45 protein-coding genes and 3 pseudogenes (1 of these 48 running past the window's edge) are annotated in these 57,671 nt (G+C 72.2%); 35 read left to right on the top strand and 13 right to left on the bottom strand.

Annotation, left to right across the window (positions count from 1 at the left end):
* The 16 genes from ACFYS8_RS06525 to ACFYS8_RS06450 form a co-directional block, all read left to right on the top strand.
* Positions 1-119 carry the 3' portion of a hypothetical protein gene (locus ACFYS8_RS06525; protein WP_387636565.1) on the top strand. The gene continues 55 nt to the left of window position 1, outside the view, so 119 of the gene's 174 nt are visible here — the last part of the coding sequence; its start codon lies off the left edge, out of view; its stop codon occupies positions 117-119.
* Positions 120-253: 134 nt separating this feature from the next.
* The gene (locus ACFYS8_RS06520; protein WP_387636563.1) at positions 254-1,309 is read left to right on the top strand and encodes a hydrogenase expression protein HypE; all 1,056 of its coding nucleotides are present in this window, start codon (positions 254-256) and stop codon (positions 1,307-1,309) included.
* 79 nt (positions 1,310-1,388) lie between these two features.
* On the top strand, positions 1,389-3,170 hold the full coding sequence (locus ACFYS8_RS06515; protein WP_387636560.1) for a nickel-dependent hydrogenase large subunit: 1,782 nt from the start codon (positions 1,389-1,391) through the stop codon (positions 3,168-3,170).
* On the top strand, positions 3,167-3,634 hold the full coding sequence (locus tag ACFYS8_RS06510; RefSeq protein ID WP_387636558.1) for a thioredoxin: 468 nt from the start codon (positions 3,167-3,169) through the stop codon (positions 3,632-3,634). Before ACFYS8_RS06515 ends, ACFYS8_RS06510 begins: the two co-directional genes overlap by 4 nt.
* Positions 3,631-4,278: a DUF5947 family protein gene (locus ACFYS8_RS06505; protein WP_387636556.1), complete on the top strand. Its 648-nt coding sequence runs from the start codon at positions 3,631-3,633 to the stop codon at positions 4,276-4,278. The genes ACFYS8_RS06510 and ACFYS8_RS06505 overlap by 4 nt, the downstream gene beginning before the upstream one ends.
* Positions 4,275-4,916 (top strand): DUF6084 family protein, encoded by a 642-nt coding sequence (locus ACFYS8_RS06500; protein WP_189272954.1) that lies wholly within the window; start codon positions 4,275-4,277, stop codon positions 4,914-4,916. Before ACFYS8_RS06505 ends, ACFYS8_RS06500 begins: the two co-directional genes overlap by 4 nt.
* Positions 4,913-6,274, top strand: coding sequence for a hypothetical protein (locus tag ACFYS8_RS06495; protein ID WP_387636553.1), 1,362 nt, complete (start codon positions 4,913-4,915; stop codon positions 6,272-6,274). Before ACFYS8_RS06500 ends, ACFYS8_RS06495 begins: the two co-directional genes overlap by 4 nt.
* The gene (locus tag ACFYS8_RS06490) at positions 6,271-6,801 is read left to right on the top strand and encodes a hydrogenase maturation protease (RefSeq protein WP_387636550.1); all 531 of its coding nucleotides are present in this window, start codon (positions 6,271-6,273) and stop codon (positions 6,799-6,801) included. The genes ACFYS8_RS06495 and ACFYS8_RS06490 overlap by 4 nt, the downstream gene beginning before the upstream one ends.
* Positions 6,795-6,899: a DUF6893 family small protein gene (locus ACFYS8_RS06485; protein ID WP_380330774.1), complete on the top strand. Its 105-nt coding sequence runs from the start codon at positions 6,795-6,797 to the stop codon at positions 6,897-6,899. Before ACFYS8_RS06490 ends, ACFYS8_RS06485 begins: the two co-directional genes overlap by 7 nt.
* A 120-nt stretch (positions 6,900-7,019) precedes the next feature.
* Positions 7,020-7,400: a hydrogenase maturation nickel metallochaperone HypA gene (hypA, locus tag ACFYS8_RS06480; RefSeq protein ID WP_387636547.1), complete on the top strand. Its 381-nt coding sequence runs from the start codon at positions 7,020-7,022 to the stop codon at positions 7,398-7,400.
* A 6-nt stretch (positions 7,401-7,406) separates the two neighbouring features.
* Positions 7,407-8,171, top strand: coding sequence for a hydrogenase nickel incorporation protein HypB (hypB, locus tag ACFYS8_RS06475; RefSeq protein WP_387636545.1), 765 nt, complete (start codon positions 7,407-7,409; stop codon positions 8,169-8,171).
* A 47-nt stretch (positions 8,172-8,218) separates the two neighbouring features.
* Positions 8,219-10,513 carry a carbamoyltransferase HypF gene (hypF, locus tag ACFYS8_RS06470; protein WP_387636542.1) on the top strand — a complete coding sequence of 765 codons (2,295 nt, stop codon included), beginning with the start codon at positions 8,219-8,221 and terminating at the stop codon, positions 10,511-10,513.
* Between the two features lie 13 nt (positions 10,514-10,526).
* Positions 10,527-10,817: a HypC/HybG/HupF family hydrogenase formation chaperone gene (locus tag ACFYS8_RS06465; RefSeq protein ID WP_189272948.1), complete on the top strand. Its 291-nt coding sequence runs from the start codon at positions 10,527-10,529 to the stop codon at positions 10,815-10,817.
* Positions 10,814-11,938 carry a hydrogenase formation protein HypD gene (gene hypD / locus ACFYS8_RS06460; protein ID WP_387636539.1) on the top strand — a complete coding sequence of 375 codons (1,125 nt, stop codon included), beginning with the start codon at positions 10,814-10,816 and terminating at the stop codon, positions 11,936-11,938. Before ACFYS8_RS06465 ends, hypD begins: the two co-directional genes overlap by 4 nt.
* Positions 11,939-11,987: 49 nt before the next feature.
* Positions 11,988-13,070, top strand: coding sequence for a hydrogenase expression/formation protein HypE (gene hypE / locus ACFYS8_RS06455; protein ID WP_387636872.1), 1,083 nt, complete (start codon positions 11,988-11,990; stop codon positions 13,068-13,070).
* 67 nt (positions 13,071-13,137) lie between these two features.
* The gene (locus tag ACFYS8_RS06450) at positions 13,138-13,419 is read left to right on the top strand and encodes a hypothetical protein (RefSeq protein WP_387636906.1); all 282 of its coding nucleotides are present in this window, start codon (positions 13,138-13,140) and stop codon (positions 13,417-13,419) included.
* Positions 13,420-13,758: 339 nt separating this feature from the next.
* Here the strand turns inward: ACFYS8_RS06450 and ACFYS8_RS06445 are convergent.
* Positions 13,759-14,343 (bottom strand): annotated as a pseudogene (locus tag ACFYS8_RS06445) (tyrosine-type recombinase/integrase); the annotation flags it as partial.
* 161 nt (positions 14,344-14,504) lie between these two features.
* Here ACFYS8_RS06445 and ACFYS8_RS06440 point away from each other — a divergent pair.
* A pseudogene (locus ACFYS8_RS06440) lies at positions 14,505-14,618 on the top strand (DALR anticodon-binding domain-containing protein); the annotation flags it as partial.
* Positions 14,619-15,009: 391 nt separating this feature from the next.
* Here ACFYS8_RS06440 and ACFYS8_RS06435 read toward each other — a convergent pair.
* The 3 genes from ACFYS8_RS06435 to ACFYS8_RS06425 are packed head-to-tail and all read right to left on the bottom strand — an operon-like array spanning position 15,010 to position 20,114.
* The gene (locus ACFYS8_RS06435; protein ID WP_387636537.1) at positions 15,010-17,466 is read right to left on the bottom strand and encodes a beta-glucosidase; all 2,457 of its coding nucleotides are present in this window, start codon (positions 17,464-17,466) and stop codon (positions 15,010-15,012) included.
* A gap of 55 nt (positions 17,467-17,521) precedes the next feature.
* Positions 17,522-18,847, bottom strand: coding sequence for an MFS transporter (locus tag ACFYS8_RS06430; RefSeq protein ID WP_387636535.1), 1,326 nt, complete (start codon positions 18,845-18,847; stop codon positions 17,522-17,524).
* 25 nt (positions 18,848-18,872) lie between these two features.
* Positions 18,873-20,114 (bottom strand): glycoside hydrolase family 1 protein, encoded by a 1,242-nt coding sequence (locus tag ACFYS8_RS06425; RefSeq protein ID WP_387636532.1) that lies wholly within the window; start codon positions 20,112-20,114, stop codon positions 18,873-18,875.
* Between the two features lie 96 nt (positions 20,115-20,210).
* Here ACFYS8_RS06425 and ACFYS8_RS06420 point away from each other — a divergent pair, with 96 nt between their 5' ends.
* Positions 20,211-21,398: a TetR/AcrR family transcriptional regulator gene (locus ACFYS8_RS06420; RefSeq protein WP_387636530.1), complete on the top strand. Its 1,188-nt coding sequence runs from the start codon at positions 20,211-20,213 to the stop codon at positions 21,396-21,398.
* On the opposite strand, the gene xerC is transcribed toward ACFYS8_RS06420, so the two are convergent.
* The 4 genes from xerC to ACFYS8_RS06400 form a co-directional block, all read right to left on the bottom strand.
* A complete protein-coding gene (gene xerC, locus ACFYS8_RS06415; RefSeq protein WP_387636528.1) occupies positions 21,302-22,162 on the bottom strand; it encodes a tyrosine recombinase XerC in 861 nt (286 codons plus the stop codon). The genes ACFYS8_RS06420 and xerC overlap by 97 nt on opposite strands.
* Before the next feature lie 199 nt (positions 22,163-22,361).
* Positions 22,362-23,933, bottom strand: a complete 1,572-nt coding sequence (locus ACFYS8_RS06410) for an FAD-dependent monooxygenase (protein WP_387636525.1) — start codon at positions 23,931-23,933, stop codon at positions 22,362-22,364.
* A gap of 342 nt (positions 23,934-24,275) precedes the next feature.
* Positions 24,276-25,559 (bottom strand): serine hydrolase domain-containing protein, encoded by a 1,284-nt coding sequence (locus ACFYS8_RS06405; protein ID WP_387636523.1) that lies wholly within the window; start codon positions 25,557-25,559, stop codon positions 24,276-24,278.
* 232 nt (positions 25,560-25,791) lie between these two features.
* Complete coding sequence (locus ACFYS8_RS06400; protein ID WP_387636520.1) at positions 25,792-26,877, bottom strand: transposase; 1,086 nt, start codon at positions 26,875-26,877, stop codon at positions 25,792-25,794.
* 280 nt (positions 26,878-27,157) lie between these two features.
* Between ACFYS8_RS06400 and ACFYS8_RS06395 the strand changes: the two genes are divergently transcribed.
* The gene (locus ACFYS8_RS06395) at positions 27,158-27,880 is read left to right on the top strand and encodes an LURP-one-related/scramblase family protein (protein ID WP_387636518.1); all 723 of its coding nucleotides are present in this window, start codon (positions 27,158-27,160) and stop codon (positions 27,878-27,880) included.
* Between the two features lie 411 nt (positions 27,881-28,291).
* Here ACFYS8_RS06395 and ACFYS8_RS06390 read toward each other — a convergent pair.
* Positions 28,292-28,917 (bottom strand): annotated as a pseudogene (locus ACFYS8_RS06390) (serine hydrolase domain-containing protein).
* Positions 28,918-29,086: 169 nt separating this feature from the next.
* Here ACFYS8_RS06390 and ACFYS8_RS06385 point away from each other — a divergent pair.
* The 3 genes from ACFYS8_RS06385 to ACFYS8_RS06375 all read left to right on the top strand — a co-directional run bounded on the left by ACFYS8_RS06385 (position 29,087) and on the right by ACFYS8_RS06375 (position 33,343).
* Entirely contained in the window at positions 29,087-30,751 is a 1,665-nt protein-coding gene (locus ACFYS8_RS06385) for a serine/threonine-protein kinase (protein ID WP_387636515.1), read from the top strand.
* A complete protein-coding gene (locus ACFYS8_RS06380; RefSeq protein WP_387636512.1) occupies positions 30,748-32,451 on the top strand; it encodes a serine/threonine-protein kinase in 1,704 nt (567 codons plus the stop codon). Before ACFYS8_RS06385 ends, ACFYS8_RS06380 begins: the two co-directional genes overlap by 4 nt.
* Positions 32,452-32,932: 481 nt before the next feature.
* Entirely contained in the window at positions 32,933-33,343 is a 411-nt protein-coding gene (locus tag ACFYS8_RS06375) for a hypothetical protein (protein WP_387636510.1), read from the top strand.
* Positions 33,344-33,418: 75 nt separating this feature from the next.
* On the opposite strand, the gene ACFYS8_RS06370 is transcribed toward ACFYS8_RS06375, so the two are convergent.
* Complete coding sequence (locus ACFYS8_RS06370; protein WP_387636871.1) at positions 33,419-33,979, bottom strand: transposase; 561 nt, start codon at positions 33,977-33,979, stop codon at positions 33,419-33,421.
* A 401-nt stretch (positions 33,980-34,380) separates the two neighbouring features.
* Between ACFYS8_RS06370 and ACFYS8_RS06365 the strand changes: the two genes are divergently transcribed.
* The 7 genes from ACFYS8_RS06365 to ACFYS8_RS06335 all read left to right on the top strand — a co-directional run bounded on the left by ACFYS8_RS06365 (position 34,381) and on the right by ACFYS8_RS06335 (position 48,980).
* The gene (locus tag ACFYS8_RS06365) at positions 34,381-35,841 is read left to right on the top strand and encodes a hypothetical protein (RefSeq protein ID WP_387636508.1); all 1,461 of its coding nucleotides are present in this window, start codon (positions 34,381-34,383) and stop codon (positions 35,839-35,841) included.
* A gap of 111 nt (positions 35,842-35,952) precedes the next feature.
* Positions 35,953-36,387 carry a hypothetical protein gene (locus ACFYS8_RS06360; protein ID WP_387636506.1) on the top strand — a complete coding sequence of 145 codons (435 nt, stop codon included), beginning with the start codon at positions 35,953-35,955 and terminating at the stop codon, positions 36,385-36,387.
* Positions 36,388-37,312: 925 nt separating this feature from the next.
* A complete protein-coding gene (locus ACFYS8_RS06355) occupies positions 37,313-44,878 on the top strand; it encodes a LamG-like jellyroll fold domain-containing protein (RefSeq protein WP_387636503.1) in 7,566 nt (2,521 codons plus the stop codon).
* A gap of 317 nt (positions 44,879-45,195) precedes the next feature.
* On the top strand, positions 45,196-45,480 hold the full coding sequence (locus ACFYS8_RS06350) for a hypothetical protein (protein WP_387636500.1): 285 nt from the start codon (positions 45,196-45,198) through the stop codon (positions 45,478-45,480).
* Between the two features lie 422 nt (positions 45,481-45,902).
* Positions 45,903-46,232 (top strand): hypothetical protein, encoded by a 330-nt coding sequence (locus ACFYS8_RS06345; RefSeq protein WP_387636498.1) that lies wholly within the window; start codon positions 45,903-45,905, stop codon positions 46,230-46,232.
* A 1-nt stretch (position 46,233) separates the two neighbouring features.
* Positions 46,234-47,259, top strand: a complete 1,026-nt coding sequence (locus tag ACFYS8_RS06340) for a hypothetical protein (RefSeq protein ID WP_387636495.1) — start codon at positions 46,234-46,236, stop codon at positions 47,257-47,259.
* The gene (locus tag ACFYS8_RS06335; RefSeq protein ID WP_387636492.1) at positions 47,256-48,980 is read left to right on the top strand and encodes a hypothetical protein; all 1,725 of its coding nucleotides are present in this window, start codon (positions 47,256-47,258) and stop codon (positions 48,978-48,980) included. The genes ACFYS8_RS06340 and ACFYS8_RS06335 overlap by 4 nt, the downstream gene beginning before the upstream one ends.
* Here the strand turns inward: ACFYS8_RS06335 and ACFYS8_RS06330 are convergent.
* Entirely contained in the window at positions 48,969-50,684 is a 1,716-nt protein-coding gene (locus ACFYS8_RS06330; protein WP_387636490.1) for an APC family permease, read from the bottom strand. The genes ACFYS8_RS06335 and ACFYS8_RS06330 overlap by 12 nt on opposite strands.
* 646 nt (positions 50,685-51,330) lie before the next feature.
* Here ACFYS8_RS06330 and ACFYS8_RS06325 point away from each other — a divergent pair.
* Together ACFYS8_RS06325 and pcaB are read left to right on the top strand one after the other, a co-directional pair.
* Positions 51,331-53,265 (top strand): FAD/NAD(P)-binding protein, encoded by a 1,935-nt coding sequence (locus ACFYS8_RS06325; protein WP_387636487.1) that lies wholly within the window; start codon positions 51,331-51,333, stop codon positions 53,263-53,265.
* Entirely contained in the window at positions 53,262-54,674 is a 1,413-nt protein-coding gene (gene pcaB / locus ACFYS8_RS06320; protein WP_387636485.1) for a 3-carboxy-cis,cis-muconate cycloisomerase, read from the top strand. The genes ACFYS8_RS06325 and pcaB overlap by 4 nt, the downstream gene beginning before the upstream one ends.
* A gap of 173 nt (positions 54,675-54,847) precedes the next feature.
* Here the strand turns inward: pcaB and ACFYS8_RS06315 are convergent, their stop codons facing one another.
* Both ACFYS8_RS06315 and ACFYS8_RS06310 read right to left on the bottom strand, forming a co-directional pair.
* On the bottom strand, positions 54,848-55,102 hold the full coding sequence (locus tag ACFYS8_RS06315) for a hypothetical protein (RefSeq protein WP_387636482.1): 255 nt from the start codon (positions 55,100-55,102) through the stop codon (positions 54,848-54,850).
* Positions 55,077-55,763, bottom strand: coding sequence for a type III effector protein (locus ACFYS8_RS06310; RefSeq protein ID WP_387636480.1), 687 nt, complete (start codon positions 55,761-55,763; stop codon positions 55,077-55,079). Before ACFYS8_RS06310 ends, ACFYS8_RS06315 begins: the two co-directional genes overlap by 26 nt.
* A gap of 109 nt (positions 55,764-55,872) precedes the next feature.
* On the opposite strand from ACFYS8_RS06310, the gene ACFYS8_RS06305 reads away from it, so the two are divergent.
* The 4 genes from ACFYS8_RS06305 (at position 55,873) to ACFYS8_RS06290 (ending at position 57,638) form a co-directional block, all read left to right on the top strand.
* Positions 55,873-56,307, top strand: coding sequence for an Hsp20/alpha crystallin family protein (locus ACFYS8_RS06305; RefSeq protein WP_387636477.1), 435 nt, complete (start codon positions 55,873-55,875; stop codon positions 56,305-56,307).
* A 134-nt stretch (positions 56,308-56,441) separates the two neighbouring features.
* A complete protein-coding gene (locus tag ACFYS8_RS06300) occupies positions 56,442-56,783 on the top strand; it encodes an STAS domain-containing protein (protein WP_387636474.1) in 342 nt (113 codons plus the stop codon).
* Positions 56,780-57,184, top strand: a complete 405-nt coding sequence (locus ACFYS8_RS06295; protein ID WP_387636471.1) for a DUF2267 domain-containing protein — start codon at positions 56,780-56,782, stop codon at positions 57,182-57,184. Before ACFYS8_RS06300 ends, ACFYS8_RS06295 begins: the two co-directional genes overlap by 4 nt.
* Before the next feature lie 55 nt (positions 57,185-57,239).
* The gene (locus ACFYS8_RS06290) at positions 57,240-57,638 is read left to right on the top strand and encodes a DUF2267 domain-containing protein (protein ID WP_387636469.1); all 399 of its coding nucleotides are present in this window, start codon (positions 57,240-57,242) and stop codon (positions 57,636-57,638) included.
* Positions 57,639-57,671 lie beyond the last annotated feature (33 nt).

Raw genomic sequence — 57,671 nt, 5'->3', positions numbered from 1 at the left:
TGGCGAAGAAGGCCGCTCGGAAGGGCGACGAACGCAGTCGGCCGCCGGCCGCGTACCGTGCCGAGGAGCTGGCGGTGATGCGCCGCCAGTTCTTCGCCCCCCGAGCGGCGGTGTATTGATCCGAATGGCGGACCTGGTCTGCGGCCCATCGGATGTTCCGCACGGCCCTGTGGACCGGCGTGCCGGGCCAACCGCTGTTAAGACGGTTCTGAGCCATCGTGTCCGGCTCTCCCGGCTCCGAGGAGGCATCCTCATGGGTGCTGCAACAACGAGTGCCACCGACACCGACGTGGTGCACATTCTCTGGATCAACGCGGGGCTCAGCTGCGACGGCGACTCGGTCTCTCTGACGGCCGCCATGCAGCCGAGCATCGAGGAGATCGTCACGGGGGCCCTGCCGGGCCTGCCGAAGGTCGCCGTCCACTGGCCGCTCATCGACTTCGAGTGCGGACCGGTGCAGGGCGCCGACAACTTCGTTGAGTGGTTCTTCAAGGCGGACCGCGGCGAACTCGACCCGTTCGTCCTGGTGGTCGAGGGATCCATCCCCAACGAGGAGATCAAGGAGGAGGGCTACTGGTGCGGCTTCGGCGACGACCCGGCGACGGGTCAGCCGATCACCACCAGTGAGTGGCTGGACCGGCTCGCCCCGAAGGCCACCGGCGTCGTCGCGATCGGCACCTGTGCCACGTACGGCGGTATCCACGCCATGGAGGGCAATCCGACCGGTGCGATGGGTGTGCCGGACTACCTCGGGTGGGACTGGAAGTCCAAGGCGGGGCTGCCGATCGTCTGCGTGCCCGGCTGCCCGATCCAGCCCGACAACTTCGCCGAGACCCTGACGTACCTGCTCTATCAGCTGGCCGGCTCGGCGCCGATGATCCCGCTGGACGACAAGCTGCGCCCCGCCTGGCTGTTCGGTGCCACCGTGCACGAGGGCTGCGACCGCGGCGGCTACTACGAACAGGGGCAGTTCGCCACCGACTACGGCACGCCGGAGTGCCTGGTGCGGCTCGGCTGCTGGGGCCCGGTGGTGAAGTGCAACGTCCCCAAGCGCGGTTGGATCAACGGGGTCGGCGGCTGCCCGAACGTCGGCGGCATCTGCATCGCCTGCACGATGCCCGGATTTCCTGACAAGTTCATGCCGTTCATGGACCCGCCTCCCGGCTCGACCGTCTCCACGGCGGCCAGTTCCGCGTACGGCTCGGTGATCCGGCGGCTGCGTGCGATCACCCTCAAGACCCTCGACAAGGAACCCAAGTGGCGCCGCACCGGCCGCAAGCTCACGACCGGCTACCGCGCCCCGTGGTGACCCGGCGGGCCGCTGCGCACCCCGCGTGGCGGCCCGCCCGCCGCTCCTCCCACCCCTTCAGAAGGGCACGACAGACACGATGGCACCGATGACCAAGGCGGCCGGGGACGGCAGCGGCCTGGTGGAGATGTCCTGGGACCCGATCACCCGGATCGTGGGCAGCCTGGGCATCCACACGAAGATCGACTTCAAGCAGAAGCGGGTGGCGGAGTGCTACAGCACCTCATCGGTCTTCCGCGGCTACAGCGTCTTCATGCGCGGCAAGGACCCGCGCGACGCGCACTTCATCACCAGCCGGATCTGCGGCATCTGCGGCGACAACCACGCCACCTGTTCGGTCTACACCCAGAACATGGCGTACGGCGTGAAGCCCCCGCACCTCGGTGAGTGGATCATCAACCTCGGCGAGGCCGCCGAGTACATGTTCGACCACAACATCTTCCAGGAGAACCTGGTCGGGGTCGACTACTGCGAGAAGATGGTTCGCGAGACCAACCCCGGCGTGCTGGAGTTGGCCGAGCGCACGGAAGCGCCGCACGCCGGCGAGCACGGCTACAAGACCATCGCCGACATCATGCGCTCGCTCAACCCGATCGAGGGTGAGTTCTACCGCGAGGCGCTGCAGGTCAGCCGCTACACCCGGGAGATGTTCTGCCTGATGGAAGGGCGCCACGTGCACCCCTCCACGCTCTATCCGGGCGGTGTCGGCACGGTGGCCACCGTCCAGCTGTTCACCGACTACCTGACCCGGCTGATGCGCTACGTCGAGTTCATGAAGAAGGTCGTGCCGCTCCACGACGACCTCTTCGACTTCTTCTACCAGGCGTTGCCCGGGTACGAGGAGGTCGGTCGGCGGCGCGTCCTGCTCGGCTGCTGGGGCAGCCTCAACGACCCGGACCACTGCGACTTCACCTACCGCAACATGACCGACTGGGGCCGGCGGATGTTCGTCACCCCCGGCGTCGTGGTCGACGGCAAACTGGTCACCAACGACCTCACCGAGATCAACCTCGGCATCCGGATCCTGCTCGGCAGCTCCTACTACGAGGACTGGCAGGGCAAGGAACTGTTCGTCACCCACGACCCGCTCGGCAACCCGGTCGACCCGCGCCACCCGTGGAACCAGCACACCATCCCGCAGCCGCAGAAGCGCAACTTCGACGACAAGTACAGCTGGGTGATGTCCCCACGCTGGTTCGACGGCAAGAATCACCTGGCGCTCGACACCGGCGGCGGCCCGATCGCCCGGCTGTGGTCCACCGCGCTGTCCGGGCTGGTCGACATCGGCTACGTCAAGGCCACCGGCCACAGCGTGGTGATCAACCTGCCGCGCTCGATGACCAAGCCGGAGACCACCTTCGAGTGGAAGATCCCGCAGTGGAGCAACGCCATCGAGCGCAACCGCGCCCGCACCTACTTCCAGGCCTACGCTGCCGCCGCGGCCCTGCACTTCGCCGAGAAGGCGCTGGAGGAGGTCCGCGCCGGCCGCAGCCAGACCTGGGAGCGCTTCGAGGTGCCGGACGAGTCGATCGGCTGCGGCTTCACCGAGGCGGTCCGCGGTGTGCTCTCGCACCACATGGTGATCCGGGACGGCAAGATCGCCAACTACCACCCGTACCCGCCGACCCCGTGGAACGCCAGCGTCCGCGACAGCTACGGCACGCCCGGCCCGTACGAGGACGCGGTGCAGAACACGCCGATTTTCGAGGAGAACTCCCCGGACGACTTCAAGGGCATCGACATCATGCGGGCCGTCCGCAGCTTCGACCCCTGCCTGCCCTGCGGCGTCCACATGTACGTGGGCGGTGGCAAGACCGTGCAGCAGATGCACGTGCCCACCGGCCTGAGCGGGCTCGCATGACGGCGGAGCAGACCGGGCAACGGGTCCAGGAAGCGCTGGACCGGCTCGCCGCGTGCGGCGCGCAGGAGACCGGCGAGCACTTGGTGCGCGAGCTGATGGAGATGTACGGCGACGGCCTCACCCGACTGGTCCGGGCGGTGCCGCCGCCCGCGCTGGACCGGCTGCTGGACGACCCGGTGGTGGCCGGACTGCTCGTCCTGCACGACCTGCACCCCGAGGACACCACCGCCCGTATCCGCCGGGCGCTCGCCACCCTCGCCGAGCCGATCGAACTGTCCGGCTACGAACCCGCCACCGGCACCGCCCGGCTCCGCCGCACCCGAGGAGGCTGCGGCTGCTCCGAGCAGGACATCGAGACCGTTCTCGCCTGCCACGCACCCGAGGTGACGGCGCTTGAGCTGGAACAGGCCCCGCAGCTGCTGCAGATCTCGGCCCGCCCGCCCAGCCCGGCGGAGGCACGGTGAGCATCCGTCGACTCGACAGGCTCGGCACTGCCTTGCTGCGCCGGCTGCGCGAACCGGCCCCTCCGCAGCCCGAGCGCTGCACCTTCTGCGGCCAGCGCGTTCCGCAGCACCACCGGCACTTGGTGGACACCGAGGAACAGGCCCTGACCTGCGTCTGCACCGCGTGCGGGCTGCTCTTCCAGCAGCCGGGCGCGGCCGGCGGCCGTTACCGCAGTGTCCCCGACCGCCACCTGATCGACCCGGACCACCGGATCGGCGAGGACGCCTGGGCGGCGCTCGGCATCCCGGTCGGGACCGCCTTCCTGTTCCGCAACGCCAGGCAGGACCGACTGGTGGTGTTCTACCCCGGCCCGGCCGGTGCCACCGAGAGCGAGCCGGACGAGGCCGCCTGGCAGACCGCCCTCGACGGCAGCCGGCTCGCCGCCGTCCTGGAGCCGGACGTCGAGGCGCTGCTGCTGCGGCACACCGAAGACGGCGTCCAGTGCCACCTGGTGCCCATCGACACCTGCTACGAACTGGTCGGCCGGCTGCGGCGCTGCTGGCGGGGGTTCGACGGCGGCGCCGAGGCCCGGGCCGAACTCGACGCCTTCTTCGCCCGGCTCGACGAGCGCGCCAGGCCGCTGGCGGCGGAGGTCTCCCGATGACCGAACTCGGCTTCGCCTGTACCGGCGTGACGACCGATCCGCACGCCGCCGGGCCCACGCTCGTCTTCCGGCTGCGGATCACCGCGCCCGCCGCCCGGGTGCACGCCCTCGCGCTCCGCTGCCAGCTTCGCATCGAACCCGCCCGCCGCGGCTACGGCGAGGCGGAGGGCGAGCGGCTCGCCGACCTGTTCGGCGAGCGCTCCCGCTGGGGCACGACGCTCAACCCGGTCCAGCTCGCCCAGGTGCCGCTGATGGTCCCCGGGTTCACCGGCGAGACCGAGGTGGACCTGCCCGTGCCGTGCACCTACGACATGGACGTCGCGTCCGCCCGCTACCTCAGGGCGCTGGACGGCGGGGAGGTCCCGTTGCTGCTTCTGTTCTCGGGCACCGCGTTCGCCGGGCCCCGCGGGTTCCAGGTCACCCCGGTCCCGTGGGACCGGGAGGCCTCGGTGCGGATGCCCGTCGCGGTGTGGCGGGAGGCGATCGACCGGCACTTCCCCGGCTGCGGCTGGCTGCGGCTGCCCGAGGACGTGATGGACGCGCTGCTCGCCTACCGTTCCCGCCGCGCCCTGCCCTCCTGGGAGGCCACCGTGCGGGAACTGCTGACCGCCACCGAGCTCGAGGACGCCGCCCGGTGACCGCCTTGACCGAGGAGTTCGACAGCAGATTCGCGCAGGCCCGGCAGATCGCCGACGCCGTGCTCTTCGAGGGGTACGTGCTGTACCCCTACCGCGCCTCGGCCGCCAAGAACCGGCTCCGCTGGCAGTTCGGCGTGCTCGTCCCGCCCTGCTGGGGCGAGGACAGCGGCGAGCACTCCCACCAGCGCACCGAGTGCCTGATGGAGCCGCGCCCCGGCGACCGACTGGCTGTGGAGCTGCGCTTCCTGCGGGCTCAGCGCCGCACCGTCGAACGCGCCCTGCCCGGCGGCGGGTTCGAGCAGGCCGAGGAGTTGGAGCTCGCCGACCGGGTGATGGTGCCGTGGGACGAAGGCGTCGAGGAGCGCATCGAGCTACTGCTTCCGGTCACGGAGCCGGCCGAGGGGGTGGTGCACCCGTTCCACCTCCTGGCCGGCGAGGACATCGAAATCCTCTATGAGGAAGACGTGCCGATCGGACGGCTGGTCCGGCGACGGGAGTCGGTCGAGGGCGTGCTGAGGCTGACGGCCCGCGCGGTCCCGGGGCCGTACGCGGTCCAGCGGCTGACCGTCGTGGTGGAGAACACCACCGTCCGGACGGCGGCGCCGGCAGCTGGGCGGGAGGCGGCGCTGCAGCACTCACTCGTCTCGGCGCACCTGTTGCTGGGGCTCGACCGGGGCTCCTTCCTGTCGGTCACCGACCCGCCCGAGTGGGCCAGGGAGGCGGTCGCGCAGTGCCGCAACGAGCACACCTGGCCGGTCCTCGCCGGGCCGCCCGGGCGCTGCCGGGTGCTGCTCTCCTCGCCGATCATCCTGGAGGACCACCCGAGCATCGCCCCCGAGAGCCCCGGCGCGCTCTACGACGCGACCGAGATCGACGAGATTCTCGCACTGCGGACCGCCGCCCTGACCGACCGTGAGAAGCGCGAGGCCCGCGGTACCGACGAGCGGGCCGGCGCAGTGATCGACCTCGCCGACTCGATGCCGCCGGAGGTGCTGGAACGCCTGCACGGCGCCGTCCGAGGCCTGCGCGAGATCACCGGGAACGTGCCCGGCCGGCCGTGGTGGGATCCGGGCGACGACCCCGAGGCCGACCCGGAACACGACCGGGTCGTTGTCAACGGCCGGCAGGTCGGTGCGGGCAGCCGGGTCGTGCTCAGGCCCGGGCGGCGGCGCACCGACGCGCAGGACCTGTTCCTGGACGGGCGGACCGCCCTCGTCGAGGCCGTGCTGCACGACGTGGACGGCTCGGTCCACCTCGCCGTGACGGTGGAGGACGACCCCGGCGCGGACCTGTGGCGGGCCCAGGGCCGCTTCCGCTACTTCCAGCCCGACGAGATCGCCCTGTTGGAGGAGCCATGAGCACGGGCCGCGTCCTGGTCGCCGGGGTCGGCAACATCCTCCTCGGCGACGACGGGTTCGGGGTGGAGACCGTCCGGCGGCTGGGGGAGCACCCGCTGCCGGACGAGGTTGAACTGCTCGACGTGGGCGTGCGCGGCGTCCACCTCGCATACCAGGCCCTGGACGGCTACCGGCTGCTGGTGCTGGTCGACGCCACCGCGCGAGGCGGTGGGCCGGGCACTGTCTACCTGATCGAACCGGACGCCGGCCCGGTCGAGGTGCCCGTCCTGGACGGGCACCGGATGGGACCCGACGCAGTACTCGCGTTGCTCGGCACCCTGGCCGCAGGTACCGGAGGCACCCTGCCCGAGCGGGTGCTCGTGGTGGGCTGCGAGCCGGAGTCGCTGGACGAGGGAATCGGCCTGAGCACACCGGTTGCCGCCGCCGTCGAGGAGGCGGTCCGGGTGGTTCTGCGGATCGTCGGCGCGGAGGAGCCGACGGGCGCGAAGGCGGACCTGCAAGTGGAGAGGGAGACAACGGCATGGTGAAGAAGCTGCTCTGTGCGGCCGTCGTGACAGCCGTGGCGGCGGTGATCTGGCAGAACCTGGACGACGTGAAGCGGTACGTGAGGATCAGCCGGATGTGAGCCGCGGATTGCTGCGAACGGCGTAGCCCCCCGGCGCGGCGGCGGTGCGGCTCCGAGCCGCTGCCGCCGCCGCGCCCTTCAATGAAGCCTTGTTGCCTCCCAGCAGCGGGAACGGGGCCCATGCACGAGATGTCGATCGCGGCGGCAGTCGTCGAACAGGTGGACGCCGCGGCGCGCGAGCACGGGATGGAGGCCGTCGTCCTGGTGCGGCTGCAGGTCGGCGAACTGGCCGGCGTGGTGCCCTCGGCTCTCGAGTTCTGCTTCGAACTGGCCTGCGCCGGAACGCTGCTGGAAGGCGCGGTCCTGGAGACCGAGACGGTGCCGGCCCGCGCGAGGTGCCTCGGGTGCGAAACCGAATGGTCCGTCGGTATGCCGCCCGACCTCGGCTGCCCGAACTGCGCCGGCTCCGGCGTCGAACTGCTGGCCGGCCGCGAGCTGCAGATCATCGGCGTTGAACGGGCCGCGCGCCCGGCGGGCGCCGGAGCCCGACAGGAAGGCTGAACTCCCATGTGTCGTACGGTGGAACTCCGGCAGGCGGTCCTGGCCCGGAACGACGACGGTGCCCGCGCCCTGCGCGCCCGGCTCGCCGCCCAGGGCACCGTCGCGGTGAACCTGCTCTCCAGCCCCGGCAGCGGGAAGACCGCGCTGCTCGAGGCCGAACTCTGCCTGGCCCGGGACCGCGGGATTGCCGTCGCCGCCCTCACCGCCGACCTCGCGACGGAGAACGACGCACTGCGGCTGGCCCGTTCGGGCGTGCCGGTGAAGCAGGTGCTCACCGACGGGCTGTGCCACCTCGAGTCCGAGATGCTCACCGGGCAGCTGGCCGGCTGGCTGCCCGCCGGCACCCGGCTGCTGTTCGTGGAGAACGTCGGCAATCTGGTCTGCCCGGCCTCGTACGACCTCGGCGAAACGCTGCGGGTGGCGCTCGCCTCGGTCACCGAGGGCGAGGACAAGCCGCTCAAGTACCCCACCGCGTTCGGGCTGGCCAACCTGGTGCTGGTGACGAAAGCCGACCTCGCTGCGGCGGTGGAGTTCGACGAGACGGCGTTCCTGGCCAACGTCGCCCGGGTCAACCCGGGGGTGGAGGTGGTGTTCACCTCGGCCCGGACCGGGCAGGGCGTGGGCGAGTTGCTGGACCGGGCGTGCGCCGTGCTGGACGGTGCGGAGGTGCACCGGCCGGTGATGGCGGGAGCGTCGGCGAACGGGCCCGGGCACCTGCACTCCCGCGGGGATGCGCACTCGCACGACGGTGCTGCCGCGGAGCACCTGTGAAGGCCGCTCAGGAAGCTTCGCCGGCAGCCGGGTTGGAGCGGCGGCGGGTGGCTGTGCGCGGGGTCGTCCAAGGCGTCGGGTTCCGGCCGTTCGTCTTCGCGCTCGCCGCCGAACTCGGCCTTGCCGGGACCGTCACCAACACCGGCGAAGGGGTGCTCGCCGAGATCGAAGGGCAGACCGAGGCGCTCGATTCGTTCTGCCGGCGCGTCGCCGGCGACGCGCCGCCGCTGGCACGCGTCGACGCAGTCGAACATGCGCCGTTGCCGCCAACCGGCGCGACCGGCTTCGCCATCACCCCCTCCTGCGGCGACGGCCTGCGGCGCTCCCTGGTCCCGCCGGACACCGCCACCTGTGCGGACTGCCTCGCCGAACTGGCCGACCCCCACGGCCGCCGCCACCGGCACCCGTTCATCAGCTGCACCAACTGCGGGCCGCGCCACACCATCGTCACCGGTCTGCCGTACGACCGCGCCAACACCACCATGGCGGACTTCCCGATGTGTCCGGACTGCGCACGGGAGTACACCGACCCCGCCGACCGGCGCTTTCACGCCCAGCCGGTCTGCTGCCACGCCTGCGGGCCCGAACTCTCCCTCGTCGTACCGGGTGACCGGACGACCCGCCGCGAGGACGCCCTCGACGGGGCCCGCCGGATGCTCCGGGGCGGCGCGATCCTGGCCGTCAAGGGCATCGGCGGGTACCACCTGGCGTGCGACGCGCGGAACTTGCCGAGCGTCGCCCGGCTGCGCCGGCGCAAGCGGCGCGGTTCCAAGCCGTTCGCGTTGATGGCCCGGGACCTTTCCGAGCTCGCCGGGCTGGTGCAGGTGGGGCCGGTGGAGGAGGAACTGCTCACCGGTGCGGCCCGGCCGATCGTGCTGCTCCGCCGCGTGGGCCCGAAAGTCTCGGCGCCGGGGGCGGTGGCGGCGCTGGAGGCCGTCGCGCCCCGCAGCCCCGACCTCGGCGTGATGCTGCCGTACACCCCGCTGCATCACCTGCTGCTCGCGCCGCCCGGGCCGGGGCTGCTCGTGATGACCAGCGCCAACCTCTCCGGCGAGCCGATCGTCACCGACGACCAGGACGCCTTCGACCGGCTGGCTCCGCTGGTGGACGGCTGGCTGACGCACGACCGGACCATCCACGTCCCGTGCGAGGACTCGGTGGTGCGGGTGGTCGACGGGGAGCACCTGCCGGTCCGGCGCTCCCGCGGCCACGTGCCGCTGCCGCTGCCGCTTCCCGTGCCGGTCCGGCCGGTGCTGGCCGTCGGAGGGGACCTCAAGAACACCTTCGCGCTGGCGCGCGACGGCTACGCCTGGCTGTCCGGCCACATCGGGGACATGGACGACCTCGCCACACTGGAAGCCTTCGACCGCGGGACGGCGCACCTGGAGGCCGTCACCGGGGTCCAGCCCGAGGTGTTGGCGGTGGACCGGCACCCCAACTACCGGTCGGCCCGGCACGCCCGGCGGTCCTTCGGCGGCGCACGCGTGCGGCCGGTACAGCACCACCACGCGCACATTGCCTCCGTCATGGCCGAACACGGGCTGGACGGCAGCCGGCCCGTCATCGGGGTTGCGTTCGACGGCACCGGGTACGGCGACGACGGCGCCGTCTGGGGCGGCGAGGTGCTGCTCGCCGACTACGACGGCTTCCGGCGGCTCGGACACCTGGCGTACGTGCCGCTGCCCGGCGGCGACGCCGCGGTGGTCCGGCCGTACCGGATGGCGCTCGCCCACCTGTGGGCGGCGGGCATTCCGTGGTCGGCCGACCTGGCACCGGTCCGGGCCTGCCCGCGCGACGAACTGGCGGTACTCGAAACCCAGTTGGATCGGTCGTTGAACTGTGTGCCGACCTCCAGCATGGGGCGGCTGTTCGACGCGGTGTCCGCGCTGGCCGGTGTCTGCCAGCTGGCCGAGTACGAGGCGCAGGCGGCCATTGAGCTCGAGGCCGCAGCGCTGGCCCACGGGCCCGCCGAGGGGTACGCCTTCGGGTTCCGGCGCGACGGCAGCGTGCTGCTCGGCGAGCCCGAGCCGGTGCTGGCCGCCGTGGTCGCAGACCTCGCCCGAGGGGCGTCCGGCGGCCTGGTCGCCGCCCGGTTCCATGCCGCGGTGGCCGAGCTGGTGCGGGCTCAGTGCCGGGCCGCCCGCGATGAGCAGGGCACGGACACGGTCGCCCTGACCGGTGGCGTGTTCGCCAACGCGCTGCTCTCGTCGGCCTGCGCGCGCGGGCTGCGGGAGGACGGCTTCACCGTGCTGCGGCACCGCCGGGTGCCCCCCAACGACGGCGGGCTGGCGCTCGGCCAGCTGATGGTGGCCGCCCGGGCCGGCGGCCCGGGCGCGGGTTGAGAGGAGAGAAGGAATGTGCCTGGCGGTGCCCGGCAGGGTGATGGAGATCTCGGAAAGGGACGGGACGCGAATGGCGGTCGTCGACTTCGGCGGGGTGGTCAAGGACGTGTGCCTGGAGTACCTGCCCGACCTCGAGGTCGGTGAGTACGCCATCGTGCACGTCGGTTTCGCGTTGCAGCGGCTGGACGAGGAGTCGGCCCGGAAGACCCTCGACCTCTTCGCCGAACTCGGCCTGCTGCAGGAGGAGTTCGGCGACCCATGGGAGGCGGCGGCGGGAACGGGCGCGACGGAGGAGCGGCAGTGAGGTACCTGGAGGAGTTCCAGAACCCGGAGTTGGCGGGTGGGCTGCTGGCCGACATCCGCGCTGCGGTCACCCGGCCGTGGGCGCTGATGGAGGTCTGCGGCGGGCAGACGCACACCATCATCCGGCACGGCATCGACCAACTGCTGCCGGAGGGCGTGGAGTTGATCCATGGGCCGGGGTGCCCGGTGTGCGTCACCCCGCTCGAGGTGATCGACCGAGCGCTGGCCATCGCAGCCCGGCCCGAGGTGATCTTCTGCTCCTTCGGCGACATGCTGCGGGTGCCCGGCACCGACCGCGACCTGTTCCGGGTCCGCGGCGAGGGCGGCGACGTCCGGGTGGTCTACTCGCCGCTCGACGCGCTGCGGATCGCCCGGGAGAACCCGGACCGCGAGGTGGTCTTCTTCGGCATCGGCTTCGAGACCACGGCCCCGCCCAACGCCATGGCCGTCCACCAGGCCCGGAAGCTGGGCGTGCGCAACTTCAGCATGCTGGTCTCGCACGTCCGGGTGCCTCCGGCCATCGAGGCCATCATGACCTCGCCCGACTGCCGGGTGCAGGGCTTCCTGGCCGCCGGGCACGTGTGCAGCGTGATGGGCACCGAGGAATACCCGGCGCTGGCCGAGCGCCACCGGGTGCCGATCGTGGTCACCGGCTTCGAACCGCTCGACATCCTGGAGGGGATCCGGCGCACCGTGCGGCAGTTGGAGCGCGGCGAGCACCGAGTCGACAACGCCTACCCGCGGGCCGTCCGCCCCGAGGGCAACCCGGCGGCCCGGGCCATGCTGGAAGACGTCTTCGAGGTGACCGACCGGGCCTGGCGCGGCATCGGAGTGATCCCGCAGAGCGGCTGGCGGCTCTCCCCGCGCTACCGCGACCACGACGCCGAGCACCGCTTCGACGTCTCCGGGATCACCACCTGCGAGCCGGCGCAGTGCCGGGCCGGCGAGGTGCTGCAAGGGCAACTCAAGCCGAACGAGTGCGAGGCCTTCGGCACGCTCTGCACCCCGCGCACCCCACTCGGTGCCACCATGGTGTCCAGCGAAGGGGCGTGCGCGGCCTACTACCTCTACCGGCGACTGGGCGCGCCGACCACTCCCCAGGAGGCGACCTTCGTTGGCTGACATCGAGATTCTCACCGCGCCGCCGGCGACCGCGCCGCCGGCGACCGCGCTGCCGGCGACCGCGCCCGACGGGCCGCCCTCGGCGCCCGACTTCTCCGGGTGGTCCTGCCCGCTGCCGCTGCGCGACCACCCCAGGGTGGTGATGGGGCACGGCGGCGGCGGGGCGATGTCCGCCGAGCTGGTGGCCAACTTGTTCGCGCCCGCGTTCGGCGGCCCTGCCCTCGCCGGCCTCGGCGACTCCGCCGTACTGGAACTCGGCGGCGCGCGGCTCGCCTTCTCCACCGACTCGTACGTGGTGCGGCCGCTGTTCTTCCCCGGCGGCAGCATCGGGGACCTTGCCGTCAACGGCACAGTCAACGACCTCGCGATGAGCGGCGCGCGGCCCGCCTACCTGTCCTGCGGCTTCATCCTTGAAGAGGGAGTGGAGATGGCCGCCGTCGACCGGGTCGCGCGGGCCGTCGGCGCTGCCGCGCGGGCGGCCGGAGTGGAGATCGCCACCGGCGACACCAAGGTGGTCGAGGCCGGTCACGGCGACGGCATCTACCTCAACACGGCCGGCATCGGGCTGGTCCCGGCCGGCGTGGACATCAGGCCGCAGCGGGCCGCTCCCGGTGACGTGGTGATCGTCAGCGGGGAGATCGGCCTGCACGGCGTGGCCATCATGAGCGTGCGCGAGGGCCTGGAGTTCGGAGTCGAGATCGAGAGCGACTGCGCGTCGCTCGGCGGCCTGGTCGAGGCGATGCTCGCCGTCACCCCCGACCTGCACGTCCTGCGCGATCCCACCCGCGGCGGTCTCGCCGCCGCTCTCAACGAAATCGCGATGGCCGCCGGGGTCGGTGTGGTGGTCAACGAGCGGTCGGTGCCGATTCCGCCGCAGGTGGCGAATGCCTGTGCGGTGCTGGGCCTCGACCCGCTGTACGTCGCCAACGAAGGCAAGCTGGTCGCCTTCGTGCCCCGCCGGACCGCCGACGCCGTGCTCGACGCGATGCGCGCGCACCCGCTCGGCGCCAACGCGGCAGTGATCGGTGAATGCGTCCCCGACCACCCCGGCATGGTCGTCGCTCGAACCGCGTTCGGCGCCACCCGGGTGATGGACCTGCCCATCGGCGAGCAGCTACCGAGAATCTGCTGATCGCGCAGCAACGCCTGCCCATCGGAACGAGGAAGGGCTGGGGCGGCCGAGTGAGGAGACCGCACGGGTGAGCACCCCACCCGGTGCCACGGACCGCGACCGCCCCGTCCCGCTGCCCGGTCCCCGCACCCCCTCCGGCGCGCCGTCGCAGTCCGGCGGGCCCATGGTGGTGTGCGGCGGCGACGCGCTCGGTGGGGTGGCGCAGTGTCTTGGAGTCGATGGCGAGGGGGATGCCTTCGGCGATCACGATGCTGGCGGCGGTGCGGCGCAGGTCGGGCAGGCCAATGACGGGCAGGCCGGCTTCGGTCGTGCGCTTGTGGAGTTGGTCGAGGGCCCGTTGGGGTCGTAGGGGAGTGCCGTCCGGTTCCGGGAAAACGAGTCCTTCGAGCCGGCCTTGAGGGTGGGCGTTCATCTGGAGGGCGGCCTGGCGGTGGAGGGCGGCGGTGATTCTGGGGGTGGCTGATCCAGGCGCGGCTGGCCTCGGTCTGCGCGGGGTGCGGTTGGCGGGGCGTGGCGGGTGCTGGTGTGTGGGACGGCGGGCGCGGCAGACGGGGGTGCCGAGTTCTTCGCGGTCGGCGGTGTCGAGGATCCAGGCGATGCCGTTGACGCCTGCGCGGGCGGCGCGGGGGGTGAGTTCGGCGTAGATGTCGGCGCTGGTGGACAGGACTCGGTGACGGAGGGCCTTGGACATGTTCGGCAGGGGGACGTTGGCGGCGAGGCCGAAGCTCATCGCGAGGTGGCGCAGGTCGTGGAGGGCGATGCGGGGGACGCCGGCTTTGTCGCAGAGCAGGTGGAAGTGGTCGAGGACGGCCTTGGGGTGCAGGGGGCGGCCGTGGCGGTGGAAGACGTAGCCGGTGGGGTCAGTGGTGTTGCCGAAGGGGCTGGTGTCGGCGAGGTCGTCGAGGGCGGTGGCCGCGCGGTGGGAGAGGGCGACCCAGGTCTTGCTGTGCGGGGTCTTCGGGGTGGTGAGGGTGAGCTGGTTGTTGTCGACGACGGAGAGGGTCGGACGAACAGGACGTTCTCGGCCCGGTGCGTCGCGCCAGTGGAGGGCGAGTGCTTCGCCCTTGCGCGGGCCGGTGTCGATCACGAGTTCGGCGAGGTCGGCGTAGAAGGGGTCGATGGCCCGGGTGAAGCGCAGGAAGCGTGAGGTCTGGGCCTCGGTCCGCAGGCGCCGGGTGTGGAGGCGGGCCGGGGCAGCAGCGGGGGTTTGGCGACGTTGCGGGACAGGCTCGTCGTTGACGGCGCTCGTCAACGAGCTGGATAGGGTCGCCATGATCCGGTAGACGGTCACTCTGCCGCGCCCGCAACGGAGTTGGGTGGTGACGTAGGCGCGTAGGTGCTGGCGGTCGAGGTCGTCCCGGGGGAATGGCGCCGAGGGCGGGGACGAGGTCGTTCTCGACGTAGGAGCGGTAACGGGCCAGCGAGCACTGCCCCGTCCTCAAGGCCCCCAGCCGCGAGGTCACGCGGCTGCTGCTCTGCCGGCTCACCGGCCAGACCCTCCGCCAGGGCATGGACCTCCTCGGCGTCGGAACACCCGAGCGGCTGTAGATCTTGACGAACTTCGGGGCGGACAGGATCACTTGTCCGCCCCGAAGGCATATCCGTGATGTCTCGCTGTTGCAGTTCTGCTGGGAAGTCCGGAATACCCAGCAGGACGCGATCAAGAGGTGGTCCTGCTGAGGTCCTTGATTCAGATCATCGCGCCGCAGAGGCGGAGGCCGTCGAGGGTCGTCATGCCGATCACTTTTTATGGTCGCGTCGGTGGCGGGCCGCCGCTTCGGGCGCGGTGAGGAAGAACGGGTGCTGCGGGACCGGGTGTCAGGGGCCGGTCCCGCAGCGGGTGCCCGCCGTGGGACCGGGCGTCAGGTCCGGTTCCACGGCGGGCACCCCCTTCCCGGGCCCAGGCGCGAGCGCGGGAAGGGGGGTCTGTGTCGCCCTGCTACTCGCCGGTCGCGGGGGTGACCGTCACGGTGTGGCCGGGGTCGGTGGCGGAGGTGGCCAGGCGCAGGGTGAAGGTGCCGGGTTCGGTGGTCCAGGCGTGGGCGTCGGTGTCCCAGTGCTGGAAGGCCCGCAGGGCGATCTCGATGCGGGCGAGCACGCGCTCGCCGGCCTGGGCGCGGACGGCGGTGAAGCCGGCGAGCCAGGCGACCGGCCGCTCGACGGTCGACTCCGGGCGGGACAGGTAGGCCTGGAGGACCTGCTTGCCAGGCCGGGCGCCGGTGTTGGTGACGTCCGCCAGCACGACGACGCGGTCCCCGGCGGTGCTGACGGTGGGCTGGTCGATCCGCCAGGTGGTGTAGCCGAGGCCGGAGCCGAACGGCAGCGCGGGCCCGCGGCCACCGGCCTGCTCGCGCTTGAGCCAGGCGCGGTAGCCGACGTGGAGGCCCTCGGTGTAGGCGAGCCGGCCCTCGCGGGGCTCGACGGTCCACACCGGGACGTCCTCCTCGCGGGCGGGCCAGGTGGTGGGCAGCCGCCCGCCGGGCTCGCGGGCGCCGGTGAGGACGTCGGCGAGCGCGGCGCCGAACTCCTGGCCGGGGAACCAGGACAGGACGACGGCGGCCACCTCGTCGAGCCAGGGCATCAGCACCGGGGCACCGGAGTTGACGACCACGACCGTGCGGGGGTTGGCCGCGGCGACGCGGCGCACCAGCTCGTCCTGGCCCTCGGGCAGGCCGAGGCCCGACCGGTCGAAGCCCTCCGACTCCAGGGCTTCGGTGGTGCCGACGACCACGACGGCGATGTCGCTGGCGGCGGCCACCTCGACCGCCCGGCGGAGCTCCTCGGCCGGGTCGCCGAAGAGGTCCTGGTAGCCGAGCTGGACCATCGCGACGGGGAAGCCGCCCGGGAGCTCCGGGCGGTAGGTCAGGCGCAGCTCGACGGCCTGGCCGTGGTTCAGGTCGCGGGAGACCACCCGCTTCGGGGGGTTGAGGATCGCGGTGACGGGGTCGCCGCCGGGGGCGGCGAGCGAGTCGGTGCTGACGGTCTCGCCGTCGATCTCGAAGGTGAAGCCGCCGACTCCGGCGAAGCCGAGGTCGTGCCGGCCGTCGCGGTCGGGGGTGAGGCGGGTGGTCAGCTCGATGCGGTCGGCCATGGCCAGGCGCGGGTCGCCGAGCCAGGCGAGGCGGCCGGAGGGAATGATCTCCTCGGCGAACGCGGTGCTGTCATGGTCGAGATACCGGACGCGGACCCCGTCGGCGCCCGAGACCGGGTCGGTGACCGTGCCCCGGGTGAAGGCGTGCAGCTCGTCGGCCGGCGGCAGGCCGGGCGCGAAGGTGACGGCGTGCTTCCCGTAGGCGGTCCGCAGGCCCTCGAGCGGCGTGACGACGTGGTAGGGGAACACGGTCGCCGAGCCGCCGCCCTGGGCCCGGGCGCGCAGGGCGTGCTGCCCGATCACGCCGACCGTCAGTCCGTCCCGGGGCTCGACCGGCAGGGTGCCGTCGTTGCGGGCCAGCACCATGCCGTCGGCGGCGGCCTCGCGCAGCAGGTCGGCAATGGCGGTGCGGTCCCAGGGCTCGACCGGGGTGGCCGCGGGGCCGCTCTCCAGGGCGCCGACGCGTGAGGCGAGCAGCAGCAGCCGGGCGACCTTCTCGTCGATCGCGCTCTGCGGGACCCGTCCGGCCGTCACGGCCTCGACGAGTGCCTCGCCCCAGGGCCCCTCCGGGCCGGGCATGACGAGGTCCTGGCCGGAGGCGGCCGACGGCTCGGTGTCGCGCACCGCCGCCCAGTCGGAGACGACGACGCCGTCGAAGCCCCACTCGTCCTTCAGCGGGTCGCGCAGCAGCGGGTTGGCGGACATCGTCACGCCGTTGACGGTGTTGTAGGCGGACATCACCAGCCAGGCCCCCTCGTCGACCATCCGCTCGAAGGGTGCCAGGTAGACCTCGCGCAGCGTCCGCTCGTCGGCGTGGACGTCGACGGTGAAGCGGTCGGTCTCGGAGTCGTTGGCGACGTAGTGCTTCGCGGTGGTGGCGACGCCGTGCGCCTGGACGGAGGCGACGTAGGCGGCGCCGAACTCGCCGGAGAGGTAGGGGTCCTCGCTGAACGCCTCGAAGTGACGGCCGCCGCGCGGCGAGCGGTGCAGGTTGACCGTCGGGCCGAGCACGACGTCGACGTTCTTGGACCGGGCCTCGGCGGCGATCAGGGCGCCGAGCCGGCGGACCTGCTCCAGGTCCCAGGTGGCGCAGACGCAGCTCGCCGAGGGCAGGCTGGCCGAGGGGTCGCGGTCGTCCATCGCGGTGCCGCGCACGCCGGTGGGACCGTCGGAGACGACGATGGGGCGCAGGCCGACGGCGGGTTCGTCGTGCAGCGACCACATGGAGGCGCCGGTCAGCAGGCGGACCTTCTGCTCCAGGGTGAGGCGCTCGACCAGCGCAGTGATGGGCGGGGTGGTGAACATCGCCGCGTCCTTTCACAACAGGGGTTGGTTCGGTGGTGCAGTGGGTGCGATCCGGTCAGCGGACGCTGCGGATCGGGAGGACGGAGAGCGCGCCCAGCAGCGCGATCACTCCGACCACCGGGTAGAGCGCGCCGTAGCTGCCGAAGACGTGGACGACGCCCGCGGCCACGACCGGTGCGACGGTGTTGGGCAGGGTGGCGGCGAGGTTGAGCACGCCGAGGTCCTTGCCGAAGTCGTCCGGGTTCGGCAGCACGCTGCTCATCAGCGCCTGGTCGACCGCGATGAACGCCCCGAAGCCGGAGGCGACCACGAGAGCGGACAGCGCGAGTCCGGGCACCGACGGCAGCAGGAGCGGGATCACGGTGCCGGACGTGATGAGCAGTCCCCCGAGGAGGACCACGGGCTTGCGCCGGCCGATGCGGTCGGAGAGGGGGCCGGCGACCGCCGTGGCGACGATGACGCCGGGCAGTGCGGCGAGCCCGAGCAGTGGCACGGTCCGCGTCGCCTCCTCCAGGGTCAGGCCGAGGTAGTCCTGCGCCAGGTAGAGCTGGTAGGTGTTCAGCATCGCGTACCCGCCGAACAGCAGCAGGCGTCCGGCGAAGCCCCAGAAGAAGTCGGGGTGGCGGACCGGGTTGACCCAGAAGGCGGCGAGGAAGGCCCGCAGCGAGAACTGCCGGCGTGACTCACCGCGGTTGTCCCGGTCGGGCACGAGCACGACGAACAGCACGATGCCGAGCAGGACGACGCCGGCCATGAGCGCGTACCCGAGCGGGAGGTCGTCGGCGAACACCGAGCCGACGGCCGGGCCGGCGACGGAGCCGAGGAGCACGCCCAGGCCCACGCCGGTCGAGTACCGACCGCGCAGCTTCTCCGGAACCCGGTCGGGCAGCACCGCGGAGAACGGTCCCTGGGAGGCGTTGAAGCCGAACTGCACCAGCATGACGCACACGGTCAGCGCGGCCACGCTCGGCGCGAGCCCGGCGGTCAGCAGGGCGACGGAGCCGATGAGGGCGCCGCCGAGCATCCACGGTCTTCGCGCGCCGTACCGAGTGCGGGTCCGGTCGGACAGCACGCCGGCGATCGGCTGGGCGAGCATCGCGGCCACGGCGCCGAGGGCATTGATCACCGCGAGGTTCGAGGCCTTCGCGTCCGGGGCCAGGTGCTCGACCTGGATGGCGGCGTAGTACGTCGAGACGGCGTAGGCGACCGGGGCGGTGGCGGCGACGAACGGGGCGGTCCGGAACAGCCGCCGCAGCTCCGGGGGTACCGGGCCCTTCGGTTCCGCCGCCCGGTCGTCCGCCGGCGGGGGGCCGTCTACGGGTGCGGGGCCGGTGACCGGCGGGGGGTCGTACGCGGGGCCGGGGGCGGCGTGCACGGACATGCTGGTCTCCGATTCTCCGGCCGAGTCACTGCGGGCCGTTGCGGTGGGCGCGGGCGCGGGCGCCGAGCCAGGCGAGGCTCGGTTTGGGGGTGCGGACGAAGGTCTCCCGGTCCACGGCGATCAGGCCGAAAGTGGGCGCGTAGCGGCCCCATTCGTAGTTGTCGAGCGCTGACCAGTGCAGATAGCCGCGGACGTCGACGCCGTCCGCGGCGGCGGCCTCCAGGTGGCCGAGCGCCTCGCCGGTGTAGGCGATCCGCCGGGTGTCGTCGTTGGTGGCGATGCCGTTTTCGGTGACCAGCAGCGGGATGCCGCCGGCTTCGTCCCAGGCGCGGCGCAGCGAGGTGCCGAGGGCGTCCGGGCGGTACGCCCAGCCGGTCAGGGTGTTGTCGGGGTGGGCCGGGTGCGGGACCGGGCCGTCGGCGTCGACGGGCTGGCTGGTGTAGGCCTGCACGCCGACGAAGTCGTCCTCGCGGGCGACGTCGAGGTAGAAGCCCTCCCAGCCGTGGTGGATGCGCTCGAAGACCCCCTCGTTGCCCGGGGTGGGGGTGAATGACTGCTGCGCGACCGTCCAGCCGGCCTTCGCGTTCGTCGTCGCGCGCACCACCTCGACGGCGCGGCGGTGCACCTTGGCGAGGGTGTCGCCGAGCACCCGGTCGGGGCGGACCGCGGCCAGCGCCGTCGCCAGTTCGGTGGCCGCCTGCCCGCCGGCCTGGCCGGTGTCGGCCTTGCCGGCCTGCTGGCCCATCATGGCGTTCAGATAGGCCTCCTGGACGCTTGCGAACACGGCGAGCATGTTGGGCTCGTTGATCGTGCAGACCCAGTCCACGTCCCGCAGCGCGGTGGAGACGAACTCGATGTAGCGGGCGAACCGGTCGGCCGCATCGGGGCGCCGCCAGCCGCCGGACTCGGCGAACCACCGGGGCAGGGTGAAGTGCTGGAGCGTGACGACCGGTGCCAGGCCCAGCTCGTGGGCGGTGTCGACCATGCGGCGGTAGTGGTCCCGCTCGGCCCGCGAGAAGTGCCCGTCCGCCGGTTCGATCCGTGCCCACTCGAAGCCGAAGCGGTAGGCGTTCAGCCCGGCGTCCGCCAGCAGCCTCATGTCCTCGGCGTAACGGTGGTAGCTGTCGACCGCGTCGCCGCTGCGGTCGGGGAACGGGGAGGTGGGGGCGTTCTCCGTCGCCCACCAGTCCGCGTTCACGTTGTTGCCCTCGATCTGGTGCGGCGAGGTGGAAGCTCCCCAGAGGAAATCCTCGCGCAAGCCGGTCATACCGGTCTCCTTCGGTCACAGGTCCGCCCTCGGCTCGAAAAGTTACCACGCTGGCGGTATTAATTGGAGAGGCGACACAGGCGCGATACTGGAGCGATGGCGATGAAGCGGGGCAGCTACCGGACCGGGCGCGAGCGCGTCGAACGCATCCTGGACGCCTCCCACGAGCTGTTCGTCCAAGCGGGCTACCGGGCCACCTCGCTGCGCGACATCGCCGCCGCCTCGGGAATCTCCCACCCGGCACTGCTGCGTCACTTCGGCTCCAAGCAGGAGATCCTCACCGCGCTCGTCGACCGGCTCGACCGCAAGCACGGGACCTGGCTCGCGGACGGCGCGAGCGGCGCGGGATGGCCTCTCTCCGTGGCAGAGGTGGCCCGGCGCAACGAGGCCGAGGCCGGATGGATCCCGCTCTTCACCGCCCTGATCGGCGAGGCGACCAGCCCCGAGCACCCGGGCCACGAGCTCATGCGGACCCGCCGCCGGATCAGCAAGCGGCTCGGCGTCCGGCTGCTCGGCGGCCTCGGCGGCGACGAGCGATCGGTGAAGCTCGCCGCCCAGCGACTGGGTGCAGCGTGGGACGGCCTGCAGATCCTCTCCTTGTACTTCCCCGGCCGGATCGACATCCCCGGCCTGCTCGGCGCCTACCAGGACGACTTGACGAGGCACGGGATCCCCGCGGCTCCCCCGGCTACGGTGCGTCCGCCCGACGCCCCGCCGACCGAGGAGGCGGCCACGCGGCCGGCACCGGCGCCGCGTGTCAGGGCCTTCGAGAGCGCGGCCCGCCTCTACGCGGCCCATGGCTACTACGGCACCTCGATGCAGGCCGTGGCCGACGGGGCCGGTCTGACCAAGGCCGCGCTGGTGCACATCGCCCCGACCAAGCGCGCCCTCCTCGACCTGGTCGTCGCCGAGCTCACGACCCCCGCACCGGACGAAGCCGACCCCGGAAGCCGACTCGCGGCGCTCCTGGCCCGCCCCCGCTGGCAGGCCGCCGCGGAGATCGTGCTCATGTGCGAGGCCACCACGCCCTCCCATCCCGCGCACGCTCTGATGGCCGGACGACTCGAGTACAGCCTCTCCATCATCGAGCGCGACCTTGCAGCGGTTGGACCGGCAGCGCGGGACGAGGTGCGCGCAGCGGCACAGTGGCTCCTCGCGCTCGCGCTCGGAGGGCTCATCGCCTGGCTCTACGAGCCCGAGGACGTGGAGCTGGGCACCCTCATCGAGGACGCGCTCCCGCCCCGCCTGCACGGACGTATCGCGCGCGAGCCGCTCGCACCCTGACACCGCGGCGCCCGGCGGCCGTCCCGGACGGGAAGCACCCGCCCACGACGCCAGCCGTACCGGGGGAGCCCGCACCCGCCCGAGATGATCCGTCGGGTAGTCCCCAGTGCCGTGGTGCGGGCGGTGAGAACACCAACTGGGCGTCCGACCTTGCCGTTTGGAGATCGCGGAGAGGCTGGATCGAGTGTGATGGTGATCGCTTGTTTGAGGGGTCTGTGCCGACCAGGAGCGGGTGGTGGGCATGACCTGGGCGTGATGCTCACCGACATCGCGCTGTTCCTGGTCGGACGGGCCGGAGTCCGGCTTGCAGCCAGTCTTGCCGTGACCACTGGCGGGACACCCTGCTCCGAACCATGTCGCAGGAACGCCGCGGTCTCGTCCGGGGTCCACCAGGTGCGTTCGGCATCGCGGGGCTCGGGCGGGACGGAGTGCTTGGCGGGGTTGTAGCGCAGGCGCCAGCAGCGTACGGCGGTGTTCAGCGCGTTGCGCAGGGCGGAGGCGGCCCGGTAGACCGTGACTTTGCCCCGCCCCGCGTTGAGTTGGGCGGTGATCCAGTCGTCGATGTGCTGGGGCCGCAGGTCGAGGAGCCGGTGGCGGCCGAAGGCCGGGATCAGGCCGCGCTCCACGCACGCCGCGTAGCCCGCGTACGTCTTCGGTGCCAACCGCGCCTTTTGCAGAGTCAGCCACTCCCGCAGGAAGCTGGCGACCGTGGTGCGGCGGTTCTCGTAGACCCCGCGCAGTTCCCCGTCGAGGACCGCGGCCATCTCCCGTCCGGCTTCGGCCTTGGTGGCGAACCCGCCCCGTCGGCGGGTGCGGCGCCGTCCCTCGTCGGGGGCGAGGTCGACGCAGTAGGTTCACTTCCCGTGCTTTACGTTCGCGGCCAACTGTGGGCGCCACGGGCCCAGTTGACTGCCGTTGCCGTCCGAGCAGCCGCACCGCCGGTCCGCGTCATCGGGCGCCGGGCTACCAGGGGGCTGTCGAGCGGGTGATTGCGGTGAGGGCGTGGTGGAGGGTGGCGTCGCTCGGTGGGTGGTCCCGCCAGCGGGCGCCGATGTGGCCGTCGGGGCGGACGAGTAGGGCTCCGTGCGGCCGGAGGTTGCAGAGAGCGGCGTGCTCAATGGGAAGGGCCTCGATGTGCAGCGGCCATGGCGCGGCGGTCTGTTGCTCCCAGTGAGTGGGGTCCGGGGTGAGCAAGGTGAACCACTCGCCGAGGGTGTCGAGGGTGGAGCGGTCGCGGGTGAGCCAGAGGTGTGGCACACGATGGCCCGGCTCTGCGGTGGGGACATAGTCCGTGCCGGGGTCGGACGGCTCGGGCGGGGTGCTGCCGTCGGTGAGGACGGCGGCAGAGTGGTAGGTGACGCCGAGCACGAGACCGAGCTGGGCGAAGTACTGCTCCGACCACGGAAGTTCGACCTGTGCCGGTGCCGCTTTGCCGGTCCGCAGCTGCTCGCGGCGCCGGTTCACTACTTGGAGCAGCAGTTGGGTGTTGGCCACGGCTTGGTGGAGAGTCTGCTGGGCGACGGGCTGTCGCTCCGTCTCGTAGGTTTCCAGCAGGCTTGGTTCGGCCCACCCTTGGAGAACGCCCGCCAGTTTCCAGCACAGGTTGTGCACATCGGCGACGCCGGCGTTCATGCCCAGACCGCCGATGATGGGCACCGCATGCGCGGCATCGCCGGCCAGCAGGATCCGGCCGTGGCGGAAGCGTTCGGCGACGAACCCGTTCATCACCCAGTGCTGGACCCGCAACACGTCGGCTTGTACGTCGGAGTCGGCGCCGAGGGCGCGCGAGACAAGGCCGGCCCAGTCGGCCCGAGCAGCGTCTTCGGGCGTGGGAACGAACCAGGCCCAGCCTCCCTCGGGGTAGAGCGGGAGGAACGTTCCGTGCGCGGTGAAGTAGACCCCGGCGGGCTGGCGGGCGCACCAGCGGTTGAGGTCGGCGTCGAACACGACGGTGGTGAAGTCCCCGATTGCTCCGGGGCCGGTGGTGTCGATTCCCAGCCGTTGCCGGACCGTGGAGCTCGCGCCGTCAGCGGCGATGACATAGCGGGCACGGACGCGAACCTTCTCACCGCGCTGGTGGTCGACGAGCAAGGCCACGACGCTCTCGGCTTCCTCGACCAGGTCGACGAGCTCGACCCCGAACCGCATGTGCGCGTCCGCGGCGGCGAGAAGCGTGGGTTCCAACCGATCCTGCGAGGTGACCACGCCGATTGCGGGGCTCTCCGGAACCGGCGCGTTGACCCCGACCATCGCCGCGGTGGCGAAGTCGCGGTCGCGCAGGGTGTCGCGGAAGCGGACGCGGCCGTATTCCGGTGCGAATGCGTTGGCCGTGATCTTGTCGGCAAGCCCGAGCTGGCGAAAGATCTCCATCGAGCGCACGTTGACCAGCCGGGACCGGGGAAATGGTGACAGCTTGCGGTGCTTCTCGACCAGCAGTGCCCGCACACCCCAGCGCTCCAGAAGCGCCCGAGCGGTGAGCCCGACCGGCCCACCACCGACGATCAATACGTCCGCCCCGGCGTTGGCTACGGGCATGTCAAGCTCCTCCTGCCCACCCCGGGTCCGTCGGGGCACTCGGTGACGGTGACAGGCCGGGTCGGCAACTCGGCCGCGCCGGTGGCGTAGCCACGCTCGAAGTCGACCTGAACCGCCACCTGGTCAATCATCCGCACCCTGCGGCCGACCGCAATGTCCGCGCGTCGGCATACACCGAACGTGCTCACGCGGGTGCACGACGACGAGCACACCGCCCCGGTGCAGCCGACCCGCCGTGGAAGAAGGCGCGGCCTCCGAGACGAGCCGTACGGCCGGTGAGCGCACCGGTGTCAAACACGAGCCGGTTTTTCAAGGAGGCAGGCCCTGGCGGGGGTTCCGGGGTCAGGTGAGCGGTCCGGCGGGCCGCAGCATTGTGGTGGACGGCGAGGAGGTCGAAGGGCGGTTGCCGCAGATGCCCGTGGAGTACAGGGCGTTGGAGGTTCGGATCATCGCGGCGTGGTCGGACATGTCGTACCGGTTGATCGAGGTGGCGAACTGCCGCTGGCCGTTGGCCTCGCCGACCAGCAGGGTGTTGTAGCCGGGGATGCCGCCGTCGTGCCCCCAGAACTCGCCGCAGGGCATGGTCATCCGCTGGAGCCCGAGGCCGTAGCCGACGGCCGCACTCGCGCCGTCGGTGCGCTTCATCTCGGCGAGTTCGGCCGGGCCGAGCAGTCGTCCCCCGAGCAGGGCGGCGATGAAGCGGGTGAGATCCGCGGTGGTGGAGATGCCCGCCCCAGCGGCGCCCGCCACCGACGGGTTGAGTAGCGTCACGTCGGCCGGGCCGGTGGGGAGCTTGAGGTAGCCGTGCGCGTGCGGGCCGGGTACGAAGGGCGAGTCGATGGGCATCGAGGTGTCCGTCAGACCCAGCGGCCGGATGATGCGGCTGGTCACCTCCTGCGCCCAACTGCGGCCGGTGAGGCGCTCGATGAGCATGCCGATGAGGATGTAGTCGGTGTTGGAGTAGTGCCAGCCCTGCCCGGGGGCGAAGTACGGCGGGTACTTGTTGGCGATGTCCACGAGCTGCTGCGGACGGTAGGACGTCCAGCGTCCGCCCGTCAGCCACTGCCGCAGCGTCTCCGGGTTGGTGATGTCGAACGCCGGGTCGTCGGTGTAGTCGTGGATGCCGCTGGTGTGGTTGAGCAGTTGGCGCACCGTGATGCCGGCGCCGTTCGGCACCGCGCCCGGCAGGTGGCTCTCCACGGAGTCGTCGAGGCCGAGTCGGTGTTCCGCGACCAGCTGGAGGACCACCGTCGCGACGAAGGTCTTGGTGACGCTGCCGATCCGGAAACGACCCTCCGGATCGGCGGGCGCGCCGGTGGCCATGTTCGCCACGCCGGCCGCACCCTTCCACACCGTGGAGCCGTTCTCCCGGACTCGGGCCAGCGTCGCCGAGGCGCCGCCCTCCCGCACCATGGCCCGGACCACCGCGTCCATGCCCGCCCCGTCCCCGGCCCGCGTTCCGCTCACCGCCACCAGGTCGGGCGCCGCCGAGGTGCCCGTCGCACCGGCGGCCGGCGCGAAGGCCGCCAGCAGGCCCGCGCAGGCGAGCACCACGACCGCCGAACGCCACCGCCGACTCTCCGCCCCGATCTTCCCAAGCCTCGGACCCGCTGCCCCGTCCACCATGCCACCCTCCAGGAAACCGGCCGATGAAACCAACGCCATTGACCACAAAGGCAATTGAGAGAGTGTCAGGCCGGTGCGAGAGGAGACGTCCTCCTCGGAGCCGGAGCAGCTCCGCCCAGAGTCCCATCTTCCCGCCCGCAGAACTCCACCTCAGGTCGCGGCCGCCCCCGACGGATCCCTGATGCGCCCCCGCGAAGCGGCGGGTCACTCGGTCTATGCCGTTTCTTTCGGATCATCTCGCTGACCAGATGAAGATGGCGGCGAGGTGGAGTGCGGCGAGGTAGCTGGTGGCGGTCTTGTCGTAGCGGGTGGCGAGACCGCGCCACTGCTTGAGCTTGCTGATGCAGCGTTCGACCGTATTGCGCCGCCTGTAGGCGTCATGGTCGAAGGCCGGTGGCCGGCCTCCGCGGCTGCCGCTCCGTTTGCGGTTGGCGGCCTGGTGGGCGGGCTGCGGGATCACCGCCCGGATCCCGCGCCGCCGCAGGTAGCTGCGGATCGCCCGCGACGAATCCTTGGGACCACTTTCGGCGTAGATGTAGGCGCTGGTCGACAGGGTTCGGTGGCGTAAGGTCTTGGAAATGGCCGGCGGGGGAGTGTTGGCGGCGAGGGCGAAGCTGGCGGCGAGGTGGCGCAGGTCGTGCAGGGCGATTCGGGGGACGCCGGCTTTGTCGCAGAGCAGGTGGAACCGGTCGAGGACGGTCTTGGGGTGCGGGGGTCGGCCGTGGCGGTGGAAGACGTAGTCGCGGTTGTCGGCGACGTTGCCGAAGGCGCTGGTGTCGGTGCGGTCGTCGAGTGCGGTACCGGCGCGTTGGGAGGGGGCGGCCCAGGTCTTGCTGTGCGGGGTTTTCGGGGCTGTGAGGAGGAGTTGGTTGTTGTCGACGGCGGAGAGGGTGTGGCAATGAATGCCCCAGTCTTTGCGGAGGCACTGCGGTTGATCCGGCGGGAGCTGACGGCCCTCGCCCGGCGTTCCGACAGTCGTGCTGGGGGCCTGCCCCCCGGAATGTCGCTGGTCGTCTGCGGCATGCTCGACGTCGTGGCCTAGCGTGGCGACTGCCGGGTGACGGGCTTCGCCGCCTGCTTCTTGCTCGACAAATCGGCCGCCGGCCGGCAGGTCGGCGCGCCTGAGCGAACGGCGAGGCGCCGGCCGGGGGTGACCGGGGCCTGTGTGGTGGCCACGCCGGCACCGGCGAGGGACAGGCGCCGGCGGCTGTTCGCCGCGGCGGCCATGGCCTGATCCGATGGCTTGTGCCTGTCTCCGGGCTCGGCGGCTCGCGGCCGATCGCGATGGTCGCCCGCGGGCGAACCCGGTGACTTTCACGCGGCGGGGCAGCGGGGTGGTGCGACAGGTGGCCGGCTGCCTGCGGCGGACCGTCGCCGAGCAGGGTCTCGACAGTCGGGCCGGCCTGCTGCGGGGCAGGCCATCGTCCGCGCGCGATCAGTGGATGTGATGTCGGACACGCCCGCTGTGTCGAGTGTCGGCCGGCGTTCACAACGCCCAAACCCGCAGGTCGAATTCACCACTCGATGCCCCGGACGAGTCCGGCGGCCGTCCGAAATGATCTAGCTACCCACCGGGGATTGGCCCTAGCCTGCCCGCCATGTCCCAGAATACGAACACCCCGGGCTTCCCCGGGCAGCCGGCCGCTCCGGTCGGCGACTCCGCCAAGGTGCAGCGCCAGGTGCAGCAGCAGGCGGGCGTCGGGCCGGTCCTCGGTGGCGGCGGCACTCTCTTCTCCGAGCCCGTTCTGGTGGTGAACCAGAAGGTCAAGCTGATCGAGCTGACCAACGAGTATGCGGTCTTCGATCAGCGGGGCGCCACGCTGGGCTCCGTGGTTCAGGTCGGCCAGAGCGGCCTGCGCAAGGCGCTCCGGCTGCTCTCCTCCGTCGACCAGTGCCTGACCCACAAGCTGGAGATCCGTGACGCGCACGGCACCCCGGTGCTGCTGCTGACCCGTCCGGCGAAGATCATCAAGTCGCGGGTGATCGTGCAGCGGCCGGACGGCCAGGAGGTCGGCCAGATCATCCAGCAGAACGTCTTCGGGAAGATCAACTTCGCGATGGAGGTCGGCGGCCGGAGGGTCGGCGCCATCAAGGCGGAGAACTGGCGGGCCTGGAACTTCTCCATCGTCGACGAGACAGACACCGAGGTCGCCCGGATCACCAAGACCTGGGAAGGCCTGGCGAAGACGATGTTCACCACGGCCGACAACTACGTGCTCCAGATCCACCGCCCGCTCCCCGACCCGCTGATCAGCCTCGTCGTGGCGACCGCGCTCACCGTGGACACCGCGCTGAAGCAGGACACCCGCGGCCTCGGCTGACCCGCGAACCGTGCGTGTTCGGAGCCCCGCCCCCGATCGGGCGGCTTCCAGGGGTGGGGCTCCCGTTGAGTAAAAGCCCGATCGCCTGCATTCCGAGGTGGCATTCGCCGTGCTCTGCGGCGCCATTCGCCGTGCTCTGCGGAGCCGCTGTCCCACGCGCGCACCACCCGCACTTGCTCAGCCCGCAGTACCCCGCCCGCAGAGGAGGAGCGTTCGGCCTCCGACCTTCTGGAACAAGTTGCGGGAACCCAGGGCGAGTTTGGTGGGGCCGTTGGGCGGGGTTCGACCGTCGGGCCGCAGCCTGATCGGTCGTGTGGTTGCAGGATCTGACGAGCCGAGCCCTCCGGGGTCGAGGGCTCGGCTCGCCAGGCATGGGCCGTATCGGCCCGGAACTGGGGTTCGAGTTCGGGGCTACAGCGCGCAGAAGGCGTCGAACGCGGCGTTGACGGTGTCGCGCTGGCCCTGGGTTCCGCCCGTCAGGTGGAATTCGTTGTTCGCGTACAGCACCTGCTTGGTGCCGTCCTCGCTGCTCAGCCAGTTGCTGAGGTAGCCGAGTACGGCGCCGCCGTGTCCCAAGGCCCACTGTCTGCAGGGCAGTTGCAGGTGTTCGACGCCCAGCCCGTACGCGGAGGTGCCTGAACTGTCCATCGGTACGGTGTTCTTGAGTTCGGCCATCTGCGCGGGCGCCAGGAGCTGTCCGGTCAGCAGGGCACGGGAGAGCGCGGCCAGGTCGTCCAGGGTCGACACCATGGCGCCGGCGCTCCCGTAGATCTGCACGTTGGAGACCGTGACGTGTAGAAGATCACCGGGTGCAGGTAGCCGTGGAGGTAGTTGCCGTACAGCGCGGGATCGGCGGTGGGAAAGCTGGTGTCGTGCAGCCCGAGCGGTTCCATGATGCGCCGCTGGATTTCGGTGGCTGCCTCGTGGCCGGTGACGGCCTTGACCACCATGCCGGCCAGGACGTAGTTGGTGTTGGCGTAGCTCCACTGCCGGCCCGGCGCGGAGACGGGCGCGCGCTTGGAGAGCGCGAGGTCCACCAGACTCTGCGGGGGCCAGGGCTGGTTGGGCTGGGTGTTCAGTGCGTACTGGATGCCGGGCTCGGGATCAACTTTGGCTTGAGTGAAAGGAGTTGGCCGCCTGCTCGGGACCCATCGAGCAGGCGGACAATCGGCAAGGCATTAGACTCACGGGCAAGGGGGACCTGGCGTGCAATCACTGGCATCTCACGACCCGACGCACATCGGACCGTTCCGCACGGCCGGGGTGCTCGGACAGGGCGGCATGGGGCAGGTACTGCTCGGGGTGGCGCCGGACGGGCGGCTCGTCGCCATCAAGCGGGTGCACGCCGACCTCGCGGAGGACCCCGGGTTCCGCTCCCGCTTCCGGCGGGAGGTGGATGCATCCCGCCGGGTCTCCGGGGCGTACGCCGCACCGGTCATCGCCGCCGACCCCGATGCGCCCACCCCCTGGCTCGCCTCGCTCTTCCTCGCCGGGCCGACCCTCGCCGAGGCGCTGGAGGCGGGCGGGGCGCTGCCCGAGCAGACGGTGCGCCTGCTCGCTGCCGGGCTCGCGCAGGCGCTGGCGGAGGTGCACCGCGTCGGGCTCGTGCACCGGGACCTCAAGCCGTCGAACGTCCTGCTGACGGCCGACGGCGTCCGGGTGGTGGACTTCGGGATCGCCCGCGCCGCCGACCACGAGACGGTGCTCACCCGCACGGGAGCGGTGATCGGCTCGCCCGCGTTCATGTCGCCCGAGCAGGTGCGCGGCGAGCAGCCGGGGCCGGCGAGCGACGTCTTCTCGCTCGGCGTCACACTCGTCACGGCCGCCACCGGCCGTAGCCCGTACGCCGGTGACTCGCCGCTCGCCGTCATGCACGCCGTCGCGCACGGCGTGCCCGACCTCGCCGCGGTCCCGGCCGGGCTGCGCCGGATCGTCGACCCGTGCCTGGCGAACGAGCCGGCCGACCGGCCGACGTCCGGTCAGCTCCTGGAGCTGGTGGGCCCGCTGGCCCCGACCGCACGCCCGTGGCCGGCGAGCGTGTACGCGCAGATCGAAGAGAAGAGAAGCACCGCGGCCCGGCTGGCGCAGGCCGCGCCCCCGGCCGCCCCTGCTCCGGCGGTGACCGCCTCTGTGGCCACCGCCCCCACCATGGCCGCCCCTGCTCCGGCGGTGACTGCCTCCGTGGCCACCGCCCCCACCATGACCGCCCCCGTCGCGACGCTCCCCGCCCCGCGCCGCCGTCCCCGCTGGCTCGTCCCCGTCATCGCGTCCTGCGTGGTGCTCGCCACCGTGGCGGCCGTGGTGCTGACGGCCGGCCCGGACAAGGTGTACCAGGCGGTGGCCCCCGACCCCGTGCCGACACCCGGCAGCACCCCGCTCGCCCAGGTCGCCGACAAGTACACCAAGACCCTCCCCACCTGCGCGCAGGCCGACCGCAGCATCAAGGCTCCGGCCGACTTCGGCATGCCCAGCGGCAACAGCGACGGCGTGGGCCAGGAGCCCGGCCCGGGCGGGCAGCAGCATCCGGCGAACTCCTGCTTCTGGGACAGCCGCTCGGGCGACGAGGTCGAGGTCGACTGGAACCTGTTCCTCTCCCGACCGGGGGGCCTCACCGGTGCCCAACTCGCGAAGCAGCATTACGAGGGCATGTACCTCGGCGCCAAGACCCCGCGCGACCCGAACCTCGGTATCGGCGAGGAGGGCATGTGGTACGCCACCCCCGATGACGCCAACTGCGAGCTGTACGTCCGGGACGTCAACGTGGAGATGTTCATCATGGTCAAGGGCGTCCACTACCCGAGGGGGGCGGTCTGCCAGAACCTCGCCAAGGACATGGCCCGCCAGGGCCTGGCGGCGGTGGCGGCCCTGTGAGCGGAGAGGACCAACTGCCCCGGCAGGCCGGACCGTACGTGCTGCTCGCCGAACTGGGCCGGGGCGGCATGGGCCGGGTGCTGCTCGGAGTCACACCGGACGGGCGCCCGGCAGCGGTGAAGCTGGTGCACGCCCGGCACGCGGCCGAGCCCGACTTCCGGGCCCGCTTCCGGCGCGAGGTGGCCGCATCCCGCCGGGTCTCCGGGGCGTACACGGCGGCCGTACTGGACGCCGACCCGGACGCCGAACAGCCCTGGCTGGCCTCCGTGTTCGTGGCCGGCCCGTCGCTCGCCGCAGCCGTCGGGAAGGCCGGCGCACTGCCGGGACCGGCACTGCACCGGCTGGCGGTCGGCCTGGCAACGGCCCTGGCGGAGATCCACCGGGCCGGCCTGGTACACCGCGACCTCAAGCCCGAAAACGTGCTGCTCGCCCAGGACGGGGCCCGGGTCATCGACTTCGGCATCGCGCGCGCGGCGGAGGGGCGGGAAACCACCGAGCTCACCGGCACCGGCTGGGTGATCGGTTCTCCGCAGTTCATGTCGCCGGAGCAGGCGGACGGCCGGGAGCTGACCGCGGCGAGCGACGTCTTCTCGCTCGGCTCGGTGCTGGTGCTGGCGGCGACCGGCCACAGCCCGTTCGCCGGCCCGTCCGTCCTGCAGACGCTCTACAACGTCGTGCACGCCGAACCCGACCTGACCGCCCTGCCGCCGGCCCTGCACGGGATCGTCGCGCGCTGCCTGGCCAAGCAGCCGGCCGACCGCCCCACGCCGGCCGAACTACTGGCCCTGCTCGGGCCGGTGCCCCCGGCGACCGAGCCGTGGCCACCCGCCGTGCAGCTCATGGTGGCGGCGCAGCGGGCCCGCGCCGAGCATTTGCTGAGCGGTGGGGCCGAGCACCCGGCGCCGCCCACCGCGGCCGCCCCGCCGACCGCGCTGCGCACTGTGCCCGACCTCCCCGCCGTACCGCCCCTTCCCCGCCCCCCACTGCAGCTCATGGTGGCGGCGCAGCGGGCCCGCGCCGAGCATTTGCTGAGCGGTGGGGCCGAGCATCCGGCGCCGCCCACCGCGGCCGCCCCGCCGACCGCGCTGCGCACTGTGTCCGACCTCCCCGCCGCACCGCCCCGTCCTCGCGCCCCACGCCATATCAGGTGGTGGGTCGTGGGCGGGCTGCTCGCGGCCGGACTCGGCATCGGCGGCTACCTGATGCTCAGCCAGAAAGGCGGCGGCAGTGAACTGCCCGACGCTTACTACACGATGCCGACCTGCGCGCAGATGGCGTCCGTTATTCCGATGAAGGATCAGCTGCGGGCGGACAAGGGATCGGACACGAACATCGGGAACCACGCCAAGACCGAGTGTCACTGGTTCCCCACGGCCCCCCTCCGCCAGGGCGATCCGATCCCGGACGAGAGCGGCATCGTCTCCTGGGAGATGTACCGTTCGACCCGCGCCCAGAACGGCACCCGGGCTGCCGAACAGGACTTCGCCGGGACGGGCAACCGGCCCGAGACCGGCCTGGGCTTCGGCGACCAGGCCGACTGGCTCGACGCCACCACCACCGGCCCCAAATGCCAGCTCAACGTGCGCGCCGGCAACCTGGTGATCCGGGTGTACCTGAAGCGCGACACCTACCCGGACTGCGAGGCGTCGGCCCGGGACGTCGCGAGGGCGACCCTGGCGGCCATCCCGGCGGGAGCGTGAGCCGCTCCCGTCTCACCCCTCAACCTTGTTGATCCCTGCCAGCAGCGCACCGCAGCGTTCCGGCTCCTGGAGGGCGTCAAGGGTTGGGGTACTTCGCGGCGTGGAGCAGCCGGATGTGCCGCCAGGGGGCGGGCGACCGGCGGCGGCGCAACGGGCGCCAGGCTCCTTCGCCCAGACCTGCGCCCAGTCCAGGCCGGCCTCGAACCGCGCGTCCGGCATCGACCACAGCATCCCGAGCCGCCCAGCATGTCGACCCGGTGTGGCGCCGGATCACCAGCCGAAGTGCTTTATCCGCTGGTCCGCCGGCCGGCGGCTGAGGTCGTCGCCTGGGCGTTGCCCGATGGCCTCGTCGTGTACATGCGCGCCTGCTAGCATCGCGACTCGCGCGGACTTGTGGGGGACCGTGCACGGGGAGAATGGAGCGAGATCCATGAGCGTACCCACTGAGATCTCACAGTTTCGCCTGGGCCACCGAACGAGCATGACCCGCACCGAGGGGCTGCGCAGCACGACCTATCGGTCGCAGTGGCACCTGTTCCCGCTCGGCGCGAGCCGACGCCCGGAAACGGGGTCCGTGGTTCTCGACGTAGTGTGCGGAGACTGCCGCGTCCCCATCAGGGTCGTGCTGGAATCCGAGCCGACCGCCGCGCAGAAGCAGCGGACCCGCAGCACGCTCGGCTGGCTCCTGCTCGTGGCGGGGATCGGCCTTGTTGTCATCGCTTGTCTCATCGGCGGCAGCGGCGCGGGTGCCGGCTTGGCAGGCGTGACCGGCTTGTTGGCCGTGGCCACCAGCTTCGGCGTACGCAGCGGGGCAAAGACCTATTCGGGCGTCCGTGTGGACCGCGACCAGCCCACCACCACGAACACCCCGCACCGGATCTTCGTCCGCTGACGCCGCCGAACGATGGCAGGGTCTGCTCTGTGCCGCCCGGGTGTCCGCGCTGGAGGGTGCGCACCGTCATGGAGGTCAGCCGAAGGCCGACCGGCGCGTCCCGGTGATTCGCGCCAACTGCTCGACGGTCGTGTCGAGTTGTGAGTAAGCAAGGTAGTAGGCGATCTCGTCGGGCTTGGTCAGGCTACGGCGGGCCAGTGCCCATCGCCGGCGGACCTGGGTCTCGTCCTGGTAGTCGTACTCGGCCACGGCGGGCAGCCGGACGGCCGCCCAGTGGTAGACGCGCGGGCCCTTGGCGCCGTTGCCGCACGAGCTCCGTTCCCAAGCCTCGGCCGGGGCCTGGGCGAACAGCCGGTCGATGCGTGGACAGCCTGCGCTGAACTGGGATTTGGGCACTGCCAGGACATGGCCGACGCCGGACTGTTCGAGCAGGCGCCGGAAGCGGCCCTCCTGCTCGTAGGCCGAGTCCGCGGTGACCCAGGCGATGGGCAGCTCGGAGGCAAGCGCACGCAGCACCATGGCCTTGGCCAGGTCGCCCTTGGTGTGGAAGTCCCGTTCATCGGGGATCTTCGCCGCGCGGCAGCGGTCCCGGTCCGCGGCCCAGGACTTGGGCAGGTAGAGCTCCCGGTCGACCAGGGCCCGGCCACGGGCGCCGGTCCGCCCGCGACGAGGAGGGCTTCGGCAGCTTCGACGATCGCCTGCCGCGTCGCGGCCGCCCGTCGCGTCGTTCGGGAGGACTCTTTCGCTGCCACGGGGGGCGACTTCGCACTCGCCCGGTTATTGGAACCGCTTCCACCATTGGCATGGCTTCCAGTAGTGTCCGTGACGGCGAGTCGCGTTGTTGTCCGAGCGCCAGACTGTCACAACTGCCTTACGGCGGAGGGGCATTGGGGTGAGCGGCGAAGCGGTCGAGGGGAAGTCGAGAGCCGCCGGGAATCTGACCTGTTGCGCCTGGTCGCGCTGAAACGCCTGAGATCGGTACCCCGACTCGCGGCACCCGCGAATGCCCGGCGCTGTGCACTCACCTTGGAGATCCTGTGACCGATCAGGGAAGTGCGGGGAAGTCGGCCGAGCCGGGTCCGGTGCGCGGTGCGGCGGTGGCCGCGGTGTGCGTGGTGGTGGCCGGGGCTCTCGCCACCGCGTCGGGGACGTGGTTCTCGCCGCAGTGGAAAGCGGGTTGGCTGATCACGGGCCTCGGCCTCGTCGCGGTGGCCGTGGCGTGGCCCCGGCGCATCCGCGAGGTGCCGGCCGACGAGGTGAAGAGGCGGGCGACCGCCGTCCTCGCCTTCGTCTCGGTCCTGGTGCTGTGCGTCGCGGCGGTGGCCTTCGCGCTGACCGTCAGCGTCTGGTTCCACGGCCGTGACCTCGACGACACCGCGACGCTTCGGGTCCAGGCCCTGACGGTGGAGTGCGAGGACTCTGGTGAGCACGGGCAGAAGTGCCACTACTCCTACGTCGTGAACGGGCGGGAGTACCTCGGCGACGGCAACTTCGGGGGGTCTCTTCCCGTGACGTTGCGGGTCGACCCGGCCCACCCGGGAGACCTGGGGAGGGCGGACCAGGACTACAGGCTCCTGTGGGTCGGCATCGTGCTCTCCGCGCTGACGGCCGCTGGGGCGGCGTGGGGGCTGGTGGACGGTGAACGGGACCTCGCTCGGCTTGGTCGCGACGGTTACGCACCTGAGCCGGAGCTGGATACGCCGGAGGCGCGGAGCGTGGCCGAAGCGGAGGGGTTCGGTTCGTTCGTCGCCAGGAAGAAGATGCCGGGCAGTGCCGTCTTCGTCGGCGGGTGCATGGGCGCGGTCCTGCTCATCGTTTTCGGGGTCGCCCTGGTGGCGGCCACGGGCTTCGGGTCGGCCCCGAGCCTGGTGGGAGTCGTCCTCCTTGTCGCGGCGGTGGCCGTCGTGGTGCTCACCGTCCGACGCGACAGACGCGACACCGCCAGGGCGCCCATCGTGTACGGGTACGAGTCCGGCATGGTCATCGCCTCCGAGCGGGGATGTGAACCCCATTCCTGGCAGGACGTCGTCCCCTTCGAGTTCATGCAGGCCCTGAGGAGCAGCAGTGGCCAAGGGAGCAGTTCACGAACCTCCTACCACCGCTGCCTGGAGCTGCGTTCCCCCGCCGGCACCAAACTGCTCGGATTCCTCGGGCAGCGGGAGGTGGACCGGTTCGCCGAGCTGCTCGCGGCCTACGAAGTCCCGCGGGCCCAGGAGCGACTCGAACGGGGAGAGTCGGTCACCTACGGCCAATTCACCCTGAGCGCGGCCGCGTTGACCGTCGACGGCACGGCGCACCCGTGGCGGGACATCCACCACGTCACCACGGCCGACCACGAGGTCGGCGTCGTCCTCCGCACCGGGGAAACGCTCTCCGCGTTGCCCGGCGAGACGCCCCACCTTCGCGCCCTCCGCAGGCTGATGGCGCACCGGATCCGGAACGGCGGATCCCTCACGGCCGAAGCCGAAGGCGAGCCGGGCGGGGGCGCCCACTCCTGACCGGCCCGTCCGAGGCGACGCAAGGCAGGAAGGAGCGGGTCCGGACCCGCGAAGACGCCCGGCGAGGAGTGGGCAGGGCTTGATGAGCGAAGCAGGAAGGGCGCGCCGGCCATGTCGGACGGGATCGATCCCAGGTTTGCCGCGGTCGATGCCGCGCTCGATCGGGGCGATCCCGACGCCGGTACCGAGGTGATCAAGCTGGTCTTTGCGAGCGACGGGTTCGAGGCTGTCGCGGCGAGGGTCGAGCGTGCTCTGGGAGCCGACCGGTTCAAGGTTCGGCAGCTGGCCTGCGTGGCCGCAGGCGACCTCGCCCGAACTTCGGGCCGCCTGACTCCCGGCATCTACGCGGCGCTGCGAGCGGAAGGACTAGGAGGGGTGGCGGACACGGCGATCAGGGACGCTCTGACCTTCATCCCGTTCCGGCAACTGTCCTGGTGGTTCCGATGGACCTGGATCCGGCTGACCGTACTGGAGGGGATCGAAGGACGATGGCTGCGCGCCGTCGACGCCGTCGAGACCGCGCGTGAGGCCTGGCGGGCCAGGTAGCCAGGTCCGGACGCCCCGAGTGGCCGGGCCGCCGGTGACGCGGCAGGCCGGAGGCGTGGGATTCGCTCCGGGCAGGGCGACCCTTTCGAAGAAGTCGCGGGCGAGGAGTACGTCCGCTGCAAGCCCGGATTCTCTGGGGCGGGGCGGGGCGGGGCGCAGGGCCGGGGCACGGTGGGGTGCGCGGTCGGCTGCCGGGTTCCGGTGCCGGTGCAGCGCGGTGTCGCGCCGGACCGGCAGTCGCTTCCGACGCGGCACCTGCGCGGGCAGACCCGGTGGCGGTGCGGCGGGCCGCGTGCCTGACTGTCCTTCCGGTTGCCGCCGGCCGGGGTGGCCGGCGGCCGTGCGGGGAGGGGCATGCGAGGCCGTAGTAGGCGGCCATGAAGCGGGTGATCTGGTCGGTGTGGTCGGTGAGTTCGGGCAGGTGGAGGGTGATGGCTTCGCGGACGTGGCGGGCGAGTTCGCCGGTGTCCTGGGCGGCCGGGTCGACGTAGGGCTCCAGGCGGCGGACGAGTTCGAAGCTGCTGGAGACGTCCACGGCGCGCATGGCCTTCTCCAGGCCGAAGCGGGGCGCGTCGGCGGGGATCACTTCGGGGAGTTTGCGGCTGACGAAGGTGACGCGGTGCAGGACGCGCCAGTACGTGTGAGGGCGGCCTGCTCGCGGACGTCGTCGTCGCGGTGGCGAGCATCGACCCGGTGATTGGGTGGCGTGGACCGCTGAGAGCCGCCGCACCGCCAGCCGGGCCAGGGGCGGCCGTGCCGGTTCCGGATGAGGCCGGCCACCCGGCGCGCGGCGGGGGGAATGCGCCCTTGACGATGGTGATCCTCTGCGACAGGTTGATTGCACTGTGTGCACATCGGGGGTTGGCAGTGACCTCGGGTGCGCATGAGTCCATCACCGCGAAACAGCGTCCCGGGAGCACCCTTCGTGACCGAAGACCAGCATCTGCTCAAGGTCTACAGCGACCGCGCCTACGTGCACACCACGACAGTTCGGCACCAGGGAAGTACGGTCGCGTTCGCGATGGACGATCAGCGGCGGATCGTCTACAGCGTCCTGGACCTGTCGCAGCACGACGAGGCGAAGGGCGAGGCGGACGCCGCGTACTGGTCGGAGGACCCGCTGCCGCTGCGCTTCCCGGCGGAGGTGGCGCGGGTCGGCTACGCGGTGGCGGGCACGGTGCGGATGCCCGTCGTCAAGCGCGGCGGGCGGGTCGAGGCGGACGCGGCGGAGCGGCTGGAGGAGCAGGAGCTGGACCGGTTCCTGTCGAGCACGGCCCGGCTCGGCGCCGCCGCCCCCTTCCATGCGATCTCCGACGGCACCCACCTGTACGTGCTGCGCCAGTCGGTGCGCGCCGACCATCCCGACGCGGTGTTCCGGCTCGCCGACGGCACCGGTTCCTCGGGCGACCCGGCCCGTACCGACTACCTGGCCAGGGACGGCGAGGCCAGGCTCGCGGTGGTCGACGCGACGCTGCTGTGCGACCGCTTCGTGCTGGCCGGCGGCGAGTTGAAGCCGGTGCTGGAGGTCCGCTACCGGCGCAGCCGGCACAAGGGCCGCCCGGACTCCGCCAAGGACAGCCTCGGCACCCAGGACATGGAAGGGCGGCCGTTCGTCGAGCCGACCCAGGAGCTGTCCTTCGTCCGCAACCTCTCCGGCGGCCGCTTCACCGTCCTGCTGGTGCCCACCGCGGTGCACGGCCGGGAGCGCTGGCAGATCTTCGCGCACAACGACGCCGGCGGCCGGATCGACGGCTTCAGCGTCGAACGCGGCCGGGACGGCCTGTTCAACACCCAGGGCACCCAGGCCTGGACCAGCCCCGACCCGCGCTACCGTGACGCCGTCCACGAGGGCGCGCCCGGTGCCTGTCCGTTCACGGGCCGGCCGCTGGTTCCGGCGACGGACGAGGGCGGGCGGGCCGGGACGGCGCTGCGCTTCGACGGCGTGGACGACGTGGCCGAGCTGCCGAGTAGCGCCCTCGACCTGGCCGACCGCGACTTCACGGTGGAGTTCTGGGCCCGGCGCACCGCCACCGGCGGCCGTCAGGACTTCCTGATCGGCCACGGCGCGACCAGCGGCGTCCGGCTGCGCACGCTGCACATCGGCTTCCGCGGCGACGACACCTTCACCTTCGCCTTCTACGGCGACGACCTGAACATCCCGCAGCGCACCACAGACGCCGACTGGCACCACTGGGCCTGCGTCTTCGTCCGCGACACCCGCGAGCAGATCGTCTACCGCGACGGCGTCGAACTCGGCCGCCGCACCACCGAGATGCCCTACGCCGGCCTCGGCGGCCTCACCCTCGGACGTGGCATCCGCTCGTACGGGCGCGCCGAGCTGGACGAGGTCCGGATCTGGCACCGCTCCCGCGGCGGCGCCGAGATCGCCGCCGACCGCGGCCGCCGCCTGGTCGGCAACGAGCCGGGCCTGGCCGTCTACTACCGCTTCGACGAGGGCTCCGGCACCACGCTGCGCGACCAGACCGACCACGCCCGGCACGCCGCGCTGAGGGGCGGCCCCGCCTGGGTCACCTCCGAGGCCCCGGTCGGCGAGGACTCCGCGGTGAGCCGGAGCAGTTTCGGCTTCACCGGGCGCCGGGTGGTCTCCGGCCTGTCCGCGCTGCTGCACCACCAGCAGGAGGCCGCGCCGGCCGGCTACGACCAGTCGGCCAGGCCGGTCAAGCGCCAGGCCAGGGTGCTGCTGGCCTGCACCACCGGCGGGCCCGACCCGGCGACCGGCGCGGCCACCGAGGAGGCCTACGTCGCCACCCTGGACCTGGGGGTGGGCCGGGACGGCCGACTGGCCCAGGTCCCCGAGGAGTTGACCCTGCCGGTGCTGGCCGCGCCGGAGTCCAGCGGGAACGTGGAGGCGGCCGGCGAGCTGGACGCCCAGGTGGCCCGGCTGGGACGGGACATCGCCGCCACCGAGGCCGAGATCACCCGGCTCCAGCTGGAGACCGCCGAGACCCCGGAGGTCGAGCGCCAACGGGCCGAGGCGCGCGCCACGTTGGAGAACGATCCCGCCTACTGGCGCTACCGGCTGCGGTTCAAGCTGCAGAAGGACGGCAAGGACCAGTACCTCGCGGTGAACGGCGACAGCAAGGAACGCGTCGCCCCGCTGGTGCGCACCGCCGACAAGCAGGCCGCGTCGACGGTCTGGACCTTCGAGCCGACCGGCACCACGTTCAACGGCTTCACCTGCTATTTCGTCCGGAACGCCAACTCCGGACTCGACATGAACGTCGACGACCGCAGGACCGGCAACGACATCCCCCTGATCCAGTACCCCCGGGAGGCCGACAACGGCGCCACCCACTTCGCCCTCGACACCTGGAACGGCAACAGCCTGGTGGCCCGCCACAGCGGCAAACCGATCGCGGCCCGGGACAGTCAGGGCGACCGCATCGTCCAGTACGACTACGGGGCGGTCAACTCCTCCGGCGAGAGCATCCTGATCCTGGAGCGGATCGACAACTCGCTGAAGTCCAGCCCCGCCACCGACCGGCTGAACCAGCAGATCGCCGAACTCACCGATCGCCTCCAGCTCCTCGCCACCAAGCAGGACCGGCTCGGCCAATTGCGCCGCGACCTGGCCGCCCAGCAGGCCGGCCTCGCCGCCACACAGGACGAACTGGGCCGGCTCACCGGCGGCGTGCGCGGCTCCGACGACATCGCCCTGCCGGTGCCGCAGCTCGCCGTCGACCGCACCGGGCTGAGCGGCTCCGGCGCGCTGCTGGGCTTCGCCCGCGCCGCCGACCGTCCGTTCCTGCTGGACAGCGCCACCGGCAACGTGGTGCTCTACTTCCGGGGCTCCAACGGCCAGTTCTTCGCCGCCTACTACGACACCCAGGTGCTGCGCTCCTCCCGGCAGCTGCCCTCCGGCGGACGGACGGTCTCGTTCACCGCCCGGGATGCGGCCACCGACCTCGGCCCGACCGAGATCACCGTCGAGGCCGGGGACGGACCGACGCAGGTCACCCTGACGATCCGGCACGACGGGCAGACCGAGAAGTGGTCCCATCTGCCGCGCCGGGCCGAGGACTTCGCCGCCGTGGTGAACGGCGCGGCCGAGCAGCCCGTGACCATCGGCACGGTGCTGCGGATCGACGGCGACGTGGTGCAGTTCAGCGAGGGCACTCTCGCCCCGCTGGCCGGCCCCGGTTTCGTGACCGTCGGCGGCCACGGCTTCCGCTTCGAGGGCAGCCACCCCGCCGGGTCGAAGTCGCTGCGCCTGGGCAAGGGCGCCGAGTTGACCCTGCTGAAGCCCGGGATGAGCGTGCAGCGGGTGCGCTACGACCACCGCTGGTCCACGTCCTCCCAGCCCGGTGCCGTCCTCGCCGAGGGCTCCCGGCTGATCACCGTCGACCCGGGCGGCCTGGCGGAACTGCCCCTCGGCCGCGCGGACGGCCTGGTGCGCGGCCACGGCGGGCGCTGGCGCGCCGACATGCCGGGCCGCGCCTACGCCTTCGACGGCAAGGGCCGCTACCTCGCCCTGCCCGCCGGGCAGTTGACCCGGGCCGGAACCCCGGGCGACCTCACCCTGGAGACCTGGATCAACCCGGAGCGGGCCGAGGGCCCGGTGCGGCTGCTGCACGCCAACGCCGGGGACGCCCCGTACGGCCTCGGCCTGCTCGGCACCCAGGCGGTCTCCGGGCTGGTCTTCGACGGCGCGGACGACGCCGCTGTGGTGCCCGGTGCCTTCGGCTTCGGGGACGGCGACTTCACGGTGGAGTTCTGGGCCCAGCGCACCGCGGTCGACAGCCGGTCGCACTACGTGCTCGGCCACAGCGGAGACCAGGGGCGGGCCGGCGAGAGCCTGCACATCGGCTTCCGTTCGAACGGCCGCTTCACCTTCGCCTTCTACGGCGATGACCTGGACACCACCCAGTTGTTCGGCGACACCAAGTGGCACCACTGGGCCTGCGTCTTCCAGCGCGAGACCCGCCAGCAGGTGATCTACCGGGACGGCCAGGAGATCGCCCGGCGCACCGCCAACGCTCCCTACCGCGGGCAGGGCCGGTTCTCACTGGGCACGGTGCTGTTCAATCCCCGCGAGTTCGCCTCCGTCCGGCTGGACGAGGTCCGGCTCTGGTCGAAGTCCCGCGGGGGCGACGAGCTGCGGGCCGACCAGGGGCGGCGGTTGAACGGCACCGAGCCGGGGCTGCTCGGCTACTGGACGTACTCGGCACCGGCACCCGGTGCGCAGGCCGTGCTCGCCGACCGCTCCGGCAACAACCGGCACGCCGAACTGCGGGGCATGCCCACCCCCGTCCCGGCACGCTCGCCGGTCGCGGACGGCGGCTGCCGGGTCGTCGCGGCCGTCGGCGACCGGCGGGTGGTCAGCCGGGAGACCTTCCCGCTGCGCGAGTGGGGCCACCTCGCGCTGGCCTACCAGCAGTCCTGGGCGGTCGAGTTGGCCGGCGAAGCCCACCTGGAGGTGCCGGACGACGACGCGCTGGACATCGCCGACGACCTGACCCTGGAGGTGTTCGCCCGCGTCGACCGCCTCGGCGAGACCCAGGGCCTGCTCTCCAAGGGCCGCACCGCCGACGGCGTCGGCGGCAGCGTGCCGTACCGGCTGGTCGTCCTGCCGGACGGGCGGCTGGAGTTCGCCTTCGAGGAGCCCGACGGCCGGGCCGTGCGCTTCACCTCCACCGAAGGCGTGAAGGCCGGGCAGTTCCACCGCATCGCCGTGGTCCGCAAGGGCGGCCGCTCGATGCAGGAGCAGAAAGGCACCCAGCAGATCACCGTGGCCGGTGCCGACGGCAGGCCGACCACCCGGAGCGTCGAGCTGGTCGAGTCGCTCGCCGTCCGCGAGTGGCAGGACATCCGCTTCCACCTGGACGGCCGGGAGATCGGCGCCGCCCGCTACGAGGGCCCCGGCCCGCGCGGCAACGACGCGCCGCTGGAGCTCGGCCGGGCCCGCGAGGGCGCCACCGCACAGCAGCTGACCGGGGTGCTCGCCGAGGTCCGGATCTGGGGTACCGCCCGGGATGCCGCCCGGCTCGGCACCGCCGTCACCGCCCGCGACCGCGGCCTGGTCGCGCACTGGCGCTTCGAGGAGAACACGGGCAGCACGGCGGCCGACGCCACCGGCTCGCACCCGGCCCGGCTGCGCGGCGCCCGCTGGGTGCGCAACCCCGACCCGCGCGGCAGCGTCTTCCGGCTCTACCGCAACGGCGTCGCCGTGGCCTGCGACCCGGCCGGCACCCCCGGCGTGCCCGACACCGCCGCCTTCGCCGACAGCGGCGACCCGCAGCTGACCCTGGGCGCCGTGCTCAAGGGCGGCAAGCCCGCCGAGGCCTTCGACGGCGTGCTGGAGGAAGTGCGGATCTGGCGCACCGCCCGCACCCACGAGCAGCTGCTGGACAACCTGTTCACCCGGCTCAAGGGCGAGAAGGAGGACCTGGTCGCCTACTGGCCCTTCGACCGGGACTCCACCGAGGCGGACAGCGCCCAGGTCCGCGACGAGGGCCTGCGCGGCAATCACCTGGACTTCGGCCCGGCGGCCACCCGCCCGCGCACCGTGCTCTCCGGCGCACCCGTCTCCAACGACGCCGCCCAGGTCCGCTCCGCCCTGGCCGGGCTGCGCACCCCCTTCCACCAGAGCATCTCCGCCGCCCCGGCGGTCGCCGAGTACGCCGACATGCAGTACGGCTCGCGCGGCGAGGCCTTCGGCGTCCTCAAGCGCGCCTACAGCTACCTCCAGGACGGCCGCTGGCACCTGATCACCGGCTACAAGGTCGGCGAACTGGTCAGCGAGTGGGTCAGCCAGATCCAGTTCGACCCCCAGCTCATCGGCTACGTCGAGGGCGCCCCGCCGATCCCCTCGGAGAACCTCACCGCAGGACTGACCGACCCCGGCAGCGACACCTTCGAGGGCGCCTCCACGGTCAGGCTCACCGAGGCCGAACAGGTCGTCCGCTCGCTGTCCTCCGCCAAGGAACGCAGCGTCGACGCCGCCTTCGGCTTCGCGCTCTCCAACGAGGTCGATGTCGACGTCTGGATGATCACCGCCCCGCTCGGCTTCGGCATCGCCAAGTCCATCGCCAAGGGCGGGGTCTCGGCGAGCGTGCGCGGCAACCTGGAGTTCTCCAACAGCTGGGCCGAGGACACCTCCGTCTCCCAGGGCGAGAACACCGCCCGGACCACCAAGGTCTCGCTCACCGGCCACTGGGAGGACCCGGGCCGGCTGCTCAACCCCACCGCCGGACGCCGCTACGTCCCCGCCAACACCGGCTTCGCCGTCGTCCAGTCGCAGACCGCCGACGTCTTCGCGCTGCGCCTGGCACACAGCGGCGCCCTGATCGCCTACCGGATCCAGCCCAACCCGGACATCCCCAAGGACTGGAACGTCGTCCCGTTCCCGATCAACCCCCGCTACACCAAGCAGGGCACCCTGGACGGCACCGTCGGCTTCGACGAGCGCGGCAAGGTCGCCGACCCCGACTACCGGGGCGGCCGCGACCGCGGCGAGTACAGCTACTTCAAGCCCCGCGAGGCGTACGCGCTCAAGCGCCGCATCCAGCGCGACCAGCAGCGCCTGCACAGCTACTACGACAGCGTCTCCACCGAGACCCACGCCCCCGACCCGCTCGCCCAGAAAGCCGGCCGGGTGCTCGGCGGCGCCATCGGCGCGGACGCCGCCCCGGCCCGCGGCCGGGACGCCACCGACAGCGCCACCGGACAGGGCTTCTCCCGCCGCGACCTGGTCAACACCTACGTGTGGACCGCCGCCGGCGGCTTCTTTGCCGAGACCACCGAGACCACCGACGTGGTCAGCGAGACCACGTCCGGCTCGTACTCGCTCTCCGGCTCGGTCGGCACCTCGATCGGCACCTCCTTCCAGATCGCCGGCATCGGCATCGGCGCCCAGCTCGACGCCTCCGTCGGCGGCGGCATGACCGCCACCCGGGCCCGCGGCAAGGAGGCCACCCGCTCCTTCGGACTGGAGGTCGAAGTCGCCCCCAGCAGCAACCTCCAGAGCTACGACACCGACCGCAACCCGGTCTTCGACCAGGACGGGAACCCCGTCAAGGTACCCGGGAAGGTCGACGCCTACCGCTTCCTCAGCTTCTACCTCGGTGAGGACAGCGAGCACTTCGACAGCTTCTTCCACAAGGTCGTCGACCCCACCTGGCTGAACAACGGCAACGACCCCAACGCGGCGGCGCTGCGCCAGGCCCGTCAGTCGGACCGCAAGCCGCCGTGCTGGCGGGTCCTGCACCGGGTCACCTTCGTCAGCCGGGTCCTGCCCGACATCCCGCCGGCCGACGCGCCCCCGCTGGAGAAGGCCATGCGGCAGCTGGACGTGGAGAGCAACTACGAACTCGTCCGCCGCCTCGACCCCTACGTGAAGGGCGCCGCCACCGGCCTGCCCGAACTGTCCGCGGCCACCCGCACAACGCTCGCCCGGGAACTGCCGGAGCTGCTCCCGCACGCCGACGACGTGATCGGTTTCCTCGCCCAGTACTACGGCGTGGAGGCCTGAGAGGGTCGCCTCCTGTCCGTCCCCGCTGCTCACGCAGGGCAGCGGGGTCGGACAGGAGGCCGTCGGTGCGGCCGGCCAGGTTGCCGAGTTCGGCGCTCTCCACGGCGGCGGCCTCGCACGGGGGTACCCCGGGGCTTCTCGGCGGCGACACCCGCCACCAGGCCGGGAACACGGTGCAGGCGGAGCGCGAACGTCCCGGCGGGCCGGTCGCGCACCGACTGCACGTCACTTTCCCGCCCTACCACGGGAGCCCGGACACGCGACCGGGAACCTCCGAAAGCACGTCGCCGCACCCGACGGCACCCACACTGGATCGTATGGACACCGAAGACGCTCCCACGCCCCGCCGCGAGGTCTACGACGCCGGCACCAAGGACACCCTGCCCGGCACCCTGGTGCGCTCCGAGGGCGACGACCCGAGCACGGACGAACTGGTCAACAGCGTCTACGACGCGCTCGGCACCACCTTCGACTTCTTCCGGGACGTGTACGGCAGGGAACTCCCTGGACGGCGAGGGCGGCCCGCTGCGGGTGACCGTCCACTATCGCGAGAAGTTCCCGGGGACGTGGTCGCGGCCGGCCGTCGACGCGGGGGCCGATGACGTCCCCGATCCTGTCGGTACTCCTTCGGTTCTCGACAGGTTCCCGCCGCCGCTGGTCCGGCGCGGGATTCACGGGGTGCGGACCGGCCGCCTCGGCGGCCGTCGGCGGATCAACGGCCGGCGAGGACCGGGATCTCCTCCTGGAGGTGCGCCGGCTTCTCCTCGCCCTCGGTGCACAGCTGCTCCGCGTTCGACGTCTGCACTTGGTCCTCCGGCGGTGGCCATGCCCCGTCCAACGACCGCGCAGGGGAAGCGGTCGCACCCTGACCTGGCTGCTCACCCTGTTGGCGGCCCGGCCCGGCCGGGCGCCGGTGTCGGGTCGATCGTCGAGTTCGACTGACTGTTCATCAGTGACTCTCGGGTGTCCGACCGTTGGGCCGGGTACGCTGGGCGCAAGGGTTGGCGGCTGGCTGGGGGCGGGCGTGGGGACCAGGATTTCGGTGTCGCTCAAGGGGCCGCTGGGGCTGGACGACGCGTCCCGGCTGCTGGAGGAGCTGGCCGCGCAGACGGGCCTCGGCTGGCGCGAGGAGCCGGTCGACGAGGGCAAGGTCCTCAGCGGTGGCCTGGTGGAGATCCTGCTGGTGGCCGTGGTGAGCAAGACGACCGAGCTGGCCTTCGAGGCGGTGCTGGAGCGGGTGAAACAGGTCGTCGAGCGCTGGCGCGAGGAGCGGCTCGACAGGCCGGAGGCGGCGGTCGACGCGCAGGCCCTGCCCGGCACCGAGGCGACGGGTGCGCAGGAGCGGGACGGCTGAGATGGCCTCCCGGGCGTTGGTGATCGGACCGGGCGAGTACGCCGAGGACTCGGGCCTGCCGGGCCATCCCACGATCCGCGCGAGCGCCCTGATGTACGGGCACGCCCTGGCCGGCGACGCGATGTGGGGCCCGGAGAGCTACCGCGTCCTGGTCGGCGAGCAGGCGCGGACCGCGGACGACGTCATGCGGGCGTTGCAGGGGGCCGCGGACGCGACCGGGCCCGAGGACGTCCTGCTGGTGGTCTACGTCGGCCACGGCCAGTACTGGAGCGACGTGCCGGGCGGTCAGGTCCACTTCTCGGTGGGGTCCTCGTACAAGGACAAGCCGTGGACCTGGCTCTCCAGTTGGTACCTCTACCGCGCCATGCGCAAGGCCAAGGCGCGGCTGAAGGTCCTGATAGCCGACTGCTGCTACTCCAACATGCTGCCGATCCTGAGCGGAGGGGACGAGGCGCTGGTCCTGCCCGGGGTGCTGGGCCGGCGGGACGAGGGCAGCTGCGTCTTCACGGCCGTCAGGAACGTCAGGGCCGCCGACGCCGAGGGCTGTTCGAGCCTGCCCGCACCGCTGGACCGGTGCACACCGTTCAGTGGACACCTGCTGCGCGTCCTGCAGGGCGGCACCAAGGACCACAAGGACCGGCTGACCATCGGCCTGTTGCGCGAGGCGGTGCGGCGGGAGATGGAGGGCTGCGCGCACCAGGCGCCGGGCATGCTGCTCAACGACGCCCGGGACGGCACCCCGCTGTTCACCAACCAGATGGAGCGCCGGCTGCGGGATCAGAGCCAGGTGCCGGCCAGTGCCGAGGACTGGATCCGGCATCTGATGCTCGACCAGGACTACCTGCTCGACGTGCTGTTCGGGGACGAGCGGATGGTCGGGGACATCGTCGGCACGCTGAGCAGGAGGCCCGACGACGCCAGTCAGTCCCTCGCGCGCCACCTCGACGAGAAGGCGAACACGCGGTTCCAGGAGGCCGAGACCTTCGCCCGGTACTGGAACCGGGTGGAGCGGGCGCCGCGCACATGAGCGGCAGTCTGCCGGGCGAGGCCGCCGGGGGCGGCCCGGAGCGCCCCTCGGCCCTCGGCTACGGGTGGGTGACCACCTGCTCGATCGAGAGCTTCGTGCGCCGCATGCAGGCCATCCGGCTGGGCACGGCCAACGACGACGGGGCGCAGCCCGCCACCGCGATCCGCCTGCTGCACGTGTTCGCCGTCAGTCGCTCCATCGACGATCTACTCACGGCGGCCTCGACGTCGATGCCCGCGTCCAGCCCGGCCCTCCCCGCGCGGGACCGCCTCAACTACTGGGACTCCGTCAACATGCTGGCGACCGCGGCCCTGTGCCGCAGCGCCGAACAGGCGGCGGAGCTCGCGTGCAAGCAGTGGGAGGCCGAGGGACGCGGCGCAGCGGGGCGGGGCACACCGCTGACCGACGGCATCGTGCACGACGTCGCCTGCCAGCGGACCGCGCCGGACGTCGCCGTCTTCGTCCGGGAGTGCCGGCGGGCGCAGGGGCCGGTGGACAAGACGCTGCGCGTCTTCACCCGGCCGAGCTCCGGACGGACCAATCTCGACAAGGCGCTGCTCTACATCCTGCTGCGCGAGCAGGGCTGCGACCCGGAGGCCACCAAGCTGCTCCTGCAGACCCTGTCCACGATCGACCGGCACGGTTCGACGCAGGCGGCGGACACCGACCCGGCCGAGTTCCACGACCTGGTCGGGGCGCTCTACCAGCTCAGCCCGGCCGAGCAGATCCTGGAGAACTGGGTCGATGCCCAACTGGCCGACCCGGAGCAGGTGATCGCGACCAGGCGGATCGTCGCCCGGCTGATCGCCAGCGAGACGGGCAGCCCCGACACCCTGGTCGAACACGTCGGCGCCCGGTTGTCCCGGCATGACATCGTCGAGATATGCGGCCAGTTGGCGACGGCGCGGCCCGAGAAGTGCGACGAGATCCGCCGGCACGCCGCGGCCCGGAGCAGCAACGACGAGCTCGCCGAGCTCGTCATCGCCTGGCACCGCTCCCAGATCCTCACCCGGACCACCAAGGACCTCCTCGCCGACGTCGTCGCCGTCGGGGTCGGCGGGGCCACCGGACCCAGGCCGCGGTCGAGGGTGGCCGACCTGGACAAGGTGTTGGCGAACTTCAACGCCGAGGCGGAGTGCCGGCGACTGCTGTGGATCGCCGCGGCCGAACAGGTCGAGGGCCGCTCGGGGATCGAACTGGCCGAGCTGCTCGGCCGAGTCGAGCGCACCAGCGACCGCTACCGGGTGGCGCGCAGGACCGCGCGCAAGCTCACCGCGCACGTGCTCGGCGACGGCGCCGACCCCGCCCTGTTCGTCGACTACGTCACGAGGCTGCGCGTCGACGGGCGCTCGGACGCTGTCTTCCTCGCCCTCAAGGAGTTGGCGGACCCCTCCGACCCGGGCAGCTGGTCCGAGGGGTCGGCGCTGGTCATCGCGGAGATCGCGGTCCGCCTCTACGCCCGGGACGCGGGGCGCGACGGCTGGGACCTGCTGGAGCGCTGCCTGGAGAACGAGCAGCGCATCAGCCACCAGGACGTGGCGGCCGTCGTCGCCCGGCTGCGCGAGCCCGACAGCACGCTGCCGGCGGACCGCAGGCTCTTCCTGCTGCGCGCCACGGTGGGCCGCTGGTCCGACACCCATGCCCGGGAGAACGCGGTCGAGTTGCTGCGGGAGAAGGGCTACGACCCGGAGGCGGCGGAAGTCGTCCGCTCACTTCGTTAGGTCGGGGGCGGGCGTCGGCGCCGGCAGCAGCGGGGCCTCCTGCCCCACGTGCTGGCGCGAGGTCCTGACCAGGATCTCGAAGGCGCCGAGCGCCAGGGCGGCCACCAGCACGCCCACCGCGAACTCCTGGTGCGTCCCGACCGAGGAGTTGCCCAGCAGCGTCAGCAGCATCAGCGCGGCCAGGTAGGCGGTCAGCCAGATCGCCGCCCGGGCCGCCGCGCTGGTGCGCCAGTGGCGCAGGAGCGTGACGTGCTCCTTGGCGTCGTAGATCCGTCCGAGGAGTGGGAGTCGGCGCGAGAGGACGGGGAGTATCAGCAGCAGGGCGCTGCCGCCGGCGAGCGAGGCCATGGAGCGCCACATGCTTGCCCAGCCCGCGCCGTAGAGGATCAGCGCGATCAGCGTGAAGCTCACCCGGGCCAGCCCCTCGTGGACGGTGCGCCGTCGCAAGGAGTGCCGGCCCAGCTTGCTTCGCAGCGAGACCAGGACCACCCCGGGGAAGGCGTAGATGATCAGCGTCAGGACCCCGGTGACGGCGGTCAGCGGGGCCCAGCTCCCGCCGGCCAGCCACAGCACGATCGCCCCGATGAAGAAGTCGGCCAGCAGGATCAGCCAGTAGACGTCGTAACGCTGCCGCAGCGAGGCCCTGCGGGCGCTCTGCAGGCCCCGGTGCGTGAGGTGGGCCCGGCTGAGCGCGGCGACCTCGCGGGTCACGGCCTGTCCGAAGACGAGGCCGGCGCCGAACGGTGAGGCCACGGCGTCGATCCTGAGCAGCCACCCCAGAACGTTCAGGTCGGCGGCGAACGCGAAGTCGACGAAGGGCGACTCGGGCCCGTCCACGGCCTGGTGCGAGGGGGACCCCAGCGGCTGCCAGTGCGTCTGGTACCGGCCGAAGACCACCTGCAGCGCGATGTACAGGGCGGTCGAGCCGACTATCGTCCCGAAGACCGCCCAGCGCAGCCGGGCCGCCTCGCCGATCCCGCGCCGCTTGACGTTCCCGGCGAGTTCGAGTGGCGCCTGGAAACCCACGTAGGCGTAGATCACGCCGCTGTTCACCACGGCGGCCAGCACCGCACTGCCGCCGTGCCCGCGGGGATCGGCGGCCGACGGCAGGATGCCGCGCTGCACGCCGTGGGTGAGCAGCAGCGCGACGGCCAGGACCGGGACGGCGACCTTCGCCAGGGTCAGGGCGGTGGAGAAGCGGAACAGGAGCCGCGGTGCAATCAGGTTGACCGCACATATCAGCATCATGAAGGCCAGCGTGTATCCCCAGCCCACGAGGGTGAGCCGGTGGTCGACGAGCAGCCCGGGGAGCTTCCAGGACAGGCCCTGGGTCATCGCCAGGGCCTCGCTGGCCGAGTTGATCGCGTAGAAGATCCACAGCCCGGCGGCGATCACGGTCGCCACCAGCGGTCCACTGCTCTGCAGGGGCAGGAAGATCAGCCCGCCGGTCTTGGGCGCGGCACTGCTCAGTTCGACCATGACCCAGGCCACCACCAGCATCAGCCCGCCGCCGACCAGCCAAGCCAGCCAGGCGCTGGAACCGGCCTGCTCGTACGCCTTCTGCGCGCCCACCAGCCAGCCCGACCCGAAGACGCCCCCGGCCGCCAAACCGACGAGATGGTAAACCGGTAACCGGCGTTGTTCGTCCTCGTCCTCGATCCGCACCGCCTGTCCGCTGCCGCGCCGCGCCTCGTGGACGCTCACTTGGGCCCTCCCCGACGTTCACGGTGCTGGCGCCCCCACGCACAGCATCGAAAGGTTACAGAACGCGGCACGATCCGGGTGATGGTCCGTCAGGAAATTGCTACGCAACGATAATCCGGTCAGCAGCCGGTGCCGGGGTCCGGGCGGCTCGCTGTCGTCCACTGTCCCGTGGCCGGGCCCGGGTCAGCCGCAGTGGCTCCAACTGCTGGTCCAGGAGGTGCCGCCGGCTTCGCTCCAGCCGGTCGCCTGCAAACGACCTCAGTATCGTCTGGGCAGGTCAAATGCCCTTTCGGGCCAGGAAGTTCACGAGACCGTTGACTCCGTCGCCGATCGCCGGGCAGGATGCCGATCATCCAGGCAGACACGGCCGGAATCACACTCTCTCCACCCGTACCTTGCAAGGTCTCCGCAACAGATACACAAGGACAGGAGGGGGCCCAGTGGGGAACGTCTGCACGGTTGCGACGGAGCCGGACGTCCGGCCGAGCCGGTCGGTGCTTCTCGGATCGCATCGCCTCAGCCCCGTGGACGGGATGCTCGTCACCCGGCGGGGACACCGGGGTGGGACGCGGGCCGGGGGCGCTCGCCGCACCGCCCTCGGGGCGGGCCGTGCCGTGCTGCCCGGCCGGGCGCGGTGGCGGCGGTCATGACGGAGACCCGCATGCGAGTGGCCCTGATCGGTGCGGGCCCCCGCGGTCTGTCCGTACTGGAGCGGCTCTGTGCCAACGAGCGGATCAACCCCTCCCCGCGTCCCCTGACCGTGCATCTGATCGACCCCGACCCGCCGGGGGCGGGCAGGGTCTGGCGCACCGACCAGTCGCGGCACTTGCTGATGAACACCGTGGCGTCCCAGGTCACCGTGTTCACCGACGACAGCGTACGGATCGACGGCCCGGTGGAGCCCGGGCCGAGCCTGTACGAGTGGGCCCGTTCGCCGTACGGGGCCGAGGCCGACGTGCTGGCCGAGGCAGCCTCGCTGGGCCCCGACTCCTACCCCACCCGCGCTTTCTACGGGGCGTACCTGCGGGCCGTGTTCCAGCGCCTGGTCGAGCGGGCCCCGCGGCACGTCACGGTCCGGGTGCACCGCTCCCGGGCGGTCGCCCTCACCGGTGAGGGGTCTCAGCGGGTCCGGCTCGCGGACGGCGGCACGGTCGACGCACTGGACGCCGTGGTGCTGGCCACGGGGCACGGACCGGCCGTACTGGGCCCGGAGGAACAGCAACTCGCCGACACGGCAGCGGGATTGGGGCTGCGCTACCTGCCGCCGGGCAATCCGGCCGACGCCGACCTGAGTGCCGTCCGGCCGGGAGAACACGTTCTGCTGCGCGGCCTCGGGCTGAACTTCTTCGACCACCTGGCGCTGCTGACCGAGGGCCGGGGCGGCACGTTCACCCGCCGCGGCGGCCGGCTGGTGTACCGGGCCTCCGGCAAGGAGCCTGTGCTGTACGCGAGTTCACGGCGCGGTGTGCCGTACCAGGCGCGTGGCGAGAACCAGAAGGGCGCCTACGGGCGGTACGTCCCGAGACTGCTCTCGGTCGAGTTCGTCAGCGCCCTTCGCCGGCAGGACGCCCCGCTCGACTTCCGTCGCGACCTGTGGCCGCTGATCGCCCGCGAGGTCGAGAGCGTGTACTACGGCGCGCTGCTGGACGTCCGCGACCGCCCGGCCGACCGGGGGCCGTTCACCGAGCTCTACCTGGCCGCCGAACGGCCGGAGCGGCGGGCTGAACTCCTGCACGCGTACGGCATCGACCGGGCGGACCACTGGGACTGGGAACGCCTGGCCCGACCGTGCGCGGGCCGGGAGTTCGGCGACCGGGCGGAGTTCCGGTCCTGGCTGCTGGAGTACCTGTCACAGGACCTCCGGGAGGCCCGCGCCGGCAACCTCCGGGGCCCGCTGAAGGCCGCGCTGGACGTCCTGCGCGACCTGCGCAACGAGATCCGGCTCGCGGTGGACCATGGCGGCCTGGCCGGCGACTCGCACCGCGAGGACCTGGAGCGCTGGTACACCCCGCTCAACGCGTTCCTGTCGATCGGTCCACCGGCCGCCCGGATCGAGCAGATGATCGCGCTGATCGAGGCGGGCGTGCTCGAACTCACCGGCCCCGGAACCACGGTGAGCGTCGACACCGACCGCCGGGCCTTCGTCGCCCGTTCCGGCCGGGTGCCGGGGCCGCCGGTCCTGGCCACGGTGCTGATCGAGGCCAGGCTCCCCGAACCGGACGTTCGCCGGACCGCCGACCCGCTGCTGCGGCACCTGCTGGACAGCGGCCGGATCGCTCCCTACCGGACGTCGGGCGCCGGCGGTGACGAGACCGGAGGCCACGAGACCGGAGGCCACGAGACCGGGGGACTGCACGTGACCGCCCGCCCGTACCGGGTGGTGGACGCCGACGGGAGGGCGCACCCGCGCCGGTTCGCCTACGGGGTTCCCACCGAGGGCGTCCACTGGGTCACGGCGGCCGGTATCCGTCCCGGGGTGGACTCCGTGACCCTGGGCGACTCGGACGCGATCGCACGCGCCATACTTTCGCTCCGGCCCGTGGGGCGCCAGGAAACCGACAGGACAGGAGTCAGCGCGTGACACTTGAGACCGTGCCATCCGAGGCGGAGGCGGACACCGGTCTGCTCTCGCCGGTCCGGGCCGGCACCCCGATCGAAGGCGCGGTCGGCGACCGGGCCTGGCTCCAGGCGATGCTGGACGCCGAAGCGGGGCTGGCCCGGACCCAGGCCGGACTCGGAGTGGTGCCGGCATCGGCGGCCGAGGCCATCACCGCCCTCGCCCGGGTCGAGAACTTCGACGTACGGGCGCTCGCACTGGCCTCCCGGGAGACCGCCAACCCGGTGGTCGGCCTGGTCCGGGCCCTGACCGAGCTGGTGGCAGCCCGGTACCCCGAGGCGGCGGAGTACGTCCACTCCGGCTCGACCAGCCAGGACATCCTGGACACCGGGGCGATGCTGGTCGCGGCCCGCGCCCTGCGGATCATCCGGGCGGACCTGGACCGGGTGGCCGAGGCGCTCGCCGCACTGGCCGAGGCCCACCGGTCCACCCCGATGGCGGGACGCACCCTCGCCCTCCAGGCCGTGCCGACCACCTTCGGCCTGAAAGCCGCCGGATGGCGGCAGTTGGTGCTGGACGCCGACCACCGGCTGGCGCTGGTCGAGCAGACCGGTCTGCCGGTCTCGTTGGGCGGCGCGGCCGGCACCCTGGCCGGATACCTGGAGAACGCCCGCGCCGCCGACCCCGCCACCGACGACGACCCGGCCGGCTACCTCGACCGCCTGGTCGACGCCTTCGCCGCCGAGACCGGACTGGCCCGGCCGGTCCTGCCCTGGCACGCGCTGCGGACCCCCATCGCCGACCTGGCCGCCGCGCTCGCGTTCACCGCCGGGGCACTCGGGAAGATGGCGGTCGACGTACAGGTCCTGACGCGGACCGAGATCGGCGAGGTCGGCGAGCGGCCGGTGGCCGGACGCGGAGCCTCCTCCGCCATGCCGCACAAGCAGAACCCGGTGCACTCCACTCTGATCCGCAGTGCCGCACTCCAGGTCCCGGTCATCGCCACCGGTCTGACGCAGTGCCTGATCACCGAGGACGAACGCTCCGGCGGCGTCTGGCACGCCGAATGGCAACTGCTGCGAGAGGCACTCCGGCTCACCGGCGGCGCCGCGCACACCGCGGTGGAACTCGCCGAGGGTCTGCAGGTCCGGCCCGAGCGGATGGCGGCCAACCTCGCACTGACCGGCAGCCAGATCGTCTCCGAACGCGTCTCCGCCGTCCTCGCCCCCCTGCTCGGCCGGGCAGCCGCCCGATCCCTGTCCTCCCGGGCCGCCGCGACCGCCGCGGCCACGGGCCGGGAACTCGCCGAGGTACTCGCCGAACTCCCCGAACTGAAGGACGTGTTCACTCCGGAGACGCTCGCGGCGCTGTGCCGCCCCGAGGACTACCTCGGCGCCGCGGAACCACTGGTCGACCGGGCCCTGCGGCTCTGACCCCGGCGGGCAACGGTCGGCCGGTGCGCTAGTTGTACGGGGGGCTCGCCCCCGGGGGCGGCCTGCGGTGCCCTGCTCGCCGAGGGAGCGCAGGAAGCCGGGGGTGGTGCCGCTCATCTGGGGGTACTGCTGTGGCGGTCCTTGTCGGACGGCTGCGGTGGCTTCCGGCCCGGTCAGGTCGGCCGGTTGTCCGCCGGTGTGGTCGGGGGGCTGCCCGGGGCGGCGGCGGGCAGCGGCCAGTCGGGATGGGCGAGCCGGCGGCGCAGGGCGTCGAGCCGGGCGAGGTGGTGGTCGAGGGCGGCGGTGACGGTGCTCGTGGTGGCGGCTACTCGTGCTTCCAGGTCTTGGATCCGGTCCAGGATGTCCTGCCAGCGCCTTTCGGAGGCGGCGGTGGCGACGGGGTCAGGCGCGGCGTCGGTCGCTGTCATCGCGGAGCTGGGTGGTGTGGTGGGTGAGGGTGTCGAGGCGGGTGGCGAGGTCGGCCTGATCGGTGCCGAGGTGGGGGCGGATGGCGGCGAGGGGCTCTATGAGGTCGGCGGGGTCGGTGGCGCCGAGGGCGGCGGTCAGCGCGGCCTGGGCGGAGTGGGCGCCGGGGGCGAGTGCGGTCATGGTGATCCGGGCTGCGAGGACCCGCAGCTCGGCGGCGTTGTCGCGGGCCCAGGCGGTGACCGTCCGGTCGGCGGCCCGCCGGTCACGGACCGCCTTGACGCGTTCCACACCGGTGGCGGCCTGCGGCGTGCCACCGGCGGGCTTGAGGCGCAGGTAGCGGTTCTCTGCGGCCTGGCGGCTGGCGACGCCCATGGGCCGGGCGAGGTCGGCCCAGGTGGCGCCGGCCTCCCGGGCGCTCTCCACCAGGCCGGCTTCCCACCCGGCGAGCTGGGTGCGCAGCTCGCGCAGCAGCATCAGGGCGGCCAGGGCCTGCTCGGGGCCTTCCTGCCCGTCAGGGGAGGTCGGGGGCCGGGACGCGGGGTCCTGGGCGGTGCGGACGGCGTCGTCGATGGCGGCCAGCGCCGCCGCGGCCGCCAGGAACGAGGCGGGCTCGACCGGCTGGGGAGGACCGGCGGCGGGTCTGCGGGGCTTCTCACTCATGCAGTCACTCTATACGCGACACGCGGACTTGTCATCGGATGGATGACGCGCTACAAAGGTGTCAGGTGAAGCGCACTGGCACCCATTCGATCAGTGGAGGTGTTTCGCGATGCTGTTGCGCACTGACCCGTTCCGCGAGCTGGACCGTCTGACCCAGCAGTTCCTGGGCAACACGGGGACCTGGTCGCGTCCGGCACCGATGCCGCTGGACGCCTACCGGGCCGGCGACGAGTACGTGATCTGCTTCGACCTGCCGGGGGTGGACCCGGAGGCGATCGACATCGACGTCGAGCGGAACATGGTGACCGTCAAGGCCGAACGCCGCCCGCGTCACCAGGGCGAGGACGTGAAGTGGGAGCTGTCCGAGCGCCCGCTCGGAGTGTTCTCCCGCCAGGTCATGCTCTCCGACACCCTCGACCCCGCCGGGATCACCGCCGACTACGACGCCGGCGTGCTGACCCTGAAGATCCCGGTCGCGGAGAAGGCCAAGCCCCGGAAGGTCGCGATCAGTCACGGCGGCGACCGCAAGCAGATCCAGGCCTGACCAACCCCCGGTGCCGTTCCGGCCGCCCCCTGATCTCTCCCCCCTCGATCGCAGGGACGGCCGGAACACCCCCGACCCCCAACGGCCGGCCGCTTCCGCCCGGACCGGCTCACCCGCAGCAACGTGGCAACGCCATGAACGGCCAGAGCAACCACCCCTTCATCGTGCGGGTGGACGGCGAGATCGACCTCGACACCGCCCCCGCGCTGCGCCGTGCTCTGGCCGCCGCGCTCGAGGCGCACCGGGAGGTGGTGCTCGATCTGTCGGAGGTGACGTTCATGGACTGCGCGGGCCTGGGCGCCCTCGTCCGGGCCCGCAACCAGGCGGACCGCAGCGGCAGGCGCCTGATCCTGCGCGGAGCCGGCCGCTGCGTCGTCCGGCTGCTCGAGCTCACCGGTCTGCACCGGCGCTTGGCCGCCGAGCCCCGAGCGGGCACGGTCGCGCCGGACATAGGAACGGAGGGAGAACCGCAGTGACTCTTCGATGGGACGCGTTCCTGGACGAGGTCCGGGAGCGCGGCGAGTACGACACCCCGCAGGAGGCCGAGCGAGCCGCCCGGGTCGTCCTGGCCCTGCTCGGCGCCCACCTGGTCGGCGACGCGCGCGCGGAACTGGCCGCCCGCCTGCCGGAGACCATGGCCCTGATCCTGCTCAACCCCTTGCAGGCAGCCGAGCCGCTCAGCCCGGAGCGGTTCGTGCGCGCGACCGCGGCCTGGATCGAGGGAGCCACCGAAGCCACGGCCCCGTGGGACATCGGCGCAGTCCTGTCCACGGTGGCCGACGCCGCCGGCGACGACCTCACCAGGCGCATCCTGCTCCAGCTGCCACCCGGCTACGACCTGCTGTTCGGCCGCCCCACCGCACGGACACGCCCCTGACCACCCGCTCACGCCGCCGGTCCGCCGACGGCCGGCCCCTGGAAGGCCCACGGTCATGACCCGCTACCGCCACCTCCTCCAGCAGGTCCGCAGCCTCGGCCGCTACCTCGGCGACGAGGAGGCCGAACGCGTTCTCGACGCTGTGCTGGCCCTCCTGGGCTCCCAGCTCACCGGCGACGAACGCTGCGACCTCGCCGCAGCCCTGCCCGAGCGGGCCCGCGCCGTCTTCGCCGCCCAGATCCCCCTGCCCCGCCCCGTCACCGCCCCCGCCTTCGTCGAAAGCCTCGCCCACACCCTGGGCACCAGCCTCACCGTCGCCCGCTGGGACGCCTCCTCCGTCCTGGCCGCCCTCACCACCCTCACCGACGACAACCTCACCGACCGCCTCCTCGCCCACCTCCCCCGCGGCTACGCTCTGCTGTTCGGCCGCGCGGACCTGGCCGCCGTCGCCTGACACAGCCGGTCCGACCGGCTGTGTCAGGCGACG

It is taken from the genome of Kitasatospora sp. NPDC004615 (genome assembly GCF_042873545.1).
Classification (GTDB): domain Bacteria; phylum Actinomycetota; class Actinomycetes; order Streptomycetales; family Streptomycetaceae; genus Kitasatospora.
Note: the sequence above shows the minus strand (reverse complement) of the source record. Positions and strands in the feature narration are given on the sequence as shown.

Excerpts from the sequence above, each read along its gene's own strand:
- ACFYS8_RS06290 (WP_387636469.1), top strand. The coding sequence starts at position 57,240 with ATGACCCGCTACCGCCACCTCCTCCAGCAGGTCCGCAGCCTCGGCCGC.
- ACFYS8_RS06410 (WP_387636525.1), bottom strand. The coding sequence starts at position 23,933 with ATGCCCGTAGCCAACGCCGGGGCGGACGTATTGATCGTCGGTGGTGGG.
- ACFYS8_RS06430 (WP_387636535.1), bottom strand. The coding sequence starts at position 18,847 with ATGTCCGTGCACGCCGCCCCCGGCCCCGCGTACGACCCCCCGCCGGTC.
- ACFYS8_RS06335 (WP_387636492.1), top strand. The coding sequence starts at position 47,256 with ATGAGCGGCAGTCTGCCGGGCGAGGCCGCCGGGGGCGGCCCGGAGCGC.
- hypA (WP_387636547.1), top strand. The coding sequence starts at position 7,020 with ATGCACGAGATGTCGATCGCGGCGGCAGTCGTCGAACAGGTGGACGCC.
- ACFYS8_RS06510 (WP_387636558.1), top strand. The coding sequence starts at position 3,167 with ATGACGGCGGAGCAGACCGGGCAACGGGTCCAGGAAGCGCTGGACCGG.
- ACFYS8_RS06405 (WP_387636523.1), bottom strand. The coding sequence starts at position 25,559 with ATGGTGGACGGGGCAGCGGGTCCGAGGCTTGGGAAGATCGGGGCGGAG.
- ACFYS8_RS06515 (WP_387636560.1), top strand. The coding sequence starts at position 1,389 with ATGGCACCGATGACCAAGGCGGCCGGGGACGGCAGCGGCCTGGTGGAG.
- ACFYS8_RS06360 (WP_387636506.1), top strand. The coding sequence starts at position 35,953 with ATGTCGGACGGGATCGATCCCAGGTTTGCCGCGGTCGATGCCGCGCTC.
- ACFYS8_RS06435 (WP_387636537.1), bottom strand. The coding sequence starts at position 17,466 with ATGTTCACCACCCCGCCCATCACTGCGCTGGTCGAGCGCCTCACCCTG.
- ACFYS8_RS06485 (WP_380330774.1), top strand. The coding sequence starts at position 6,795 with ATGGTGAAGAAGCTGCTCTGTGCGGCCGTCGTGACAGCCGTGGCGGCG.
- ACFYS8_RS06305 (WP_387636477.1), top strand. The coding sequence starts at position 55,873 with ATGCTGTTGCGCACTGACCCGTTCCGCGAGCTGGACCGTCTGACCCAG.
- xerC (WP_387636528.1), bottom strand. The coding sequence starts at position 22,162 with ATGGCCGCGGTCCTCGACGGGGAACTGCGCGGGGTCTACGAGAACCGC.
- hypB (WP_387636545.1), top strand. The coding sequence starts at position 7,407 with ATGTGTCGTACGGTGGAACTCCGGCAGGCGGTCCTGGCCCGGAACGAC.
- ACFYS8_RS06395 (WP_387636518.1), top strand. The coding sequence starts at position 27,158 with ATGTCCCAGAATACGAACACCCCGGGCTTCCCCGGGCAGCCGGCCGCT.
- ACFYS8_RS06500 (WP_189272954.1), top strand. The coding sequence starts at position 4,275 with ATGACCGAACTCGGCTTCGCCTGTACCGGCGTGACGACCGATCCGCAC.
- ACFYS8_RS06315 (WP_387636482.1), bottom strand. The coding sequence starts at position 55,102 with ATGACAGCGACCGACGCCGCGCCTGACCCCGTCGCCACCGCCGCCTCC.
- ACFYS8_RS06420 (WP_387636530.1), top strand. The coding sequence starts at position 20,211 with ATGGCGATGAAGCGGGGCAGCTACCGGACCGGGCGCGAGCGCGTCGAA.
- ACFYS8_RS06350 (WP_387636500.1), top strand. The coding sequence starts at position 45,196 with ATGGACACCGAAGACGCTCCCACGCCCCGCCGCGAGGTCTACGACGCC.
- ACFYS8_RS06375 (WP_387636510.1), top strand. The coding sequence starts at position 32,933 with ATGACCCGCACCGAGGGGCTGCGCAGCACGACCTATCGGTCGCAGTGG.
- ACFYS8_RS06300 (WP_387636474.1), top strand. The coding sequence starts at position 56,442 with ATGAACGGCCAGAGCAACCACCCCTTCATCGTGCGGGTGGACGGCGAG.
- ACFYS8_RS06340 (WP_387636495.1), top strand. The coding sequence starts at position 46,234 with ATGGCCTCCCGGGCGTTGGTGATCGGACCGGGCGAGTACGCCGAGGAC.
- ACFYS8_RS06490 (WP_387636550.1), top strand. The coding sequence starts at position 6,271 with ATGAGCACGGGCCGCGTCCTGGTCGCCGGGGTCGGCAACATCCTCCTC.
- ACFYS8_RS06465 (WP_189272948.1), top strand. The coding sequence starts at position 10,527 with ATGTGCCTGGCGGTGCCCGGCAGGGTGATGGAGATCTCGGAAAGGGAC.
- ACFYS8_RS06425 (WP_387636532.1), bottom strand. The coding sequence starts at position 20,114 with ATGACCGGCTTGCGCGAGGATTTCCTCTGGGGAGCTTCCACCTCGCCG.
- ACFYS8_RS06520 (WP_387636563.1), top strand. The coding sequence starts at position 254 with ATGGGTGCTGCAACAACGAGTGCCACCGACACCGACGTGGTGCACATT.
- ACFYS8_RS06310 (WP_387636480.1), bottom strand. The coding sequence starts at position 55,763 with ATGAGTGAGAAGCCCCGCAGACCCGCCGCCGGTCCTCCCCAGCCGGTC.
- ACFYS8_RS06325 (WP_387636487.1), top strand. The coding sequence starts at position 51,331 with ATGACGGAGACCCGCATGCGAGTGGCCCTGATCGGTGCGGGCCCCCGC.